This window comes from Pedobacter sp. (assembly GCF_040513095.1).
GTDB lineage: Bacteria > Bacteroidota > Bacteroidia > Sphingobacteriales > Sphingobacteriaceae > Pedobacter.
Genome location: NZ_JBEVDX010000023.1, coordinates 1 through 57671, shown reverse-complemented (window position 1 = coordinate 57671; position 57671 = coordinate 1). Strand labels below are relative to the sequence as shown.

The following is a 57671-nucleotide window of genomic DNA, read 5'->3' as shown; positions in this document are numbered from 1 at the left end:
AGGGATCACCATATATGTTGATTGATCTGAGCACAATAAAAAGCAGGCAGAGAGCTGCGCCCGAAAACTGCAGGTATTGCCTCCTCGTGCTTTCAGGAAAATCTTTTTTGTACCAGGCCCCGGCAGAATAACCGAGAAACATAATGCCCGTCCATGGTAGTATGGCGTAGAAAAATCCAATCAGATGAGTTGAATTCAGTGGCACTATTGTGGCTGCCCCGGTAAGAAATATTTGGATCAGTACTGCTGTGGTACCGGTTTTGGGAAGCTCTGCGAGACTGAGTAGGTCATGCCCGAAGACAATCAGCAGGCCGAGGATCAGCACGACTCTCTTTGATATCTGGCTGAAGATCCCCAGCAGGATCATGCTGCAGCCTATCGACCAGAACACCAGCAGAAAGATCAGTGAATATTGCGGGTTGAAAGTAAGTCCGAAAGTCATGATCAGGATGTCCGCAAGGATAAGCCAGAGACCTCTTTTGATCATAAATGATCCGGCTTTTGCTGTAGTTTTACGTTGCGCCGAAAGGTAGATTGACATACCGGACAGAAAAATAAACACCGGTGCACAGAAGTGGGTAATCCAGCGTGTAAAAAACAGGCCGGTAGTTGTGGTTGCAGGATCGAGCGGGTTAGCTGTTGCAGCAGTAATGTGAAAAAAATCCCGGGTATGGTCTAATGCCATAATGATCATGACCAGACCCCGCAGGATATCTATGGATTGAATACGTTGTTTTGTTTCCATAAGAGCGCTGAAATAGGCAACACTAATATAAGAAATTCAGCATTTTCCAGGGCTAAAAATCCGAATATCCGGTTGGCACAAGGAATTCAATCACATTCCTGGAGACATTATGCTGGTATTCCGGCATGGCTGACAATTTTTTCCAGTCCGGATCATTACCGAAAGCTTTCCAGTGTTCTTCCCTTGATTTCATATCTGTATAGGTTGTCATATACATCAGGTTGGGCATATGGCTTCCGGCCAGTACTGCTCCGTAAAATACAGCCTGGCTGCCTATACGGTCAAAAATCGCCATTTCGTTGCCGTCGTTAAACATGCTGAGTTTATTGCGGTACAACTTATCGGTAGCACTTTCATAACTTCGTAATTCATAGATACGTTCTTTTCTGTCATTGGAAAACTGTGGTTTCCTAAGGCTCGGCATGCCCGAAAAAGATTCCATGAGTACAGACTCTTTCCTGGTATAGGCCGGCTGGTCAAAGGCAGCATCTGTAAAGTCTTTTCCTGCTGCTGCCAGTTCCTGATCAGTGTTTAGTTTGCTGTTGATCTGATGAAATTCCGTCAGCGATCTGTACGTAAGCAGTACGTAGATCTTTTTGTCTGCAGCGGTATCAATATTTGCTGTTTTAAAAACACCAACCGTTTTAATGCCATAGCGGTGCATTGCCGGCACAAATGCCTCAGCCAGATATTTATCTATGCGCTCTTCCTGCGCCTGATCTTTCAGATGATAGATTACCAGTTCATAAAACTGTTTCGCAGGAGCTCTTTTAGAGGTCGCGCCTGCAATAGAACTGTCTGTAATAAGTAGCAGTAAAAAAGCTGCTGTGAGCTGCACGAAGGTTTTTAGTTTCATTTGATGAGGTTTTTTATAAATTTTGAGCTTAGTTAATTTAATCTTTGTTTCCTCTGCATTTATCACTGCAGTATTTTACTTCATCCCAGTTCTTTTCCCATTTCTTCCGCCAGGTAAACGGGCGGTTGCATACCGGGCAGATTTTTGTAGGTAGATATTGTTTTTTAATCCCTTTCATTATAGGCAAAACCAATTCACAGTAATAATGTTTGTATCATTAAATTTTGTAAAATGAATATCGATTATTATGTTATCCTGTTTACCAGAGATATTAACAGGTTAATAGAGGAGCTGAAGGGTTATCACGATGAAGAATCCCTTTGGAAAGTCTTGCCCGGAACAACCAATTCCGCAGGAAACCTTGTCCAGCACCTGATCGGAAACCTGAAAACCTATATCGGTAATCCTTTCGGAAATATCGGCTATGTAAGAGACAGGGAAGCGGAATTTTCGGCAAGGCTCTTTACGCGTGAGGAATTTATCGTCATCCTGGAGGAACTCCTGGAAACAATATCTTTTTCCTTATCCAGGATCCGGAAAGAAGCAATGGATGCTGTATATCCCAGGGAGATTTTATCAATTCATCCGGAACAGACCATAGAGTTTATCCTGGTTCACCTGTCCTCGCATCTTACCTATCATCTTGGTCAGATCAATTATCAGCGGCGATATTTTGCACATAGTTAATATTCCAGCATCTGCTCATCTACGTAGCACCAAAGCCATCTTTCGCCTGGCTGGGCAGAAGCAATTACAGGATGACCGGTGTGCCTGAAGTGTTTGGTCATATGGGTTTGTGGCGACTGATCACAGCAAAGTGTTACGCCACAGGTTTGGCAGGTACGCAGGTGTACCCAATCGCTCCCGATTTTGATACATTCTTCACAAACATTTTCATCACCAATATTAACAGTTGTAATTGTATTCAGATGTGTACAAATTCCCTGATTGCTCATAATTTATAGTTTATCAAAGATAATATTTGTTTTAAAGACCCGTAATTTGTTTAAAAATTGTTTTAATGTCTGACATTTATGTGATAATGTAATTTTTTAATGCAAATTCTGTTATTGAGGACAAATAATTACCTTATAAAGTTATTTTTCGCTAAATTTATAAGACAAACTCTCAATTATTTTGAAATCTATAACCAGACGCGACTTTCTCAGTAAAAGTACCCTGTTGGCGGGTAGTGCTTTTCCTGCAATGATGGCTTTAGGCTTAATGCAACCGGTGCCTGCCCACGCTTTTAATCTCGAAAGAACTACAAATGGCAAAAAGGTAATCATATTGGGTGCTGGTTTGGCAGGAATGACGACCGCTTATGAGTTAGCCAAGCTGGGATACCAGTGTACAGTGCTCGAAGCAAGGGAAAGAACCGGAGGAAGGTGCTGGAGTATCAGGAATAACACCCGGCATACCGAAAAAGACCAGCCTCAGGTAACCGCTAAATTTGACGAGGGTTTATATTTTAATGCAGGTCCCTCGCGTATTCCCCATAACCATGAACTTACACTTCACTATTGCAAAGAACTTGGGGTTCCTATTCAGGTATATAACAATGTAAATGAAAGTGCATACTTCTTTGCCGAAGGCAAAGGGCCCTTATCCAATAAAAAAATCCGTAACCGTGAAATCCATAGTGATGTGCGGGGATATATGACAGAAATGCTGGCTAAAAGCATGGATCACGGAAACCTGGACAGTGCTTTAACGAAAGAAGACGGGCAGAAGATCATTGAATACCTGATGGCAGAAGGCGGACTGGATGCAGATAAGCTGTACAAAGCTTCCGCACGCCGGGGATATATTGACGCTCCCGGTGCGGGCAACAAATCAGGCAGAATTGCCGATCCGCATACCCTGGCAGATATCCTGCATTCAGGTTTGATGGATCCCGATTTCTATAATGTTGCAGAATATACCTATGAACTGCAGATGACGATGTTCCAGGCTGTGGGCGGGATGGACAGGATTGCCGCAGCACTGGAGAAAAAGATAGCCCCGATGATTGAAATGGGGGCGGAGGTTACCCAGATTCATAATGTGACAAATGGCGTCAAAGTAACATACAAAGATGCCGCCGGTATACATGAACTGGAAGCTGATATGTGTGTTTGCACCATACCATTACCTGTTTTAAGTAATATCAGCAGCAATTTCTCCTCAGATGTGAGCCGCGCGATTGACTACATATCCTACAACCAGACAGGAAAGATCGGGCTGCAGTTCAGGCGCCGCTTCTGGGAAGAGGACGAACATATATATGGAGGCATCACCCACACCAATAACGAACTTACCCAGATCTTTTATCCTTCATATGATTACCTGGATAAAAAGGGGATCCTTATAGGCTACTACAACTTTAATGAAAAAGCGCAACAGGTTGGCGAATTAAGTTATGCCGACCGTGAAAAGCTGGCCCTGCAAAAGGGAAGGCTTATTCATCCGCAGTATGATAAGGAGTTTGAAAGCTCCTTCTCTGTCAGCTGGCATAAAACAAAATACAATATGGGTGGCTGGGCAGTTTACACCAGTGACACGCGTAGAGATGCATATCCCGCTTTATTGAAACCTGATGGCAACGTATATTTTGCCGGCGAGCACCTTACCTATCTGAATGCCTGGATGGCCGGCGCATTTGAATCGGCCAGAAGTGTAGTTGCCAGTATACACGGCCGCGTAACAGAAGCACGAATAGCATACCCGACAAAAACAACTAAAGGATAATAACCAAAAAACTCTCAATCATGGCAAACTCAATCAACCGCCGCAGCTGGATTAAATCCACAGCTATATTGGCCGGAGGCACGGCCTTCTTCTCAGGTGCAATCAGTACACTGGCTGCAGTGCCGAAAAGAATACAGCAAACGTTTTTGAACGACCGTCTGGCAGATCAGGCGGCCATTTTAGAGGCTACGCCGGTTATGAAAGCCCGGTTATTAGCCAATGAAAATCCCTTTGGCCCCTCGGTTAATGTTAAGAAAGCTATACAGGAAGCATTGGATTCCAGCTACCAGTATCCCTTTATGCATATGAAAGAATTGACTGGCAAAATTGCTGCTTACGAAGGCGTTCCGGAATCCAGTATCCTCATGGATGCAGGATCTTCACCACTGCTGCTGGCCTCTGCCATGTTTTACGGCAGGAACGGGTCGGAAATCATCACTGGAGATCCTTCCTACAGCAGTTTACCCTCAGATGCCGAGCTGCTCGGCGCGAAGTGGGTTAAGGTACCTTTGACTGCCGAGTACAAAATGGACCTGGACGCGATGGAAGCAAAGATTACAAATAAAACAGGACTGGTTTATATCTGTAATCCAAACAATCCTACAGGTACAGTTCTGGATACAGAAAAACTAAAAGCTTTTTGTGAACGTGTGAGCAGGAAAGTTCCTGTATTTGTGGATGAGGCATACATTGACTACCTACCTGATCCGCAGGCTGCGAGCATGATCAGCATGGTAAAGGCAGGCAGTAATATCATCGTAGCCCGTACCTTTTCTAAACTGTATGGTTTTGCCGGCCTGCGCTGCGGATATGTGATTGCACAGCCTGATACGCTGAAAGACCTGATGAAGTATTCGGTAGGAAATATGAGCATCTCTGCGCCAACAGTGGCAGCTGCTATTGCCGGATACCAGGAAAAAGACTTTTTGAAAGATGCCTTAAAGAAAACACTTGCTTCAAAGGAATTTCTGTACTCGGTACTCACAAAAGAGGGATACGATTACATTCCTTCCTCTGCCAATTTTGTCATGTTCCCGATCAGGATGGAAGGCGCACGTTTTGCAAAAGAAATGTCCAACAGGGGGGTAGGGATCCGCTTCTGGAAATTTAACGACAAAGACTGGTGCCGTGTAAGCATTGGGAAAATGGAAGAAATGCAGCTGTTTGCAGATGCCTTTAAACAGATCTCCTAACTTATTTATTATATGTATAAAAGAATTATATTAAGCGTAATCCTGGCTGCGGCCTTTCATACTTTACAGGCTCAGCAAAAAGCTAATCCACGTCCCTTAACCATGGCAGAATACGATATAGCCAAAAACTATACTGTTGCAGATCTTGATAAGGACACCTACGTGAAATTTGATAATACTTATATTCTGGACCGCTATCAGGCACGTAAACCCTTTTTTATTACGGGTGATGACGGACTGAAAAAGCGGATCGATCTGTACAAGCTGATTGCGAAGGAGGGGATGCAGGAAATTGGCCTGATGGTTTTTTATACCACTGAGAAAGGAAAGATCTATAAGGCTGTGGTACCCGATTATACTGCTGATGGAAAAGTCTGGGATAAATACTTCCAGGATATAGACAATATCAATAAAGAGGAAAAGAATTTTGTGCTTAAGCTCTCCTATATCCTGTCGAGAGAGCTCAGTTTTCAGCAATACAAGGTCCTGAACAATGGGAAGGCGCCTTCAGAAGAGGAGGCTACTTACGGAAGTGACATCTGTTTTCCCGGGGATGAAGAAGTGGCAATGGCCAGCGGATTAACGAAGATGCTGAAAGATGTAAAACCAGGGGACCAGGTTATTACTGTAGATCCCCAGACAAAAGCTGCTTCAGTAGTTACCGTTAAGGAACTGACCACGCATGAGCCTAAAAACTATGCACTGACCAGCCTGGTGCTTATCGCGTCAGCACACAGACAGACCAATACTGGTATGGAGATCCAATTGAGCGCAAAAGTATTGCAGGCTACACCTAATCATCCTATGATGACCCGCGAAGGCAACCGTAAAATGGGAGAGCTGAAAGAAGGACAGGAAGTTTTATGCCTGAATGAACTGACCGGTAAATACGATGTTTATCAGGTTTGGAAGAAAGATGAGCGTGCCGGCGGAACGCAGAAGGTGTATAATATAGTGGCTGATGGCGGAAGTACATTTATCATGAACGGGGTGATGGTGATGCAGAAATAATGGCGCATATGCCCCTTTTTTTAAAATAGAATTATCCTTAACTTAATTGTTGATAAGAAATAATCAGCATTACCAGTATACTCAATATTTTTTATGATGTCTGGCCCTGTTCAAAACGTGGCATCAATTTGTAAATCATTTTTTTGATTGAGATCGCTAGTATTGAGGGTCAGCCTGACTGACCCTCAAACAGGTGTGGTATTCCAATATACAATTTCTGAGATCCATATTTATCATGTTAACATATTATACTAATATGATTAATGGTAACGTTATTGTCACATAACGGCAGTGTCGTATAACTTAACATATGTTCATGATTTTGCTGTTTCATATACGGAGATTTGAATTTGATATCTGAACCACTTAAAACAATAAAAGCTATGCTTCAATTCCTTGATCTTTTTGGCAAACAGAAAGTAAACCTTAAAACCAGTATCAGGAAATCTTACCATTGGCGTATCAGGCAACTCGACCATCTGGAACGTATGCTGAAGGAAAACAAAAACGCTTTCTGTGATGCAATAAGAAAAGACTACAAAGTACCGGCCTCAGCGCCGATGTGCGAAATCAGTGCACCTATTGCCATTATAGAATTTACACGCTCACAGCTGCGGGAATGGGTGGCTCCCTCAGGTCTCAAAGGTGACAGTTCCTATGAGCCCTATGATTTGTCGATCAGTGAAATTTCAGACAGCTCACTGATCTTACTACTTAACCCTGTGATTGCAGCAATTTCAGCAGGTAATCCGGTAGTTTTAAAGGCTGATCGTGAAACTCCAGCTACAAATGCAATTTTGGATAACCTGTTGCCTCAGTATTTTGAGCCTTCAGATGTCGCAATATCAATGTGCTAAATCCTTTTATTAGCGTTATAACTAAATATATGATGCCGCTTTGCAGAGCGGCATTTTTAATTTTGGCATACGCCAAAAATATATTAATATTACCCTATGCGTATTTTGATTGGCCTTCTCAGCTTAATTCTTTTCCTGGCTGCTTCTGCACATGCCCAAACCGTACATCAGAGCAGTGGCTGGCTGTTCCTGCTGAACAATACGAAGATCAGTAATAAATGGGGCGTATATACCGACGTGCAGGTGCGTTCCGCGGATAAATGGGCGGAAGTCAGAAATTTCCTGTTCAGACCAGGAATCACCTACTATGCAAATAGTAAGAATGAACTCACCCTGGGTTACGCATTGATTCAAACGTTTCCCCATGTTGAAGGCTCTCGCGATAATTTACTCACTGAACACAGGATCTGGGAACAATATGTATACAAACATAAAACTGCCCGTACCATTATTGCCCAGCACAGGTTCAGGCTGGAGCAAAGATTTATAGAGAGATCAGGAAGAGATCAGCTGTTTGCGCAGCGTTTCCGGTATTTTACCCGCTTTATCATCCCGCTGGAAAAAGGTGCCAAAAATTTTGAGGAAGGATTTTTTGTGGCCTTACAGAATGAACTTTTCTTTAACGTTCAGCATAAGGATGAACTTAATCATAAATTATTTGATCAGAACAGGGCGTATATAGCAGCGGGATACCGTGCAAATAAACATCTGGATATTGAAGCCGGATACCTCAACCAGGCTATAAAAGGACTGAACAACAATACCAGTAATAATGTTGTTCAGCTCGCTTTATACACTAAGTTTTAATTATCATCTACCACCTTCAGTACAATCTTACCCCTTACGTGTCCTTCTTCTATAGTACGTTGTGCTTCGGCTGCATCTTTCAGATCAACGATATCATAAATGATGGGTTTGAGTTTCCCTTCGTCAATCAGTTGTGCCATCTTCCTGAGATCTTCCGGGTTTGACTGAGTCATAAACCTGCCGCCGGTTAAACCTTTTGCTGCAATGGCTGCCTCGTCTTTGATGGCGAGTGTGCTGACAAATATGCCTCCTGGTTTCAACACTTCGAGCGACTTCAATTGTACATCTCCGCCGATGAGGTCGAGCACAAGATCGATGTTCCCCAGTCTTTCTTCAAAATCTTCATTGTTGTAATCGATAACTTCATCAGCTCCCAGGTCTTTCAGGAAATCTATATTGCTTTCAGAAGCAGTCCCGATCACATAGGCACCTTTCCATTTAGCGAGTTGTACAGCGTAAATTCCAACACCGCCTGCCGCTGCATGGATCAATACTTTCTGTCCTGCCTGGAGCTTTCCATGGTCAAACAAGCCCTGCCAGGCCGTCATTCCTGCGAGGGGTACAGCTGCTGCATGGATATGGTCTATCGACTTGGGTTTTAATGCTATTTCTTTGTAATTGACGGCAACATACTCGGCATAGGTGCCCTGCCTTTTGGTATTTGGTCTTGCATAGACTTCATCCCCAATCTGAAATCCTGTGACTTCTTTTCCCAGGTGCTCGATGGTGCCAGATACATCCCATCCCAGGATCACCGGCCAGGCTCTCTGATCCGCACCCGGGTAATTTCCGCTTCTTACTTTCCAGTCTACCGGATTTACACTCGTTGCATAAACTTTGATGAGTACATCGTCTGGCAGAAGGCCTGGGTTTTCAGTTTCTTCATAGATCAATTCATCGGCACTGCCGTATTTATGGATGGTTACTGCTTTCATAATGTGAGAATTTGATTAATAACATATAAAGCCTGGGATTGATTTGAATATAATATGGTGAGCGAGTATATTTGGTGCAAAGAATTGTTTTACAGGTATTTGTGTAATGATAGGCTTGCTTATATTTAATTTTTATCATAATTTAGAAAACAGGTTAGGACGTTGCGGCTAAATAAATGTCTCTTGATTCTAAATTTCTCTCATGTTTAAAAAAGTGTTAAAGTGGATAGGTATCACTGTCCTTTCAGCTTTGATTTTGCTGACTTTTGCCTATGGACTAATTTCATGGTCGGTAAACAACCGCATCAACTCCCGGTACAGCTTCAAAAAAAATGTGGCAATGCTTCCTGATTCAGCAGATAGCTCAGTACTGTTACGGGGTAAACGTTTGCTGGCTATCAAAGGCTGTAATGAATGTCATGGTGCTCATCTGGACGGGCAGCTGATCATTGACGATAAAATGGTAGCTATCCTTCCCGCATCCAATCTCACAAGGGGCAAAGGTGGCCTGCCGGCTGATTTCTCTGACCAGGACTGGATGATGGCTCTTCAGCATGGCGTAAGCAAAGAGGGGCAGCCTTTATGGCTGATGCCCTCACAGGAATCTGCTTTAATGACTGAAAAAGATCTCCGGGCGATCATCGCTTACTGTAAAACGATATCTCCTGTTGATCACATCCTGCCTGAAAAGCAAATTGGGCCCATGGGGAAGGTACTCACTTTTTTTGATAAACTTGATTTACTGTCAGTAGAGAAAATCGACCATCAGGCAGCCGCGGTAAAGGAGGTTTCAGAAGACAAAGAAAGCATAGCATTAGGTAAATATCTGTCCGTTTCCTGCACAGGCTGCCACCGTCAGGATTTCAGGGGAGGAGATCCTGTAGCTCCCGGTTTTCCTGAAGTTCCTGATATCTCGCCGTCCGGTGATCCGGGCAAATGGACACAGCAGCAATTTTTTACTGCATTGCGCAGCGGCAAAAAACCTTCGGGAAAACAAATGGATAGTCGCTATATGCCCTGGAAGATGACGGCGCAATATACAGACAGGGAACTGGCATCTTTATACCTGTACCTCCATTCAATAAAAAATGCGGATAGGCCTTAGCTTATCCGCATCAATATGTTATAGGACATTACCTTTTGAAATTACGCTTCCAGCCATTTGCGGGCATTTACGAAAGCTGCAATCCATGGAGATACCTCATCATTGCGTCCTTCAGGATAGTTTGCCCAGTTCCACTGGAAGATAGAGCGTTCAATATGTGGCATGATCACCAGGTGTCTTCCGGTATTATCGCACATCATCGCAGTGTTGTAGTCAGAACCATTAGGGTTAGCCGGATAACTTTCATAACCATATTTCGCAACAATCTGATACTGATCTTCTGCATAAGGTAACTGGAATTTACCTTCACCATGTGAAATCCAAACGCCCAATGTTGTTCCTGCCAGGCCTGAAAGCATCACCGAGTTGTTTTCCTGTATCGCTACGGAGGTGAAACCACTTTCATGTTTATGACTGTCATTGTGCAGCATCTTAGGTTTTTCCTCATGATCTTTATTGATCAGCCCAAGCTCTACAAATAATTGGCATCCGTTACAGATACCTATTGATAAAGTATCCTCACGTTTAAAGAAGTTTTCAAGCGCCAGTTTAGCTTTCTCGTTGTAAAGGAAGGCACCTGCCCAGCCTTTTGCCGAACCCAGTACGTCGGAGTTGGAAAATCCTCCAACAGCTCCGATAAACTGTATGTCTTCCAGTGTTTCCCTTCCTGAAATCAGATCGGTCATATGTACATCCTTCACATCAAAGCCGGCAAGGTACATTGCGTTGGCCAGTTCCCTTTCAGAGTTGCTTCCCTTTTCGCGGATAACAGCAGCTTTTGGCCGTGGTTTGGAAGGATCTATAACTGGTTTCTTTCCGTCAAAAGATAACGGGAAAGTGTATTCCAGTACATGATTTTTATAGTTATCAAAACGTTCTTTCGCTTTAAAGGCTCCGCTTTGTTTTTGGTCCAGGAGGTATGAAGTTTTAGCCCATACATCACGCAGGTGATCGATATCAAAGTTCATGCTGCCTGACTGATCTTTGATCACCAGTGCAGGTTTCGAAGTTACCGAACCAATTTTATGATAGGAAACGTTATTTGCTTCAAGTACAGCTTCAGCAGAAGCATCGGCCTGAAATACGATCCCGATATTTTCTGCAAATAATTTTGCTATGCTGTCCTGATCTCCAAGGGCAGTAAGGTCAATATCGGCACCCAGGTTGCGGTCTGCAAAGCAAAGTTCGAGCAGGGTAGTGATTAAACCCCCGCTGCCGATATCATGTCCGGCCTGTATTTTTTTACCTTTGATCAGTTCCTGAAGTGTATTGAATGTGTTTTTGAATTGACTGGCATCAATTACATCAGGTGTTTCATCACCGATTTTATTCAGTATTTGTGCGAATGATGATCCGCCCAGTTTATAAGTATCACCTGATAAGTTGATATAATAGATTGAACCGCCGGTTTTTTTAAGGACAGGCTCAATAACTGCGGTAATATCATCACAATGGCCGGCCGCAGAAATGATGACAGTTCCCGGAGAGATCACCTCTTCGTTTTTGTATTTCTGCTTCATTGACAGTGAATCTTTTCCTGTAGGAATATTAATTCCCAGGCTGATTGCAAAATCAGAGCAGGCTTTGACAGCAGCGTATAAACGTGCATCCTCACCTTCGTTTTTACATGCCCACATCCAGTTGGCAGAAAGTGATACACTTTCCAGGCCATCTTTCAATGGAGCCCAAACCAGGTTTGATAAAGATTCTGCAATAGCATTACGGCTTCCTGCAGCAGGGTCAATTAATGCTGAGAGTGGGGCATGACCGATAGAGGTTGCGATACCATCTTTGCCCTGGAAATCCAGTGCCATTACACCACAATTGTTCAAGGGCAGTTGCAGCGGGCCGGCACATTGCTGTTTAGCTACGCGACCACCCACACAGCGGTCAACCTTATTCGTCAGCCAGTCCTTACTTCCAACAGCTTCCAGTTGCAGTAACTGCTCCAGGTAAGTGTCTATTTTTGAAAGTTCATAGCTTACTGCTGTATATTTTCTTTCTACCGTTTTATCCTGCATGATCACTTTTGGAGAACTTCCAAACATATCGTCCATTTTCAGGTCCATAGGTTTAGCGCCTGTTGTGGCAGATTCAAAGGTGAAACGATGATCTCCGGTTACGTCCCCAACAGTATACATTGGTGCGCGTTCGCGGTCGGCAATCTTTTGCAGGGTTTCCAGGTTTTCCTGTCCGATCACCAGTCCCATGCGTTCCTGTGATTCGTTTCCGATGATCTCCTTGGCCGAGAGGGTAGGGTCACCTACAGGCAGTTTATCGAGATCGATCTTTCCGCCGGTTTCTTCTACAAGTTCCGACAGGCAGTTCAGGTGACCGCCTGCACCGTGATCATGGATAGAGACGATCGTATTGTGGTCGCTTTCTACCATTCCGCGCACGGCATTGGCAACGCGTTTCTGCATTTCAGGATTCGAGCGCTGAATGGCATTCAGTTCAATACCTGAACCCATTGCACCGGTATCTGCAGAAGAAACTGCAGCACCACCCATTCCAATTCTGTAGTTTTCACCACCCAGAACAACAATCTTGTCATTAACTGATGGTTTTTCTTTTTTCGCCTGATCGGCCTTGCCATATCCGATACCACCGGCCTGCATGATCACTTTATCAAAGCCGAGTTTTCTTGCATCTTCTTCGTGCTCGAATGTCAGTAATGAACCTGTGATAAGGGGCTGGCCGAATTTGTTTCCAAAATCAGATGCTCCGTTGGAAGCTTTGATCAGGATATCCATCGGTGTCTGGTATAACCAGTTCCTTTCGGTCATGCCATTTTCCCAGGGACGGTTTTCTTCCAGACGTGAAAAGGAAGTCATGTATACAGCTGTTCCAGCCAGTGGCAATGAGCCCTGACCACCCGCAAGCCTGTCACGAATTTCACCTCCTGATCCTGTAGCAGCACCGTTAAATGGCTCTACTGTGGTAGGGAAGTTATGTGTTTCTGCTTTCAGTGAGATTACAGAATCAAAGTCTTTTATTTCGTAATATTCAGGTACATCCGCACGTTTAGGTGCAAATTGCTGTACCCTTGGTCCTTTTACGAAGGCAACGTTATCTTTATAGGCAGAAATAATCCCGTTAGGATTGGCTTCAGAGGTTTTGCGGATCATCTTAAACAATGAGACCGGCTGTTCTTCTCCGTCGATCACAAAAGTACCGTTAAAGATCTTGTGACGGCAGTGCTCCGAATTTACCTGCGAAAAGCCGAATACTTCAGAATCTGTTAACTTTCTGTCCAGTTTTACTGCAAGCTCATTTAAATAATCAATTTCCACATCACTCAGAGAGAGACCCTCCTGCTGGTTATACGCAGCGATATCTGCTATTTCAAGAATGTGCTCCGGCTGAAGGCTGATTGTATACAGCTCTTCATTCAGCTCATTGTATTTCTGAAACAACATTGGATCGAAAGCATTGAAATCAGCGCTTACCCTGGTAAATTCTTCGATCCTCACGATACCGTGGATGTCCATGTTTTGCGTGATCTCCACCGCATTGGTACTCCAGGGAGTGATCATTGCAGCGCGGGGGCCGGTGAAAAAGTCTGTTATTACAGTTTCTTTATTCAGTTGGGCACCGCCAAAAAGCCAGCTTAATTTTGAAATATCAGACGAGGTGAGGGTTCGTTCTATTTGTACAGCAAAAACAGTATTGCGCTCGTTGGAGAAGAAATAAATCATGGTTTTATTTTATGGCGCAAAGGTAAGTTAAAATTACGAATGCCCCAACTCTTCAACGTCATTGCTGTCCTCTTCAGGATCTTTTTCTATGATTACTGTTCCCGAAGTCTGAACCGGCCGGTTGGCACCTGTACCGTTGGTTTCTGGCATGTCTTCCGGCTTTTCTTCGGCTGCGAGTTTGTCCAGCTGGCTTGTAGGATTAACGTCTTCCTGATTGTGCAGTTTATCTGAATTTTGATCTTCCATAATGTTCATTTTTTAAAATAAACATCCGGGCTATGATTCTGTTTTATTTTTTGACAGTAATTGTCCTTCCGGTAACCAGGTGAAAGGTATATATCTTATTGAATCCGTCATCAGTGGTCTCCATACTTTCTACCAATCCGGTTTTACTAAAGGTATCCGTTATCATGCTGCCTTTTTTTACATCCTGTAAAACACTCGTAGGGGTATCGTTATTCAATCTGATCATTTCAAATATCATTAGGGTATGCAGTAAAGATAGGATCTGTGCTCATAAATGAGGAGAAAACTGCCGGATTTACTGAAGAAAAATGTGAACAACTGCGGAACAACCGGAATCGGATTCTGAGGTTATCCCCAGAAATTATGCCCTAACTCTCTTTTTTTTTCTGCCCTAAATCTGACTCAAGTACCATAGTGTTCAGGGTGTTGTTTTTGGATCTATCCCACCTATCCACGTTATTGACAATGCCGGGGGACAATAGTTAACAACATGTGTTGATAACCCATACTTATCCACATTAAAATCTAAATAATTTTCATATGTGATTGCATTACAGCTGGTTAATCCTAAGTATAAGTTTATGTTTTTTTGTTTACTATTTTCTTGATCTTCGCAATCCCCAATCGAAAGGGAACAAATTTTTAGACGAATAACAACAATATACTATGCAGAATACTTGTACAACAGTGTGGAATAACTCACTTCAAACTATCAAAGCGAACATCCCAAATCAGAGTTACAGAACCTGGTTTGAACCGATCTCTGCTTTGAAGCTGGAAGGGAATGTTTTGACTGTACAAGTGCCAAGCTTATTTTTTTACGAATGGCTGGAAGAACATTATGTAGGGCTGTTACGCAAGACTGTTAAACAACAGCTGGGAGAAGAAGGACGCCTGGAATATAACATCGTTGTGGATAACAAATCTTCCAACAGCGGATCGCCATATACTACCAAAATGCCCTCAAGCGGTAATGCTGCTGCGCCAAATGCGCAGTCGCCATCTGTACCTTCAGCTGCTGCCGGTAAAGACATCAGAAATCCTTTTGTAATTCCCGGAGCGAAGAGAATGAACGTTGATCCGCAATTGAATTCCAATTACACTTTGGAAAATTATGTAGAGGGAGATTGTAACCGTCTGGCGCGTTCTGCAGGTTTCGCTGTGGCAGCAAAACCGGGAGCAACATCATTCAACCCGCTAATGATCTACGGTGCGGTAGGACTGGGAAAATCACACCTTGCACAGGCAATCGGCAACGAGATCAAACGTACCCATCCGGAGAAACTTGTGATATTTGTATCCTGCGAAAAGTTCTGCCAGCAGTTTGTAGAGTCATTGAAAAACAATACGATCAATGATTTTGTGAACTTTTACCAGGCCATGGATGTGATCATCATGGATGATGTCCATAATTTTGCCGGAAAAGAGAAAACACAGGATATCTTTTTCCATATCTTCAACCACCTGCACCAGTCGGGCAAACAGATCATCATTACTTCAGATAAAGCACCGAAAGATTTATCCGGTTTAGAAGAAAGATTGCTGAGCCGCTTCAAATGGGGATTATCTGCCGATCTTCAGATCCCTGATCTGGAAACCAGGATTGCCATCCTTAAAAAGAAAATGTATGCTGATGGTATCGACCTTCCTTCAGAGGTAGTTGAATACGTAGCACATAATATAGATAACAACGTACGTGAACTGGAAGGTGCAATGGTATCCCTGCTTGCCCAGTCTACGCTCAACAAAAAGGATATCGATCTGCCACTGGCAAAGTCGATGTTAAAAAACTTTATCAAGAACACCTCCAAAGAAGTTTCCATGGATTTCATCCAGAAACTGGTATGTGAATACTTTGAAGTACCTGTGAACCTGGTAAACTCGCCAACCCGTAAACGCGAAGTGGTGCAGGCAAGACAGATCTCTATGTATCTCTCTAAAAGCCTGACCAAATCTTCACTGAAGAGCATCGGAGCATATCATGGGGGCCGCGACCACTCTACAGTGATTTACGCCTGCCAGACCGTTGATGACCTGATGGGTACTGACAAAAAGTTCAAAGGATATGTAAATGATATCCAGAAGAAATTACAGATGAACTAATTTTCATTTAATACGTTAAATTGAGGTAATTCACATGGACGTTTTCTATCATATAAAGGTAGAAAACGCTCAGGATATGATTTACCTCATCTTCTATTTCGCTTTTCAGATCATGGTTGTACAGGTCTATCTGTAAAACGGGTACATTGTTCCTGAATTCCATGTATAATCTGTAAGGCATGATCCTGCCTTTAACGGTAATCATCTGTTCAGAAACAGATTCAATGAGAACAGGACAAATGAGCGCAATTTTGTTTGCCAGGGCATTTAAATCTATTGTATTCATGGCGGTAAGGTTCTAAATAATAATAGTTTCAATATCAATGTTTTTTTGCGATATATGTTTCATATCCATAGAACTTGAACAAACTGAACAATGCCTGTTCAGGCCCGGGGGGCACTATTCACTCGCAAAAACCACACAATTCATTCTCCCGCTTGTTAACATATGCAGAAACACCAGGCCCTTATAAACGGTTAGCACTGGACAAATAGCATATGAGCATTCAATCCATCAATCCATTCAATGGAGAAGTTATAAAAGAATACATGGAAGATACTGATCTGGAGATCAGTGAGAAGATAGACCGCGTTCAGCAGGCCTGGCTTACTTATCAGCATACAAATTATGCCATGAGGGCAGATCTGCTGCAAAAGATGGCCGTACTGCTGGAAGAAAGGAAGGACCAGCTGGCCAGGCTGATGGCAGGCGAAATGGGTAAACCCTTAAAACAGGGGCTTGCCGAAGTAGTAAAATGTGCTGCGGTATGCAGGTATTATGCGGAGAATGGAGCCGACTTCCTTGCCGACGAGCAGATCGAAACCCAGGCCTCCAAAAGTTATGTCAGCTTCAGGCCAATAGGTATTGTGCTGGCCGTTATGCCCTGGAATTTCCCATTCTGGCAGGTATTCAGGTTTCTTGCACCGGCTTTAATGGCTGGTAATGCCGGGATCTTAAAACATTCCTCGGGAGTAATGGGTTGTGCGCAGGCGATAGAACAAGTTGTTAAAGACGCAGGTTTCCAGGAAGATATATTTAAAGCGCTGATCTGCAGCAGTAAATCCATCGCAAAAGTAATAGAAAACCCGCTGGTGAAAGCCGTTACCATAACAGGCAGCACCAATGCCGGGAAGAAGATAGCTGAGCAGGCAGGCAGTCTATTAAAGAAAACCGTGCTTGAACTTGGCGGGAGTGATCCTTATCTCGTGCTGGCCGATGCGGATTTACCTGCAGCGGCCAGGGTTTGTGCAGAATCACGCTTAATTAACAACGGACAGAGTTGTATTGCTGCCAAGCGGTTTATCGTGGTGAAAGAAGTTGAAGAAGAGTTTACCCGCCTGTTCAAATACCAGATGGAACAAAAGAAAACTGGTGATCCTTTCAAAGAAGATACTGATCTGGGACCTATGGCAAGGGCAGACCTGAGAGATGAGCTTCACCAGCAGGTGCTGAAATGTATTGAGCAGGGTGCAGATTGTATCCTTGGAGGAAAAATTCCTTTTGCTGATGGGGAGCATGCTTTTTATCAGCCCACTATACTCCGTGATGTTAAAAAAGGGATGCTTGCCTATGATGAAGAGATCTTCGGGCCGGTCGCGGCCATCATCACTGCAGCAGATGCAGCCGATGCGGTAAGGATCGCCAATGATACCAACTTCGGACTGGGTGCAGCAGTATTTACAAGGGATATAGATCTTGCAGAAGATATTGCCAGAAACCAGCTTGCTGCAGGCTCCTGTTTTGTAAACGAAGGGGTCAAATCCGATCCGGCATTACCATTTGGTGGTATCAATGAATCCGGGTACGGCCGTGAGCTCGCCATGTTCGGTATCCATGAGTTCGTCAACATCAAAACCGTGTACATCAAATAACTAATTAAAACCAGTTTGCCTTCAGTATTGTTACCACAGCAGATTGTCATTGTTATCAAATAAACGAGATCATGGAAGAACAGGAAAAAAATAAACCGGAAACAGATCAGAGGGAAAAGATTGTAAAGGATCCTTTTCAGCCGCAGGGTCCGCGGGACGGTCTGGATAATACCGGGACACAGGGTTACGACTCATTGAAAGATGATGGTTACACAGGCGATTCTGAAAAAGATACTGATGGTGATACAAAAGATGGAACCGCAAGTGTGGTGACCCCTTAATTGTATATTTTTTTTAATACATTCGCGCCCCGGGAAATACCTGCGATGTGAATGTATTAATTAATATCTTTTTTGCGATGAATAAGTTTCTTTATGGAATTGACTTTGGTACCACGAACTCTGCATTATCAATTTATGATGAAGAAAAAAAGGAGATCATCAGCACGATTACTGTCCCTTCGCTGATTTACTTTCAGCATGAACCAGGTACAGGGGATAGTCCAGATTATGTGATTGGAGAGCAGGCTGTTACATCTTATCTGAAAGATGGCATGAAAGGCCGCTTTATCAAATCCATTAAACAGATCCTTTCCAGAAGCAGCTTTATTGAAACACGGATCCATAATAAAAGATACAACGCTTCTGATCTTGTTACCCTGATCTTAAAAGATCTGAAGGCCAAGGCTGATCAGATTACCGGATGCGACTGCCAAAGAGCAATTATCGGAAGACCCGTATTTTTTGATGATGACAGTACTGCAAAGGATACCCTTGCACAGACACGGTTGAGCAAAGCGGCCGAGAACGCAGGTTTCACCGAAGTACGTTTTCAGTTTGAGCCTATCGGCGCTGCCTTTGCCTATGAAAGGACAATCAGTAAAAAAGAGAAAGTTCTGGTAGCCGATCTTGGTGGTGGTACAACAGATTTTACCTATTTAATTCTGGATCCTGCAAAAGCCGCAAATCAGGACAGGAAAAATGATATGATCGCCAGCGGTGGTATCTATATTGGTGGCGACAGCTTTGATTCTGCTTTTATGTGGGACAGGGGCACGCCACATTTCGGTAAGAACACGCTTTATGAGGCCACACCCGGTAAGGTGCTTACCGTCCCTATCTCCCTGTTTGCCAATATCTGCACCTGGGATCAGATGAACTTTTTTAACAGTCTCCGGATTAAAAGAGATATGGAGGATTATTATCATTACTCTAAAAAAGATAAAAAGTTTAAAAACCTGCTTACACTGATCGACAATAATCTGGGCTATTCCGTTTTCCAGTCCATTGAGAAAACCAAAATAGAACTGTCTGAGCAGGAAGATTCACAATTCTGCTACTCCAATATGGAAATAGAGATTGATGAAGAGATTTCTCTCACACAATACGAAGCTATCATTGAAAAAGATATCAGGAAGATCAGCATATACCTCGATGAGTTTATGCTGAAAAATGAAATCAAACCCGGGGATATCGACAGTTTGTTCCTCACCGGAGGAACCTCACTGGTTGGCGCTGTACAAAATCTGTTCAGCAGCAAGTTCCCCAGCGTTCCTGTAAACTCGGGCGATAACTTTACCAGTGTTGCCAGGGGGCTCGCTTTAAGCGGTTATTTATTCGAATAAATATAAATGGAACTTTTTTAATGCAGGAATGTTAGGGAAGCTGAAAACCAGATCCTATGCGCCTTTATCCCGAAAGATACATCATTATTATTCTTATGATCTGCCTCGGCAGCTGCAAACAATCAACAGAAAAGCAGGAAACTGTAAAAGCAGTTCCGGAGTGGTACAGCAATGCATTCATTTATAATCTGGATGTAGAAACTTTTAAGGACAGCAACGGAGACGGGACCGGAGATTTCAACGGATTGACCCAGAAACTGGGCTATCTGGATACACTTGGCGTGGATGTAATCTGGTTGGCGCCATTTCAGCCAACGCCCAATGGCGATGATGGATATGACGAAACTGATTATTACGGAATAGATAAAAACCTGGGTACGGCCGCAGACTTTCAGAATTTTATGGCTGCTGCCAAAAAGAAAGGGATAAAAGTAATCATGGACCTGGTACTGAACCACACCTCCAGTGGCCATGACTGGTTCAAGATGGCAAGGGCAGATACTACTTCAAAATATCATTCCTGGTATGTATGGTCGGATAAGAAACCCGGTGATGCAGACAAAGGCCTGGTTTTTCCGGGAGTACAAACCGAAACCTGGACCTTTGATGAGGCAACCAAAAAGTACTATTTCCACCGTTTTTATGATTTTGAACCTGATTTAAACTACGAGGAGCCACAGGTACGTGAAATGGCAGCCGATGTACTCCGTTACTGGCTCAAAAAAGGTGTTGACGGTTTCAGGCTGGATGCCGTTCCTTTCATTATAGATCTGCCCAAAACCGGCAGCGCCAATCCCAAACATATGTTTGATCTTTTGACCAGCATGCGGAAAACTGTACAGTCCATTAACCCCAATGCGGTGCTCCTGGGAGAGGCCAATGTAACTGCTGAGGAGAACAAAGACTTTTTTGGCACAAACGGTAACCGGCTTCAAATGATGTTTAACTTTTATGTGAACCAGTATCTGTTTTACAGCCTTGCCAGGGAAGATCCTGAATCCCTGAAGAAAGCGCTCGAAGAATTCAGGCTGAAACCTGCCACATCACAGTGGGCATTCTTTTTAAGAAATCATGATGAGGTAGATCTTGCCCGTTTAACAAAAAGCCAGCGTTCGCTGGTGTTTAAAAAATTCGGTCCTGAAAGTAACATGCAGATTTATGACAGGGGGATACGGAGAAGACTTGCCCCCATGCTTGCAGATCCTGCGCTGATCAGAATGAGTTACAGTCTGCTCTTTTCTTTTCCGGGTGCCCCTGTGATCAGGTACGGAGAGGAAATTGGTATGGGTGATGATCTTACTTTGCAGGAAAGATTATCCGTCCGGACCCCTATGCAATGGGATCGCTCGGCCAACAGCGGTTTCAGTACCGATAGTATAACAGTAAGGCCGGTTATAGGTTACGGCGATTATTCTTTCCAAAAAGTGAATGTGGCCGATGAGTCAGCCGATAAAAATTCCCTGTTATCCTTTATTAAAAACCTGGTTGAAATAAGAAAGTTACATCCTGAAATCGGATTGGGGGAATGGAAAATTCTGGATGCCGGAAATTCAAATATCATGGCTATACAATATCTGTTCAAAGGAAAACAACTGATTGCTGTGCACAACTTTAGTAAAAGCCCGCAGCAGTTCTCACTGGAGGAGAAAGCTGTACAAGGTGCAGATTTTACAGAACTGACGGGAGGTAAAAAGCAGGTAAATATCGGTAACGGCGGTAAAATCCAGTTGAATGGTTACGGCTTTCAGTGGTACACAGCCAAATAAAATGTATTTTTATCAGCTGATCCTGACTGATATTTTATGAATAAATTTTTTCCTGTCGCCCTCATGGCTGTTTTTGGCCTCTTTTCTGCTGCTCATGCGCAATCGTCCTGGGTAAAATTAAAGGAAGAGCTGGTGTTTAACAATCCGCCTTTCAAACAGTGCCATGCCTCAACCATGGTTGAAGTTGCTCCGGGAAAGGTTCTCCTGTCCTGTTTCGGCGGATCTGCCGAAGGCAAAAAGGATGTGGATATCTGGTTGTCGTCAATCGATCAGCAGGGTATATCCCAGCCTGTGGATGTAGCCAACGGAATCGTAAGTGATACACTAAGGTTCCCGGCATGGAATCCGGTGCTTTTCAAAACCAAAAGCGGTAAACTTTTCCTTTTTTATAAAGTAGGCCCTAACCCAAGAGAATGGTGGGGAATGGTAAAAACCTCAGCTGATAACGGGCAGAGCTGGTCGGCAGCCGGGCGTTTGCCTGCCGGCATTCTGGGGCCAATCAAAAATAAACCTGTTCAACTTTCAGACGGAATTATTTTATCTCCTTCAAGCGTGGAAGTCACAGAAAACCGCTGGACTGCCCATATGGAGAAGTCGGCAGACGACGGAAAGACCTGGGAACTGATCCCGGTAGATCCGGAATCAAAGTTTGATGTGATCCAGCCAAGCGTCCTTTTCTACGGTAAAAACAAAATGCAGATCCTTTGCAGGAGCAAACAGGGGAGTGTGATGCAATCCTGGTCATCTGACGGTGGAAATACATGGGGTAAACTAAGTAAGACATCACTTTTAAATCCGAATTCCGGTACTGATGCTGTGACATTGAAAGATGGAACACAGCTGATTGTTTACAATCCTGATGTTCCCGGCAAGGATTGGTTCAATGGCAGGAGCAAATTAAGGCTGGCCAGTTCAAAAGACGGTAAGACATGGGAAGATGTGCTTGTCCTGGAAAACGGTACCAAAGAAGAATACAGTTATCCTGCGATTATACAAACTGCAGACGGCCTGGTGCATATCAGCTATACCTACGACAGGAAAAATGTAAAGCATATTGTCCTGAAAAAGGGCTAACAACAACCATATAAACATAAAGCAGTGAGAGCACTCGATTTCAACAAAAAGTGGGTTTTAGTAACCGGTGCATCCTCCGGTTTAGGGTATGAGATGGCTCAGCAGCTGGCGTATCAGTACCATGCAAACCTGATTATTGCTGCAAGACGAGCTGATAAACTCAATCAGCTGAAAGCTGATCTGGAACGTGATGCCCATGTACAGGTTAAAGTTATTGTGGCTGACCTCTCTGTATCAGCAGATGTAGAACGTCTGATAGCTGAATGTTTAAACGGCCAGGAACTTTATGCAGCGGTGCTCAACGCAGGTATCACACATTTCGGGCCTCATGCCGATCTTGCACAGGATGATTTTGAACGGCTTGTACAAACCAATGTGATCAGTGTTGTCCGCATTACAGGAGAACTGGTTAAACACTTTGAAACATCAGGAGCTGAGGGGGGTATTATGATAGTATCCAGCATGGCGGGAATATTCCCCGTTCCCTATCAGGCAGCATATTCGGGTACCAAATCGTTTTTAATTGGCTTTGCCAATGCATTGGCACATGAAATCAAAAGCCGGACACTTTCGCTTACTATCTTTGCTCCCGGCGGTATTGTTACCGAAATGACTGCTACCGAACAGTTCAATGATCTGCAGGGATGGCTGATGCCGGTGAAGCAGGCTGCAAAAGAAGGCATTTATGCACTGAAAAGCAGGAAGTTCAACTATGTCCCGGGGGCATTGAACAGGCTGGGCAACATTTTTATGAATCTCTTACCAAAAAAACTGATCGTTGGCATCCTTGCCAGAACCTACCAGCGGTCGCTCGAGAAAGTAAGTCCTGCCGGCAAAGCTAAATCCTGACCAGTGTAATATCCCCGAATTTGGGAGTTGTACCGCATAACCAGAAGCCAGACCTTTATACTTTAATATCAATACAGCTATAAATCGTTAGCTGTAAAACAAAGAAAGTTATGGCTACATGGAAAATAGACGCTGATCATAGTTCAATAATGTTCAGTGCAAAGTATTTACTGCTCAATACAATAAACGGTTATTTTACAGATTTTAAAGCCGAGGTTCGAACCGAGGGAGAGGATATTACTGATCATCCCCTGATAGATTTTACTGCGGAGATCAATTCTGTTCAGACCAATCAACCGCAGCGCGACGAACACCTGCTGTCTGCTGATTTTTTTGATGCTGAACAGTATAGTCAGATCTCGTTCAAAAGTATCGCAATGGAACAGGTGAATATCATCAAGAACCCCTTTCCGATTGGTCCTTATCAAAAAAGTTATCATTTAGAGGGTAACCTGACCATTAAGGGCATTACAAGGCCTGTTACATTCAAAGTAGAACACCAGGGAAAGGTTACTGATCAATACGACCGTTCGCTTTCGGTTTTTACACTTAAGGGCCTGCTTTCAAGAAGGGATTTCGGGATAACCTGGGGAGAGAAAACGCCGGCAGGGAAAGCAATTTTGAGTGATGAAATCCGCATCAGCTGCAGCCTTCAGTTTGTGCAGATGCCTGAGGCAGTATTATCATAGTATGATTCTTCCCAAGAACTGGTATATTTGACCCATTATGGGTTACGCAAAAGAAAGAGGAAAGCTTGAGAAGTTATTAACCAGACTGGTTGGTATCAATATTTATAATGAGAAGAGCCTGGCAGTTCTTCATGACAGCCATGAGAAATACTCGCATACGGTTAGGATCCTGAAGAATAAAGAGCCTGAGGCATTCAGTGATTTATACAAGAATGAATTGCAGGAAGTAAAAGACGGAAAAAAAGCGGTCAAAGAAGATGATGCTATTGAAGACCGTCAGAACAGCTTCCTGGCCTATAAAGATGCGATCACTCGTGCTATAGAAAAAACTATAAAAGCTACCCTTGAGGTTTAGCTGAATAAAGGAAATCCCCGGATTTCCTTTTATTTTTTCATCTCTTCTACTTTTCCTAAACATTCGATCCTCCGGCTTGTTACCTGCTGAAATAGGAATGAATAATGATAACCATCCTGGTGTTTCCCTTCAGCGTACAGGCCCATTATCTGCGCTGCCTTGTGCTGGCAGGAAAATTTGACGCAAGAGCATATACCGTTTTATTTGTACAGTCGCCACAATACGATAAGTATGTGGAAGAGCGGGGATACAAGACTTTTCGATGCGAACACTTTGAAGCCGGCCACGTGATGGACTGTGCAAAGGACTTTGATTTTTCGTGGTTAAACCGCAGCGTTCTTGAAAAAATTATGCTGAGCCAGGTTCAGGCAATCAGGGAATATAAGGCTGATATTGTCATAGGAGACATGAGCCCTTCACTGAAAATGGCGGCCGAGATTACAGGTGTAAAATTCATCTCGGTCCTTAATGGCTACATGAGTAAATATTATACTTTCACCAGAGGTGTATCAAAAAGCATGTTCGGATATGGTTTCATGAAGAAATTACCGGAGACGATGTCTGACAGGATTACAGACTTCGCAGAAAGCATTGCGTTTCGCTATGTACACCTTCCTTTCAGGCGTATCAGGCAGAAATACGGACTGCGGCCTGTGACAGACTATCTCTCAGAACTCGAAGGGGATGAAACTATCCTGTGTGATTATGAATATCTCTTCCCACAGCATCAGCTGCCTGCCCATTATCAGATTGCCGGTCCCCTGATTTATCATCCGGATCAGTCCGAAGAATTATGGCTGGCAGATCTCGACGAAAACAAAGCGGTAATTGTTGTGTGTATGGGCAGCACGGGCGACTGGCAGAAAGTAAGCTTTCTGAATGATCCCTATTACAGCAGGTACAGCATCATTGCTGCCGGAGATAAAACCAGGGTACTGTCTGCTCCGCATATCATTTCAAAAAACTTTGTTAACCTCAGTGAGGTACTTAAAAATGCAGACCTGATGATCTGCCATGGAGGTAACGGCACCATGTACAATGGCATTGTAAACGGTGTTTTTATGTTTTGTATCCCCAGTAATTTTGAACAGGAATGGAACATCAGTGCTATGGAACGAAACGGGCACGGGCAGTCGGCCGACTGTTTTAACGCTGTGGAATGGAAAGACGAGATCAGAAAGTCGCTGCAGGACTGGCTGAGCAAGGTGCTACCGCTTTGACAAATTTCTAACCTTAAATTTCTTTTTATCATCTCCTTACTTTGCCCTGCGTTCGAATGCACAGCGGGATTATGACCCGAAGAACTGTTTTTCTGGATTGATTAGCTGTGCCGCTAAGGCAGATTAAATCAGTAACAGCTTTGATCGTAAAGCAGGAAAACTTATCTTTCCTTTATGTTAAAGAAAATTGCCGCTACTCTCATTTTAGGAATTAGTTTTATCTACAGCCATGCCCAAACCACCAGACTTACCGTAAGGGCACAGGCAAAGGATGCAAAGTTTATAGGAACCGGGATCGGCGGTGCGTATGTCACGGTAAGAAACAACCTCAGCGGCGAAATTCTGGCAAAGGGTTTAACAACCGGCACTTCAGGGAATACCGACCTGATGATGAAAGGACAAAGAAGGGGCCTGCCCGTTATCGATACTGCAACGGCTAAGTTTGAAGCCGCAATAGCAATCACTGAGCCTACTTTTGTAGATATCGAAGCAGTAGCGCCAATCACAAGGAGAAATGCTGCGGTAAAATCCACTACGCAGGTCTGGCTGATACCAGGTAAAGATATTATTGGCGAAGGTGTATTGCTGGAATTTCCGGGCTTCATTCTGGATGTTTTGTCGCCCAGCACCCATGAGTTTATAAAGCTGGATGATCTAAGAGGAAATCTCAAATTTAAGGTAAGCCTTACGATGATGTGCGGCTGCACAATTACAAAAGGCGGTATCTGGGATGCGAATGGGATTGAGGTAAAAGCAATTGTAAAGAAGGAAGGCATCCGCATTACTGAAATACCGCTTTCCATTACCGCTGCTGCCAATATTTTTGAAGGTATATTAAAGACCGTTGAAAAAGGTAATTATGAGCTGGTGATTTACGCTTATGATGCCAGAACCGGCAATACAGGTGTAGATAAAATCAACTTTGTAATCCAGTAAATTTATGCATGTTCCTTTGTTCATCACTAAGAAAACCAGCTTTTGCTTTGTCCTCACCCTGATCTTCATTTGCCAGGTCCGGGCACAGCAGCTGCCTGTTAAAATGCAATATACAGTTTCCATGGAACGGGCTGCCGATCAACTTTACCATGTGGAGCTGACCTGCAGGGTAAAAGCAAAGACGCTTGATTTTAAGATGTGCGCCTGGACACCAGGTTACTACCAGATCATGGATTTCTGGAAGAAAATGGTCAGGTCTAGTGGCTACAGGGCTGGATACTGTCCCCCATCAAAAACATATTTACAAGGCTGATAATTTTGATGTGCTGTATGACAGTCCATTTCTGATGGGCAATCTGGAAGTACTGCCAGCTTTCCGTGTATCCGGTAAGCCACATGATTTCATTGCCTATCAGATGCCTGCTATAGACCGGCAGGAGTTTATGGACAACCTGAAAAAGATTGTGGAAACCGGGAGCAAAATCATTGGTGATGTTCCTTACACACATTATAGCTTTTTATATATAGGGGCCGGAGGCGGAGGGATTGAACATCTCAACTCTGCATCGCTGAGTTTTAGCGGGGCAAGGCTGGGTTCTGCTGAAGGGAGAAAAGGGCTGTATAACTTTATTGCCCATAAGTATTTTCATACTTTTAATGTCAAGCGGATCAGGCCGGTAGAGTTGGGTCCTTTTGATTATTCAAAGGAAACGCATACCAATATGCTGTGGGTGTCTGAAGGTTTTACAAGCTACTACGAGAACAGTATCAGTACACGGGCCGGACTTCAAACTGCAGAAGATATGCTCGCTAACTTCCAGACGTACATTCAGAGTTATGAGAACAGACCGGGGCATTTGTACCAATCTGCTACGCAGGCCAGTTACAACACCTGGAATGACGGCTTTGATGGGTCTAAAAACGGAGAAATTGATAAAACCATTTCTTACTATGATAAGGGTTCGGTACTTGGCCTTATGCTTGATTTCAATATCCGCCATGTTACCCAAAACAAACATTCGCTCGATGATGTGATGCGCCAGCTTTACAATAAATACTACAAAAAACTCAACCGCGGTTTTACTGAGCGGGAATTTCAGACAGAGTGTGAGCAGCTGGCTGGCGTAAAGCTGCAGGAGTTATTTGATTACGCTTTAACGGTGAAAGCTCCGGATTATCCAAAGTACTTTGCCTATGGGGGCCTTAAAATTGATACAGTTTCCACAGCTGTTTACAATCCTGTATGGGCGGGCCTGGGAGTAAGGCCGCAGGCTGATACACTTCAAATCATGTCGGTCGACTGGAACTCGCCGGCATGGAAGCAGGGCATAAGAATAAATTCCAGATTGCTGGCGATCGAGGGTTTAACTGCTACTTCTGAACGCTTTAAACGTACTTTTGAAGAAAAAAAAGAAGGGGACACTCTACACCTAACGGTTGAAGCAAAGGGCGAAAAGAGGGATGTGGCGATAGTGTTGGGCAAAGATGTGCAAAGGACATTCAAAATTAGTCCGGCTGCGCAGCCAGATGCTTTGCAAAAGGCAATTTATGACAGCTGGGTAGGTAAGTAAATGTGTTTCTGGATTCAGCTAAAATAAATATCATAATATATTTTATATACTAAATATATTAGCATATTTTTGTTGTTGTTATGCAAAAGGAATTCAACAAACAGCTCGATATACACCTCAATCAGTGGGTGCAGAATAGTCAGTCTATCAATTGGTCGCATGGTGATCAGCCCTTTTTTAGCGTAGGGGCTGACAGCGATATCCGGGTCAATTTAAATTTGCTGAGCGAGTCGTACCGTAACAAACATATTGTGGCGGAGCCCGTTAATTACTGCCATATGTTTCTTTCTGTACTGGAGCCTTATCTGGCGCAGTTCCTTATCCAGTTTGGCGTAAGGGAATACGAGTTTACTTTTTGTTTCCTGATCAATGGAGCAACATTTAAAGATTGTTTGCTGACAGCAGCATAAGAAATAGGAAAGCGTATGCAGGTTTATCATTATTCATTGCCCGATAGTCAGGAAGACATCATCATTATCGCACCGATCCAGGAAGAAGAAGAGTACCTGGTGATGTGGGAAGGTCAGGAATTAGGCTACATCTACCCGATCTTAAACGACTCTTTTTATATCGACTGGAAAGGGAGCAACCCCATTCTGAACTTACTGGCTAAACAGCTGGGGATCTTTATCGAAGATGCTGGTTTGTGATTTTATGCCACCTGAAGAAGAATTGAGGAAACTTTAAACATTCCATACTAAAGCATGTTATACCGTCTCATCAACTAGCTATAAAATGGGATTATTTAAAACAATCATTGTAAGCGCCGCGGTATACGGTGTTTACAAATTTCTTACCGAACCAGACGTTCTGGGCAAAACCAGGTTGGAAGAAATCAGGGAGAAAGTGCCTGAACTGATAGACAAAGCTAAAATTGCCAAAGAGGATATTCAGTCCGGGCGACTGCCACAGCTTTAGTCTTCGCGGTATCAACCAGGAGTACCACGCCATATTTCGCTCATCAAAACGCATCTTAATGTTTAAAGCACTAAAAACCTCTACGAAAATTGTTATTGGCGTGGTAATCCTGTTGGTCTTGCTGCGGATCGCGCTGCCTGGCATTGTCAAAAATTACGTGAACAAACAGCTAAATGAACTTCCCGGTTACAGAGGCCATGTGGATGATATCGATATCAGCCTCTTGCGTGGTGCATATGTCATAGATAATTTATTGCTTAAGAAACGGGCGGACACCAGCAAATTCCCCTTTCTGCAAATTGCTCATGCTGATTTAGCAATAGAGTGGAAATCTGTATGGAAAGGAAAACTGGTCAGTGAAATTATTCTTGACAAACCTGTCATTTATATACTGAAAGAAACAGCAGATCTTTCCAAAGAACCTTCAAAGGACCATTGGACAGAAACGGTAAAGGCATTGATGCCCATTACGATTAACAAACTCCAGGTAAACCAGGGAACCTTCAAATATCTCGACCGTCAGGCCAGCCCGCAGGTTGATCTTTATCTGGACAGTCTGCAGCTCACAGCACATAACCTGGCAAACGTTGAAGAAAAACCCGGCCGGCTACCCTCATCGGTTGTACTGCGTGGGACATCAATTGGAAGTGGTAAACTGAAGGCAGACATGATGGTTAATGTATTCAAAGAGGTGCCTGATTTTGACCTCAACATGCAGCTTACCGGAGTAAATATGACCAGTCTAAATGGATTTATAAAAGCGTACGGCAAGTTTGATGTAGAACGCGGATCGCTAAATCTGTATAGCGAACTCAAGTTAATCAATGGAAATATAGATGGCTATGCCAAGCCTTTCATCAGGAACCTGAAAGTGCTGAACTGGAAGAAGGACGTGAAGGAAGGCGGGTTTTTCCAGGCAGCAAAAGAAGCAGTCATTGGTCTTTTTAGCAAAGCTGTAGAAAACCCCAAACGTAAAACGATTGCTACCAAAGTGGAAATCAAGGGCAATGTGAGCGACCCTGAAACCAGCGGCTGGAAAACATTTTTAGGCATATTAAAAAATGCGTTTATCAAAGCCTTTAACCAGGGAATAGAAGGATCATTGGATTGATCATACCTGATATTGCAACAGGGTATAAAGGTAATTTCAAACTAAAACCTCTGTTCAGCATCAAAAATCCGCACTATGCGATTGCTTCGCGCTTCTGTCTTTGCCAGATCAGTACTGCGATGAAAAGACCTGCAAATACCATAGCCATACTGAAAGGAAAGATATAAAGCATGCCGAAGTGGCTGGCAATTCCACCAACCAAAGGACCCGTAATTCCGAGAGAAAGATCGATAAAAAGTCCGTAACCACCGATAGCAGCACCCTGGTTGGAGGCAGGTACCAATTTTACAGCTTCTACACCCAGGGCAGGGAAGACCAGTGAAAATCCAAGCCCTGCAATGCCGGCACCGATAAGGGCTACATGCGGCACATTGGCCAGCCAGAGAATCATTAAACCGATGGTTTCCAGTGCCAGACACCAGATTGCCGTCTTCATCCCTCCGGATGTTTCGATAGAACGGGCAAAAAAGATCCGGCCAAGAATAAATAATATACTGAACACTGAAAGGCAAAGGACAGCGCCGGTCCAGTTTAAATAGGCATAGTACAATGTGATAAATGTAGAGATAGTACCAAAGCCCAGACCACCGAGGGCGAGGCAGATCCCAAAGGGAGTGACCGTCTTGAGCACCTGGATAAATGGAAGCCTGGGAGCGCTGGTATGTGTACCTCTTATGGCTGTCTTGCTTTTGGCATAAAGCAAACCAATAATACCCACAGCAATAATTACGATGCCAATACTGCCCATTCCATAACTATTGTTCAGGATCAGTCCTAATGGCGCTCCGGCAGCCAATGCACCATAGCTCGCTATACCATTGAAAGACATGGCCCTGCCGGTATATTTATCCCCGACAGCAAAAATAGCCCAGTTGACAGGACTGGCACCGATGAGGCCTTCTGCAAAGCCAGTCATCAGCCGCGTAAGCACAAGCGTACCCAGGCTAAGTGCCGGAATGTCCCTGAACATATAAGCAGCAAACATCAGGATACCACTAAGGGAAAAACCAATCATACTAAGCAGAACTGCAGGCTTAGGGCCTTTCTTGTCAACAATACTTCCGGCATAGCCTCGCAGCAGAAAAGTAGTTACATATTGCACGCTGATAATAATCCCTGCCACCATGGTGCTGTAACCCAGGCGCTGATGGATGAAAACCGGCAGGATGCCCAGGGCTAAACCAATAGTGAAATAACCGATAAATGTAAAGGTGACGAACCCTGCTATTGTGAAACGAACTTTTGATAAAGATGCGCCCGCATGTGTCTCTGCTTGCATAAACTTGAAACTCTGAATAAGTACGCAAAGTTAAGTACCACTGCTTTTTTAAGGGAATTAAATGGAACACTTTACTTTCCTGTAACATATAAGATTTTAACAAACCTCATTAGTGTAAAGCTGCCGGAAAATAAATTCTACAACTGCTTCAACCGTCAATCCAGCCTGAAATAGCTGTAAGCAAAATTTAAATCGTAAATTTGAATAGAAACCCAGATTTTTTCTACTCAAATCATTAATTTTTATGAAGGATAATCATCTCCGGTCTGATTGCTCCATTTGTTATGCATTAGATATCTTCGGCGATAAATGGACACTGCTGATATTGCGCGATATGTTATTTGAAGGCAAGTCATCTTTCAGTGAGTTTAAAGCATCCGAAGAAAAAATTGCCTCAAATATATTGACCGACCGCCTCAAAGCCCTGGATGCTGAAGGTTTCCTGATCAAGACGGCATCAGCGGCGAACAAGGCTAAGTATCTGTATTCCCTGACCGATAAAGCAATCGATCTTTTACCGGTTTTTGTAGAACTTTTTGCCTGGGGGGATAAATATAAAGGAGTAGGGCAGCCATGCAACCCAGTGTATAAAAGGCTGACTGCAAACAATTCAAGTACCATAACTAACTATGCTCAGGAGCTGAAACAGCGCAGAGATGCTATTTTGGGGGGTTAAGCTGCCCGAATTGTTATCTTATTGTAAGAACATGCACATCTAGCATAAATACTTGTTGCAAAATGCAACTGGTATTTGGAATTTGTCTATCTTTGATATAGAAATTTAAACATAGGAATTATGAGTGCTATAGAAATTACTGATGCGAACTTTGAGGAACTTGTGCTGAAATCAGACAAACCCGTACTTATCGACTTTTGGGCAGAATGGTGCGGACCCTGTCGTATGGTAGGCCCGGTAGTTGAAGAAATAGCTAAAGAATATGATGGCAGAGCCGTTGTAGGAAAAATAAATGTTGACAATAACCCTGAGATATCTGTAAGATTTGGCATCCGCAACATTCCGGCATTGCTGTACTTTAAGGATGGTGAAATCGTAGATAAACAAGTGGGTGCTGTTCCAAAATCTGTACTGGCTGAAAAATTAATAAAACAGCTGAACTAAGACCGTTTGGATTGATTGTTTAATGAAGGGTGTTACAGTAATGTAATGCCCTTTTTTAGTACAAATCAGCCCAGGAAAAGCGTTTTGTAATCCGGATTGGACTCCACTCTCTTGAGCATGATGAAGGAAAATACCGCAACTATCCCAACCGGAATGATAATCGTCTGTATGATCAGGCTCAAAGGATTAAGCTGAAAATACCGCAGGGCATACACGGTGATGAACAAAGTGAAAATTGAATACTTGCTGATAGTAAACACCTTACTGTAAAGCGAAGCCTTTTTCATATTGGCAACCAGCTGCACACATTGTTCTTCAGTAAGGCTGTTTATGAAATCCATTTCTTCGGATTCCCAGTCCCATTCGTCAATAATAAATTCTCTTGCTGAGCTCTTGTATTCCATAGCAGGTGATAATGCCTAAAACTACGATAAATTCATCAAAAAGAGCTACAATACCATGCTGCTCTCCCCATATATGGTGAAACTAACCTCTATTTTGGGGATTTAAACCCGCTGCCGAAAGCTATAGCTTTGAAATATGATGAGCCAGCTATCGCGACAACGGGTCTTTTTTGAACTGAAAGCAGCATTGCAGGGGGAGGTAGTGGTACCCGGAGACTATCTGTATGCCCAGTCCGTAAAAATATGGAACGCCGCAGTAAACAAGCTTCCCGCAATGATTGCTTTATGTGAAAATACCACAGACATCAGTTCTGTAGTGAAAATCGCAGGAGAACACCACTGGAAGTTAACGGTGAAAGGGGGCGGGCACGACTGGTCGGGCCTGGCACTAGCGGAAGACGGCATTGTGATCGATCTATCCCGTATGCGTGGTGTGAAAATAGATGCTGCAAAAAAAGAAGCAACTATCGAAGGTGGTGCCACCGCAGGGGATCTGCTTGCTGCAGCAGATCAGTTTGACCTGGTTGCAGTGACAGGCACAGGCAGTACCATTGGGATGGCTGCATTAACTATGGGCGGCGGATATGGCCCGCTTACGCCAAAGTACGGCCTGGCACTGGATAACTTAATCAGCGCCGAACTTGTCCTAAGCGACGGGCGACTGGTAAATGCCGGGGAAAAAGAAAATCCTGATCTCTTTTGGGCAATCAAAGGAGGAGGGGGCAACTTTGGTGTAGTGGTTTCGATGAAGATCCGTCTGCATGACGCACAGCCTGTCTTGTCCGGTCAGTTTCTCTACCCATGGTCAGAAGCCGGCAGGGTAATGATGGCCTGTAACGAATATGCAAAATCTGCGCCGGATGAACTTTCGGTGATCACAGGTATTGTTCCGGGGCCGGCTGGAGAATGTGCTGTAATCGTAGCACTTTGCTGGTGTGGAGATCTCCATGCAGGGGAAATGTTTTTTGCGGACTTCAGTAGAGAAGGGAAACCGCTAACCCAAAAGGTGCAGCAAATGAGATATAAGGACCTGCTGTCTCAGTTTGATACTTTTGAAACGAAGGGCAATTATAACGATATGAAAACTCGCTGGCTGCCGGATCTCACTGATGAGTCGCTTGCTGTCCTTATGAAAGCAGGAGCAGAAAGAACATCAGATCAATCTACAATATTACTACAATACTTTTATGGAAAGCCAGCAAGGATACCGGAAAGTTCATCTGCATTTGGTTTACGAAAACCACATATACTGGTTTTAATTATATCGAGCTGGAGTGCCGGGGATGATGTATACCGGAATATCCATACAAAGTGGAGCAGGGAATTGAGTAATGACCTGGCTCAGCACGCGCTTCCGGGCGGTTATCCAAACGTGCTTACCACAGAGGAGCCAGAACAGGTGCTGGCTGCATATGGAAAGAACCTTGCAAGGCTACAAAGAACAAAATCCTTTTTTGATCCTGAAAAGATGTTCTCCTCTTACCCCATCAGCCTGCCAGCAACTATCAGGATGCATAAAAATAAGAATCTGGTAAAAAGCTTCAGATAAGCGTATAGAAAAGGCCGGTCCTGATTGCCCTTGAAACGTGTGTGACTTCAGGGGCAATCAAAACCGGCCTTGTTTTTAAGATGCTCAGATCTTTATGGTTTTTTAGCTTCAGGAGCTTTACCTATCAGGTCCATAAACTGATCCAGTTTAGGGGTGATAATAATCTGGGTGCGCCTGTTTTTAGCCTTTCCTGCATCTGTTGTATTATCTGCTATCGGATTGTACTCACCTCTACCACCAGCGGTTAACCTTTTAGGATCAACACCGTAAGTGGTTTGCAGCGATTGTACAACCGATGACGCCCTTAAAGCACTCAAATCCCAGTTGTTACGGATATTAGGCAGGGTGATTGGCACTGCATCAGTATTACCTTCAATCAGCACATCATAATCATTGTAATCTTTAATGATCTTGGCAATTTTGCTTAACGTTTGTCCAGCTTTATCGGAGATATCATAACTTCCTGATTTGTAAAGCATGTTATCTGCCAGTGAAATATAAACTACTCCTTTTAAAACCTGCACATCAACATCCTGCATTTCTTCGCGACTAAGTGAACGGGTCAGGTTGTTGGTCAGCACCAAATTAAGCGAGTCGCTCTTGTTTTTGGTATTCACCAGGTGCTGAATGTATTTGTTGGATGAATTGATCTCATCAACCAGTTTAGAGATGTTCATATTTCCCTGTCCTGACGAAGTCAGACATTTATCCAGTGCTGCCTGTAGTGCCGCAACATTGGAACGTTCTGAGGTGATTTGCTCTTCAAGGCTTTTTACCCTTGAAGTTGATGATGAAAGGCCTTGCTGACTCTCATCGTACTTCTTACTGAGTTCAGTGTTCTTGTTTTGTAAATCGGTATAGTTGGATTGTAATTCGGTAAACTTCTTATTACTAACGCAGCCTTGTGATAAAAAAGCAATCGCTAACAGCGCTGCCGGCAAAATTGATAGTTTCATAATTATGATTTTTATTTAAATATCTGTATTCATACCTGCTGCTTGCACAGATCGTGCCAATACGAAATCAGACAGGGGACAGCAGTCACAATCATATATATCACCAGTATTACTGCGGTTATATTTTATCAGAGAGTATTTACATCAGTGAATATGCGTGGAATACCTGTTGTTACCGTATCCGCGAAAAAGTTGAAACCTTCAATTTCCATGATTGTTCCAGCCTCAAATGTTTGGAGCCTTTACAATTTCAGGTCAGCATTCTTATAACGAAATCAAAAAAATGAATTTAAAAACCCTTCCTGGAAAACCATTTCCTCTCGGCTCATCATGGGATGGCAATGGTGTAAATTTCACGCTATATTCCGAAAACGCAACTGCGGTTGAGCTTTGTCTGTTTGATGCTGAAGACGAGACAAAAGAAATTATGAAGTTCAGTATTACCGAACAAACAGATCTAACCTGGCATATCTATGTGGAGGGACTCGCAGCGGGCCAGCTTTATGGCTTCAGGGTGTCAGGTCCTTTTGAACCTGAAAATGGTCATCGCTTTAATTCCAACAAACTGCTGCTCGATCCTTACGCAAAGGCAATTTCAGGGATTATCAACTGGGATGACTCTTTATTTGCCTACAATGTGGGAGACCCTGATGAAGACCTGAGTTTCAGTGAAACAGACAGTGCACCTTATATACCCAAATCGGTGGTTATCGATCCAAACTTTGATTGGGAAGATGATCAGCTGCCGAATACGCCTTACTACAATACTGTAATTTACGAAGCTCATGTGAAAGGTTTTACGAAACTGCATCCGGATATTCCCGAAGAGATTCGGGGCACCTACGCGGCAATTGGCCACCAGGTAACAATAGATTATCTTAAAGGGCTCGGGATCACTGCAATTGAACTGATGCCAATACATCACTTTGTGGCCGACAGGCACCTGCAGGAAAAAGGATTAACAAACTACTGGGGTTACAATACACTGGGATTTTTTGCTCCCGACGTAAGATACTGCTCGGGCGGAAAGCAGGGCCAGCAGGTGATTGAGTTTAAAAACATGGTGAAAGCACTGCATAAAGCAGGTATCGAGGTTATTCTGGATGTAGTGTATAACCACACTGCAGAGGGTAATGAAATGGGGCCGACACTGTCATTCAAAGGAATTGACAACTCTTCGTACTACCGCTTAACTGAGGATAAACGCTTTTACATGGATTATACAGGTACTGGAAATACCCTTAATGCCTACCTGCCAAATGTATTGCGATTACTAATGGATAGCCTGAGGTACTGGATACTGGAGATGCACGTGGATGGTTTCCGCTTTGACCTGGCTGCCACACTGGCCCGCGAACTGCATGAAGTAAACCGCCTGAGCGCATTTTTTGATATTATCCACCAGGACCCTACGATCTCGCAGGTAAAGCTGATTGCTGAACCATGGGATATAGGGGAAGGTGGCTATCAGGTAGGTAAATTCCCTATAGGATGGGCCGAATGGAACGGTAAGTTCCGGGATTGCATCCGGGATTACTGGAGCGGCTCCGAAAATACGCTGCCTGAGTTTGCCGACCGTATTACAGGAAGTGCAGATCTCTATAAAGATTACAGAAAACCAACTGCAAGTATCAATTTTATCACTGCCCATGACGGCTTTACTTTGCACGATCTGGTATCATACAATGAGAAACATAACGATGCCAACGGCGAAGACAACCAGGATGGCGAAAGCAGCAACCGCTCCTGGAATTGTGGTGCTGAAGGACCTACCGATAATCAGGATATTATCGCCCTGCGCCTGAAGCAAAAAAGAAACTTCCTGACTACACTGTTTTTATCACAGGGTGTACCCATGCTGCTTGCCGGTGATGAGCTGGGGCGTACACAAAAGGGAAACAACAATTCCTATTGCCAGGATAATGAGATCTCATGGGTAGACTGGCAGGCGGCAGACCATGATTTGCGCAATTTTACCAGCAGCCTCATCCGCCTGAGGGCAGAACATGCAGTTTTTGCGAGGAAAAACTGGTTTAAGGGCCAGCCTGTGAAGGCCAACGGAATAGAAGATATCGCCTGGTTCCTGCCCGAGGGAACAATGATGGAAGACCACAACTGGAATGAAGGCGCTGCGAAGTCTGTGGCCACTTTCCTGAACGGAAAAGGGTTAAATACAATTAACGACAATGGTGAGAAGGTAGTTGACGACAGTTTCTACATGATCTTTAATGCACATGACGAAGAAATACAATACCAGCTGCCAGGTGATGAATACGGCGGAGAATGGCGCATTGTCATTGATACGGCTATAGCTGCTCCGGTAAGTACAACACTGATTTTTGCTCCCGGAACAAAAGTACCTGTAGGCGGGCGCTCAGTAGTACTGCTTCAAAATTTTAAGAATCAATAAAAAACGATTGATAATGGGTTTGAACAACGGCAAAAAAAGAGTAATTATCACGCAGGTTTCCCCCTCGGTAGAAGGGGGGAAATATCCTGCCAAGGCAGTGATCGGTGAAGCTATTACAATCGCTGCAGATGTTTTTGGGGATGGACACGATGAGGTGGCGGCAAGTGTTTTTGTGAAGCGCGTACAAACAGATCAGGTGCTGGAAATACCCATGACCATGAGCCTGAATGACCGCTGGGAAGCTAGCTATACTTTTGAGTCCACCGGCGAATATGAGTTCTGGATCAATGGCTGGGAAGACCATTATACAACCTGGAAAAAAGGCCTGAGGAAAAAGTATGAGGCAGGGCAGGATATCGCTCTGGAATTCCAGATCGGGGCAGAGTTGTTAAATGCTGCCGCAGTTCTTAGTGCCGATAGTCCTGTGTTGACAGCTGCGGCAGCGAAGCTAACACTTGTTTCTTCTGAGGAGGGCGTTTCAATCGCACAGAATGCAGAACTCGCAAAGATCATGTTTAAGTACAGACCTGAAGATACGGTAACGGTTTATCCAACAGTTTTCAGGATCTCGGTGGAACGAAAAAGAGCTGCCTTCAGCGCATGGTATGAGCTTTTTCCAAGATCAGCCGCTGCGGAACCCGGTAAACACGGTACCTTCAGGGATGTGGAGCGCTTGCTGCCAATGGTAAGTAAAATGGGTTTTGATGTATTGTATTTCCCCCCGGTGCATCCCATCGGGGAGCTCAACCGCAAAGGAAAAAACAATTCGCTGACCGCAGCTGCAGATGATCCCGGATCGCCCTGGGCAATCGGGAACAAAAACGGCGGCCACAAAGCCATTCATCCCCAGCTGGGAACACTGACCGACTTCAAACGCCTGAACAAAGCGGCAAATAAAATGGGAATTGAACTGGCAATGGACATTGCATACCAATGCGCACCCGACCATCCCTATGTGAAGGAACACCCGCAATGGTTTAAGTGGCGGCCTGACGGAACTGTGCAGTATGCAGAAAACCCGCCCAAAAAATACGAGGATATTTTGCCATTTGATTTTGAAACGGACGACTGGGAAAACTTATGGCTGGAGTTGAAAAGTGTAATAGACTACTGGATCAAAGCCGGTGTCCGGATTTTTCGTATTGATAACCCGCATACCAAGGCCTTCCGCTTCTGGGAATGGATGATCGCTGAGGTCAGGAAAACAAACCCTGATGTGCTGTTCCTTGCAGAAGCATTTACAAGGCCAAGACTAATGGAAAGATTAGCGAAAACCGGCTTTAACCAATCTTACACCTATTTTACCTGGCGCAATACAAAATATGAGCTCGAAACCTATATGAAAGAGCTCACCAAAACGGAAATGCGTTATTATTTCAGGCCAAACTTCTGGCCCAATACTCCGGATATTTTGCCCCCGGCGCTCATCAATGGCGGGGAAAACGCGCATATCATGCGGCTCATCCTGGCGGCAACGCTGTCTTCCAACTACGGATTATATGGGCCTGTCTATGAATTCGGGATCAATATCCCGCATGGACAAAAAGAAGAATATGGCGACAATGAGAAGTATGAGATCAAACACTGGGACTGGACAAAGTATACCCGTATCCGCGAGATCATCATCAGGATCAACCAGATCAGGAAGCAAAATACAGCATTGCAAAGTACCTGGAACATTGAATTTGCAGAAACCAGCAGCGATCAGATCATCTGTTACATCAAAACCGATCTCCAAACCGGAAACAAGCTCCTGATTGCAGTTAATCTGGATGTGACCCAAACCCATGCGGCCACGATTAAAATCCCTTTTGAACAACTGAATATCGACCCCGCAAAAGAAATCATTGCAAATGATCTCCTTAGCGGAGATATCTGGTATTGGCAAGGCGAATACCAGTATATAGAATTAAACCCATACCTGATGCCTGCACAGATTTTCAGGCTGGAACAATAACCAAATACGAAACAATATCATGAACGAAAACAAAGATCAGATAGACGGTAAATTGCACTGGTATAAAGATGCAGTGATTTACGAGCTCCATATTAAAGCATTCCGCGACGGAAACTGTGACGGTATTGGAGATTTCAAAGGGTTAATGGAAAAACTGCCATACCTGGAAGACCTGGGGGTAACTGCCATCTGGCTATTGCCATTTTACCCCTCGCCGCTAAAGGATGACGGATACGATATTTCTGATTACTACCATATTAATCCTTCTTACGGGGATATAAAGCAGTTTAAAGTATTTTTGAAAGAAGCACATAAACGTGGACTGAAAGTGATTACGGAACTGGTGATCAACCACACCTCAGACCAGCATCCATGGTTTCAGCGCGCAAGAAAATCTCCGCCAGGATCAGCCTACAGGGATTATTACGTGTGGAGTGACGATCCTACAAAGTTTAAGGATGCCAGGATTATTTTCCAGGACTATGAAACCTCAAACTGGACATGGGACCCGGTAGCCAAACAATACTTCTGGCACAGGTTCTTCCATCACCAGCCCGACCTGAATTATGACAGCGAACTGGTGCAGCAGGAAGTATTCAGGATCATGGATTACTGGTGCAAAATGGGTGTGGATGGTTTCCGGCTCGATGCGGTGCCTTACCTGTTTGAGCGCGAAGGGACCAATTGTGAAAACCTGCCTGAAACCCATGAGTACCTGAAGAAATTAAGGAAATATATTGACGACCGTTATCCGGGAACACTGTTGCTGGCGGAAGCAAATATGTGGCCCGAAGATTCTGCAGCCTATTTCGGAGATGGCGATGAATGCCAGATGAACTATCACTTCCCGCTCATGCCAAGGATGTTCATGGCCGTGCAGATGGAAGACAGGTATCCGATAACGGATATTTATGACCAGACACCAGAAATCCCTGAAAACTGCCAGTGGGCGATCTTCCTGAGAAACCATGACGAGTTAACGCTGGAAATGGTGACGGATGAAGAAAGGGACTACATGTACAAGGTTTATGTGAAGGACCCAAAGGCAAGGATCAACCTGGGGATCAGGCACAGGTTAGCGCCTTTACTGGAAAATAACCGGAAAAAGATAGAGCTGATGAATACCCTGCTGTTTAGTTTGCCGGGAACGCCTGTTATTTATTACGGGGATGAAATCGGAATGGGGGATAACTTCTATCTGGGAGACCGCGATGGGGTGCGTACGCCAATGCAGTGGCATGCCGATCGCAATGCAGGATTTTCGGAGGCTAATCCTCAGCGCATGTATCTACCGCTGATCCTTGATCCGCAGTTTCATTACGAATCTGTGAATGTAGACCTGCAATCGAGAAATACTTCTTCCCTGTTATGGTGGATGAAAAGAATTATCAGTACCCGTAAAAAATACAAGGCATTCAGTCGTGGTGACCTCAGGTTTATCCAGAGTGAGAACGCAAAAGTGCTTGTGTTTACCAGGACCTACGAAGACCAGACCATGCTGATCGTTGCCAACTTATCGCGCTTTGCGCAGGCAGCAGAGCTGGATCTTAGTGCGTACAAAGGCTCTGTACCTGTAGAGATTCTGAGCAGAAACCGCTTTCCCTCAATTAAGGAAGATGTGCCGTATTTCTTTACGCTGGGTGCCTACGCCTGTCAGAGTTTCGTGCTCGAAAAGGCGCATCCCGAAATGGAAAATGAGGACAGGTTATCGCTGATCAAACTGGACAACTGGAAGGACCTGCTGAGCAGGGAAGTGATAGAAGAACTGGAGAATCAGATCCTGCCAAATTACATGATGCACCTCCGCTGGTTTGGCGGTAAGGGCAGGGGAATGGAACAGCTGAAGATCATCGATCATGCGGTTTTACCAATGGAGCCCAATAATGCCTATATCCTGCTAATGGAAGTCTCTTACAGAGATGGTCTGCCTGACCTGTATCAGTTACCGGTAGCTTTTGGTAAAGGCCAGTTCTCTTATAAGATCCAGGACAATTGCCCGCAGTCGGTCATCTCCCTTGTAAATATTAAAGGAGAGGAAGGTGTATTGTACGATGCCATTTACGGGATTGAATTACAGCAGCTGATCCTCAGCCACATGGCGCAACACCAATCTATTGCGCAAGGCAAATCTGAACTCCATTTCACGGGCAACAAGAGGCTCAAAAAACACGTACTGGAAAACCCGCGTACCAAACCTAAGGTGATTTCAGCTGAGCAAAGCAATACTTCGATAACCTACGACAACCAGTTTTACCTGAAGATCTACAGGAAGGTAGACCGGGCAATTAATCCTGATGTTGAAATCAGCCAGTACCTGAGCAATGTAGCGCATTTTGAACATACCCCAGGATATATTGGTACTATTGAATGGCAGTTTGGCACTGGAACAATGGTGCTTGGAATGATGCAGGAAATGGTGACCAGTACGAGCGATGGATGGTCGTACATGCTGGACCGGCTGGATGACTACAACGAGAAACTGCTTTCGCAGCACGATATGATACCGGTGCCTTCATCCGTTGAAGGAAGCCTGGTAAGCCCGCTGAGTTATGAGCAGATCCCGGAAGATATGAAGGAGCTGCTGGAAGGTACACTGGCAGAGCAGGTACGCCTGCTGGGTATACGCACCGGAGAAATGCACCTTGCACTTGCCGGCGCAGATGACCTGCCCGCATTTAAACCTGAAGATTTCTCCCTGCATTACCAGAGATCTTTGTTCTCATCGCTAACTTCGCTTGTAAGGGTAGCTTTTCAGAGCCTGAATAAGAATATCAAAGGACTGAGCCCTGAGGTGCGCAAAGAAGCAGAAGAAGTGCTGAAGATGAAAGACGAGATCCTGAGTATCCTCAAAAAGATCTACAGCAAAAAAATTGATGTAACCAAGATCAGGATCCATGGAGATTACCATTTAGGACAGGTACTGTTTACCGGCAAAGATTTCCTGCTGCTGGATTTTGAGGGAGAACCAGCAAGAAGTTACAGTGAGCGCAGGCTAAAGTATTCTGCTTTGAGAGACGTGGCTGGAATGGTACGCTCATTTCACTACGCTGCTTACGGAAGCCTGTTCCTTGATAACCAGATCAGGCCCGAAGATATAGGCAGACTGATACCCTATGTAGAGGTCTGGTACCATTACATCAGCGGATTTTTCATGAAATCATATCTGAAGACCGTGGCCGGTTCGGATTTTATCCCTGATAATGAAGAAGATCTGGAGATCCTGGTGCAAACCTATCTCTTACAAAAGGCAGTTTATGAGCTGAATTACGAACTGAACAACAGGCCCGACTGGGTGATTGTGCCGCTGCGGGGAATTAAAGCCATTGTAAACAAGAACAGAAAAGTTGAGGCATAAAGTTATGACAGAAATAACAATTGAGGACACAACAGCCACGCTTTCCTGGTTTTCTTTGATGAGTGAATTTGATATTCAGTTGTTTAAGGCAGGAAAGCATTACAGGCTATATAATAAACTGGGGGCACACCAGGTTGTACATGAGGCTGTGCAGGGCACTTACTTTGCAGTTTGGGCTCCCAATGCAAGCTCGGTGAGCGTGATCGGCAATTTCAACGGATGGGACCGAAATGCAGCTCCTTTACAGCTACGCTGGGACCAGTCGGGCATCTGGGAATGTTTTGTCCCGGGTGTTGGTACAGCCGAATACTACAAGTATTTTATCAGAGGAGCCAATGGTTATGAGGTAGAAAAAGGTGATCCCTATGCTTTCCACTGGGAGAACCCGCCGCAAACAGCAACAGTAACCTGGGATTTGGATTACAAATGGAACGATAGCCACTGGCTTTCTAAAAGGAAACTGGCGAATGTGCTTGAAGAACCTATGTCAGTCTATGAACTCCACCTGGGTTCCTGGAGAAGGAAGCTGACCGATGATGGAGAACGGTTTCTTACCTACCGGGAGATTGCTGATGAACTACCTGCATACTGCAATTACATGAATTTCACACATGTAGAGTTTATGCCGGTAATGGAGCATCCGTTTTATGGATCTTGGGGATACCAGGTGACCGGGTTCTATGCGCCGACAAGCCGTTATGGTACGCCGCAGGATTTTATGTACCTCATTGACCAGCTGCACCAGGCGGGGATTGGCGTGATTCTGGACTGGGTACCATCACACTTTCCGACAGATGAACATGGCCCGGCATATTTTGATGGTACGCATTTATATGAATACCAGGATGAACAAAAGGGTTTTCATCCCGACTGGAAAAGTTATATTTTCGATCTGGGAAGAAACGAGGTAAGGGCCTTCCTGATCTCCAATGCGCTGTTCTGGCTGGATAAATACCATATTGACGGTCTGCGGGTGGATGCCGTTGCCTCGATGCTGTACCTGGATTATTCCCGCAAGCAGGGGGAGTGGGTACCCAATATACACGGTGGCCGCGAAAATCTGGAAGCAGTGAGTTTCCTGCAGGAATTTAACCAGGCCGTGCATGATCATTTCGGGGATGCATTTACCGTTGCAGAAGAATCTACTTCATGGCCCGGGGTAACTCATCCCGTAGCGGGAGGGGGATTGGGCTTTGATCTGAAATGGATGATGGGCTGGATGCATGATACGCTCTCCTATTTTCATCAGGAACCGGTATACAGGAAATATCACCAGGGGCAGCTTACCTTCAGTCTGGTATATGCCTTTTCAGAAAAGTTTGTATTGCCGCTGTCCCATGACGAGGTGGTATACGGAAAGGGATCGCTGGTAAATAAAATGCCTGGCGATAACTGGCAGCAGCTGGCCAATCTGCGGCTCTTGTTTGGCTATATGTACGGTCACCCGGGGGCAAAGATGATCTTTATGGGGGCCGAGTTTGCACAGCACGCGGAGTGGGCGCATGACTATAGCTTAAACTGGCATGAGAATAACAATCCTGATCATCAGGGAGTACAGAAACTGCTGAAAGATCTGAATGCATTATACGCTGCTTATCCTGTCTGGTACCAGAACAATTATTCAGCGGAAGGATTTGAATGGGTAGAAGCAGATGATGCGGAACGCAGTGTTGTGTGTTGGTTAAGGAAAGGGGAAGATCCTGCAGAGACACTGATTTTTATTGCTAATTATACGCCGGTAGTGAGATTAAACTATAGGATTGGAGTTCCTCAATTGGGCTTTTATAAAGAAGTTTTCAATACGGATGATCTGAAGTATGGTGGCAGTAACCAGCTGAATACCCGTCTTTTGGAAACTGCGCCAATACCTTACCATAAGCGTACACATTCATTATCACTTACAGTGCCGCCTCTCGGAATGGTTATCCTTAAATATGTTCAGGGCTATGACTGGTTGAGCTAATTTATATTTTTATTACAGGAGGCTGCATCACTTATCATGATCAGCCTTCTGTGATTTGATCTATGTTTCGCAAACAGAAATTGCCTTTAAGGTGTTCTGTTTGAAATGAGACCGAAGATGCAGGAATTCAGTGTACGCTTTTTATACAAAACAGTAACCGTAACTCCTTTAGAAGAACCTAACCATTTTATGGTGACGATGAATGATGACGATGAGATCCATGGGATAGTCATTCCTGAACTGCTGGGGATTATTTATCCGATAGAAGATATGGACCGGGGCTATGTATGGTATACCGACAGCGACATGAACCTGGAACTGGTGGAGTTTATCGGCCAGATGATAGAAGATCACAGTACCTGATCAGGAAGTTTGCCACTAACTAGCCCAGCCCCTTAAAGTTATCCGAATCTCCAAGATATTTCATGATTGATTCCGGGTCTTTATCCTTGATTTCTTTCTGCGAATATTCCTTCAGGTGCCCCAGTTTAAGCAGGGGGGCGCAACCCGCTTCCCTGAATAGTTTACTCAGGTGCTCATTCTGATCAATATGATAAGAATTGAAGGTGGGTAAAGTATCAATCATCAGGTATTTTTTATCCTGTTTATCCAGTGACAATAGCTGATTGAGTTTCTTGCCTTCCGGAGTACCGTCATTGGTGAGGAAGAGGAAAGTCCGGATAATCAGTTTTGCATCTACGAGACTCACCAGCAGATAGCCTACTTTCTGATCTGAAAGATAATATTCAACCAGGCTGCTGTTATCATTTTTGTGGTGTTTGATTTCTGGCTGGTTCATGATCATAAAGGCCATGTAATGAAGGATTCCAGGAGTAATATCTATACGCTCCTGCAATTTAGCAAGTGCATGCTGCTGGATATAAACCTCAAGCGGTATAGCTAAAGAACCGGTTTTAAAACCCAGGATGGAAGGTTTAACCTGGGTGGGTATCCATTGCATATCGCCGTCAATCCAGCTTAAGCTGGTGATGCTTCTTTTTTCCCCATCGAGTATGATGGATGATTTTTCAGGTCTGAATTCCTGGATAAAAACGTCGTTGGTTATTGCTTCCCGGTCGAAAAAGGCTGTCTGACTGATATCTGCATTGATGATGGTATGTCTCAGGTCACTCAGAAATATTGATGTATCATGTACCAGTTCTATCAGCATATCTTCGATCATCTCATGGACTTCGGAACCCGGCAGATACGGGCTGAAAGCCTCTCTAAGCTGAACTGCATTCGGAAACTGAACTTCTGCCATCTCAGCGATGTAATTGATCAGTATCAGCCCTTCTGACAGGTACCAGCTCAGGTAAACCTTACCGCCATTGTCAAGTTCAATATACCTGTCGCTGATAAATTTATTCATCAGCTTGTTGAACTGTACCACCCTGGTTTTATCAATTTTTGAGGTAGGGTCTGCCTTAGCCTTGAGCGTAGGATAGCGGTTCTGGAACATATGCTCAATGACGATCGGCGGGAGCATCCTGAAATATCCGGGACCTGCAAAGGTATCACAAAGGATTTCGATCCGCTCGAAGAACCTGTTGCGTAACTGCGCAAGCGCATCATTGCCTTTTGAAACAGGCTTTTTACCCTTACTTTTCAATGTTTGATAGTGTAGACCATAATGATCGAAAAGCTACAAAGAAAATCTCAATTGCCGGTAAAATTAATTACAAATTTCGCGGTTCCCTTCTCCGGCTTTGCACTCTATTGGGAATGAACCATTAAACTATCGTGCTCAGTATTTAAATCTGTATCATCAGTAATAGATACCTTCATTTGCTTTGATTACCCAGTAGAAGTCATACTTGGAAAGTTCCTGATGAATGGCCTTGTGGTCATCGAAATTGCTAATATCTACGCTGAGTATATATTTTGGCATGAGCGCTGATTTAAACTACAATGAAGGAATGAGTCCTGATGTTCAATAAATTGATGCTGAAGAATTTAGATGCCAGCTGTAAAAAATGGTTTTTCTTAGAACCATATGGGATGAATGGTGTTATTCGATTATACCTGCTAAAATAATCTACTATGGAAAATCAAAATCAAGACTACGGAAATAACGGAAGCATTGACGTAGAAGAAACAAAACAACAAGTTCAGCCATTGCAAGACAGTCCGGTAGCTACTCCCGATACTTTCAGCGAAGAAGACCTGAATACAGATACAGACGATATCGGAACCGCTGATGTTGATGGTTTACTGGAAGAAGTTGATGACCGGGCAGATCTTGTGGATGGAGATGATGATCCGGAGGATGACGATCCTGAGGATGACGGCACAGAGGAGTTTGACGATCTGCCAACTGACCCCGGTAACGGAGATGAAGACGATGATGATCTGATTGATGACGATGATGACCTGGGGCTTGACGATGATAGCCTGCCAACTGAGACGGACGGTGATGATCTGGACCTGGACGATGACGATCTGGATATCGAAGATGATGATGCCCTGGATCTGGATGACGATGATCTGGATGACGATGATGACGACTTCCTGAAATAGGAAAGGTCAAATTTAAAATAATTTAATATACAGCTGGCGTCGGATAGATTGCCAGCTGTTTTTTTAACAGGATAAATTTTAATATAAATCAACCGATAACATAACAATTTGTTAACCTGAATTTTACGGCATTTACTGACGATATCCGGTTATTTGATCAATAATCTATTTTATCGTCATTCTTATATGCAAACCCAATTAAATGCAGTGATCTTCCCCTTATTAGGCGAAATTAATCTGAGCGGCACCATACTGCTTGTGTTCCTGGTTTGCGTGCTTGCAGTCATCTGCTTTGAGTTTGTAAACGGCTTCCACGATACCGCCAATGCTGTGGCAACAGTGATCTACACAAAAGCTTTAAAACCTGTGATAGCCGTACCCTGGTCGGGCTTCTGGAATTTTATGGGAGTGTTGCTGGGCGGTGTATCCGTTGCTATGGGTATTCTGAAACTGATACCTTTAAACGAACTGATGATCCTTCCTGTAGAAGTGGGCGCCTGTATGGTACTTGCTGTACTTTTAGCCTCAATCGTGTGGAACCTGGGTACCTGGTATCTTGGAATCCCATGCTCCAGTTCACATACTATGATCGGCGCAATGATCGGTGCCAGTTTAGGCTTTACCTGGTATTACGGTGGCCGTGGTGTAAACTGGCATCAGGCAGAAGAAATAGGTTTATCACTTGTGTTATCACCCCTGGTCGGTTTCGGCCTTGCCGTGCTGCTTATGATGTTCATGAAACATATCATTAAATCGAAACAGCTCTTCCATATCCCAACGGGAGAAAATGACAGGCCACCGATCCTGATCCGGTTGCTGTTGATCACCACCTGTACACTGGTAAGTTTTTTCCACGGCAGTAACGACGGACAAAAGGGAGTAGGTTTGCTGATGCTGATCATGATCGCATTCCTGCCCGTGAAATTTGCTGTAAACCATTCTATCCCTCAGGACAAAATCCTTTCCTCACTGAACCAAACGGAAATGGTACTGCACAGAAATCCAACCGTCAATACAGCCGGAAACCGTTTATTCTCCAGACTGGATTCGGCTATTGCTGCAACGAAAGCAGAGTTATCAGGCAAACCTATTACAGATAACCTCAAGGCTTATAAATTTCGTCAGCTGATCCAGAAGATGAACAGCGAAATCGAAGCCATTAAAACCAATAAAAGCATCGCACTAAAAAAGGGAGATGAAGCCATTTTATCTGATGCATCAAATGAGCTCCTGAAGGTAACAGACTTTGCGCCAATATGGGTAATCGGAACGATATCCGTTTCACTGGGCCTTGGAACAATGATTGGCTGGAAGCGTATCGTAGTAACGATCGGTGAAAAAATTGGGAATGAACATTTAAGTTATGCCCAGGGCGCAACCGCCGAAATCGTTGCGGCTACAACAATAGGGCTAAGTACAGGATTTGGCTTACCGGTGAGTACAACCCATGTGCTTTCAAGCGGGATTGCCGGTGCAATGGTAGCCTCAGGAGGCACAAAAAACCTGAACAACGGAACCTTAAAGAACATCGCAATTGCCTGGGTCTTAACCTTGCCTGTAGCTATCGTTTTGTCTCTCGTTTTATTCCTGTTTTTCCATTTATTTATTTAAATTTCTATTCTTCATCTAACCGCTGCAAAATGAAACAAATACTATTAGCCACCGATTTTTCGGCCAGTGCGGCCAATGCGATGGAATACGCAATGGAATTAGCCAAGGTATTGAAGTTAGAAGTATGTGCTATACATGCCATACATCCTACGGAGGGCATCAACAATAGTACATATAATGCCATCTTCATTGAAAACTACTATGATAACAAGAGAGAGGCACTTAAAGAATGGGTAAACATATACACCAGTAGGGAAGAATATAAAGATGTGCTGGTAAAAACGCTGTGCGATGTGGGTTTTTTAAAAACTGTAATCAACAGATATACTGCTCATCATCATGTAGAACTGCTCGTTATGGGGATTACCGGATCAACCGGCATCAGCGGAATTGTAGGGAGTAATGCCAGCATGGTGGTTACCAATTTGAAGATACCAACGCTGATTGTTCCTAAGGAAAGCAAATTTTCTAAAGTTCCTATAATATCACTGGCAACTGATTATGAAACAAGGTTGTCGGCCGAGGATGTAAATGCATTGAATGAAATGGTAAAAGGCTTTGGATCTGACAAATTACAGGTCTTGTACGTAACCGAAAAATCTGACCCCAGACAGATAGCAATATTTGAAAGTAAATTAAAAGGACTGATCAAACATGCAGAACCCGAATTCAATTATATCACTGAAGGCAGCCCTCTAAGCGGCATACTTGCTTTTATTGAATCACACGAAACGGATATCCTTTGCCTCGTAAAACATCACCATAATATTGTTTACAGGCTGTTTACCAAAAGCACGGTAAATCAGGTTATGAACAGAACCGTAAAAGCTATTTTAGTACTGCATGAATAAAGGCATTTACTTCTTAACTATATTTCTTTTTATTGCTTCCCGGTATGCTGTTGCGCAGTCTGTTTCCTCAGGAGTGGCATTAAGAAATTAGCGATAGGAGCAAGTGATACCGACAAAGCGAGTGGTTCTCCCAATAACCTGGGCAGTCCGCAGACTGTTGTGTATGCCGATGGATTGGCTAAAGATGCCATACTCGAAGGCATCAGAAGTGGTAAGGTTTATATCGCGGCAAACCGTCAGGTTTCGCTGCAGCTTGCTGTCAAATCCGGTGGTAAAACCGTGGGTATCGGTGAGCAGCTACCAAAAAACGGAGCTCTTACTGCTGAACTTCATGTGGTTGCTAAAGGCTGCGAAAATACAGTTTTGACTTTATTAGGAGATAAAGGGATATTGCTTAGCCACAGAATATCAGGCAATGTTCAAACTGTAAATCTTAAAATTAATCGCAAATCGTCTGCTTATATTCGTATAGAGATCCGTAAAGCTGATCAGACAATGGTTGCACTGACAAATCCTTTGTGGTTGTAAATTTCAGCATTGTTAGGGTGTCTTAGTACTGAATGTAAGAATTATTTAGCTGACAATATGACTAATATTTGTTAGATTCGATTACGGTAACAAAGATGCTCAATGGAATTTCGAAACCTAAGCCAATAGAAAGTCGAATGCGAAAAATTGTGCCAGTAGTGAGAAAGGAGATGAGGAAAAATGTTGATGACGAACAGCATGATCTTGCCTATTGGCAAAGCAGGCCAATTAGAGAACGTGTGATGAAAAAATATTATTTAAGGTTTTTCATCTTATTTTTGATTATCATTTTATGGGCTTTCAAAAAGGTTGAGCCACCACTGCAATCTAAATATGTAAAAGTACTCGCTGATGGTACCCTGGCCTATACTCCGGATGCTAAGGGAAATACAATACCGGATTTTAGCCGTGTGGGCTACCACAATGGCGATAAACCCTTGCCCAGCCTAAAAATTGTAAAATCAATCTATCCTGCAAGAACTGGCAGCAGTATGCCTGTTATACAAAAAGCTATAGATGAAACTTCTCTTTTACAACCCGATGCAAATGGTTATCGTGGAACCATCTTACTTAAAAATGGAACCTACCTCGTAGAAGGTACAATCAATATCAATCAAAGTGGAATTGTATTAAAAGGTGAAAGCGAATCGGCCACAAAAATCATAGCTACAGGTAGTGTTCAACGTACCTTATTGAGCGTTAGAGGTTCAGGGCATTTGCTGGAAATCAAAGGCAGCAGGACCAGTATCAGTGACCCATTCGTGCCCGTTGGTACATTTTCATTTCATGTCAAATCTGCGGCTGGTTACCATGCAGGAGATCATATTGTGATTTACAGGCCGGGGACAGCGCAATGGATTACAGCGATCAAAATGGACCAGATCATCAACCGGCCGGGAACTAAACAATGGAAGCCCGGCGAATATGATATGAAGTTTGAACGGACCGTGACGAAAGTGAAAGGAAACACTATTACTGTCGATAACCCGGTTTGTATGCAAATGGAAGACCAGTATGGTGGTGCTGAAATTTATAAAACATCGTTTACCGGGCGCATCTCTGAAACAGGTATATCAAATATGAGTATTGAATCGGAATTCCTTACGGATACTGCTGAAAATCATGGCTGGACAGCTATTGAAATTGATAAGGCCGAAAATTGCTGGGTCGATCATGTGACGTCCAGATATTTTGGATTTGGATGTGTAAGTCTTCAGTATGCTGCGCGGAATATCACCGTAAGCAATTCAAAATGCCTGGACGCAAAATCAATCATCACCGGCAGCAGAAGGTATTCCTTCAATAATAACGGCCAGCAAAATCTGTTCTACAACTGCCATACTACGGAAGGCAGGCACGATTTTGTGACAGGAAAAGCTGTATGTGGCCCAAATGTTTTTTACAACTGCAGTGCAACAAGTACCCATGCTGATATAGGGCCGCATCAGCGATGGGCAGCAGGTACGCTTTACGACAATATCACGACAGATGGTGAGATAGCCGTACAAGATAGAGGAAATTATGGAACGGGGCACGGTTGGGCAGGTGTAACACAGGTATTGTGGAACTGCTCTGCGGCTGAGACCGTCGTACAGAGTCCATGGACCAGTGGCACAAATTACTGCATCGGGCAGAAGGGCCAGAAGCGGCCCGGGCGCTTCAAGGATCGTCCCGACGGGAATTGGGATCTTGCCAACCAGCAGGGTTTGCAACCATCATCATTGTATATGGCTCAGTTTACAGCACGGCATAAATAATATTTACCAATGATTTTCCCAAAATATTTTTGAAGTAGATAAACAATCTGTATCTTCGGGTACGTACACGATTAGTCATTTGGTAAAATAAGTGTGCTGAACTGAAATTATGCTGAAGATATTTAATGGGAAGATCATAACGCCCAACGGAATTATTGATAATGGTGCATTACTGATCAAAGATGGGGTCATTCATACTGTTGTACAGGGAAATCCCGAACTGGACGGGGCAGAGGAAATAGATGCCGGAGGACAGTATGTTTCTGCAGGTTTTATTGACCTTCATGTTCACGGAGGTGGTGGTCATGATTTTATGGACAATACCGTTGAAGCCTTTCTGGGCGTTGCCGCAACACACGTTAAATATGGTACTACGTCAATGTATCCAACAACCCTGAGCAGTACTAAACAGGATATCTTAGATACAATCGCTACCTACCAGCTTGCTATGGATAAAAATGTAGATGGTTCTCAATTTCTGGGCCTGCACCTGGAAGGCCCGTACTTCGCAATGTCCCAGCGCGGCGCGCAGGATCCAAAATACATCCGTAATCCTGATCCGGAGGAGTATGAAGATATTTTAGCAGATAACAAAGTAGTGAAACGATGGAGCGCCGCACCGGAACTGGAAGGCGCAATTGAATTCGCGAGATACCTGTTATCAAAAAACATACTTCCGGCACTGGCGCATACAGACGCGGTTTACGATGAAGTACTGGAGGGATATAATAATGGCTATACACTGGCAACGCATTTATACTCGGGCATGTCAGGAGTAACCCGCCGTAATGCTTACCGTTATGCGGGTGTAGTAGAAAGCGCATTTTTGATCGATGGCATGAGTGTAGAAGTGATTGGAGACGGTATTCATTTGCCTGCCCCCTTGCTCAAGCTGATATATAAAATAAAAGGTGCCGGCAAAATAGCCCTGATCACCGACGCAATGCGTGCTGCGGGAATGCCACCCGGAGATAGTATTCTGGGGGGGTTAAAAAATGGATTGAAAGTAATCGTAGAAGATGGTGTTGCTAAACTGCCAGACCGCACCGCATTTGCAGGAAGTGTTACTACCGCAGATTGTCTGGTTCGTAACATGGTAAATATTGCTGGTGTAACAATAGCCGAAGCTGTTAAAATGATTACTGAAACCCCTGCAGAAATCATGGGTGTGTCAGATAGAAAAGGGAGCCTGGTCATTGGCAAGGATGCTGACGTAGTCATATTTAATGATAACATTGAAATCGAAACAACAATTATAAAAGGTAAAGTAATTTACCAGTCAGTTCATACATCAGAAAAATTATAATGGTATCAACAAGTAGAAAATTTTTTAAGGACAGTTTGGAAGTAAATGTATTCAACTCGAGACTGGAAATGGGACAGGATGCTGCGGAACGCGTAGCCCATAAAATTAATGAACTGCTCCAGTCAAAGGAACAGATCAATATGATCTTTGCCGCAGCGCCGTCGCAGAATGAATTTTTGGAGGCCTTGCTTACAAAAAAGATCGACTGGTCGCGGATAAATGCTTTCCACATGGATGAATACATTGGTCTGGACGCAGCTGCCCCACAGGGTTTCGGTAATTTCCTGCGCGATCGTCTTTTTGGTAAAGTGCCTTTCGCTATGGTACAGTACCTGAATGGAAATGCAGCAGCGCCTGAAGAGGAATGTAAAAGGTATGCAGCTATATTAAAGAACTTCCCGGCTGATATTTGCTGCATGGGTATAGGTGAGAATACGCACCTCGCTTTCAACGATCCGCATGTGGCTGATTTTAATGATCCTGAAATGGTTAAAGTGGTTGAGCTTGACCTGGAATGTCGCCAACAGCAGGTGAATGATGGATGTTTCACTGAGCTTAGTGAGGTTCCAACACATGCATTAACGCTAACTGTACCTACATTATTTGCAGCAAAATACGCGTACTGTATGGTACCCGGTGAGAAAAAGGCTCCTGCGATACAACATACACTGAATGCAGATATTACGGAAACATTCCCATCAACTATCCTGCGTAACCATCCTATGGCAATTCTGTTTATTGATGAAGCAAGCAGTGCATTAATCTAAAAATGAGAAGATGAAAATGATCAACCGGAAGTATCTGAACAAGCTGGTGCTATTTACTATAGCGTTATTTCTATGTATTCAACAAGCTTCGGCTATAGCCCCAAAAACTGACTTTCCGGTGAAAGGATTTCATCTTGACCTCCGGATCCAGGTAATGAAAATGCCTGCGCTTAAAACGCTCGCACTCCGTCTGAAAAAAGATGGGTACAACACCCTGATTATGGAGTATGAGGCCACCTATCCTTTCCAGAAAAATCCGTTGATTTCAAACAGGTACGCCTATACTGAAGCAGAAATTGTTGACTTCATCCACTTTTGTGGAAATCTGCGAATTGACGTGATTCCCTTACAGCAGAGTTTTGGGCATGTAGAGTATATTTTGCGAAATAACAGGTATACACTGCAGCGCGAAGACCAGAAAGATCTATCGCAGGTTTGCCCTTCTAAGGAAGAATTAAACCGTGTGCTTTTCACCGACCTGTTTACCGAGCTTGTAAAAACACATCCTTCCAAATATTTTCACATCGGTGGTGACGAAACCCATCTGCTGGGACATTGTCCCTTATGCAAGGCAAAGGTGGAGAAGGAGGGAGTTTCAAAGTTATATGCAGACCATATCAGAATGCTGTGTGATATTGTAATTAAGCTGGGTAAAATACCCATCATGTGGGCTGATATCGCATTAAAATATCCTGATGCCCTGCAATATCTGCCCAAACAGGTGATTTTTGTAGACTGGAATTATGGCTGGAGCCTGGATAAGTTTGGTGATCATGAAAAACTCATGAAGAGCGGATTCGAAATCTGGGGCGCTGCTTCGTTGAGAAGTAGCCCGGATAACTATAACCTGACCACCTGGGACAAACATTTTAATAATATCCGCGACTTTATTCCGCAATCCCGCAAGTTAGGCTATAAGGGTATGATCATGACCTCATGGTCTACTTCAGGAGTTTATTCGCCGGTACTAGAGTCGGGCTATGATTTGCTTGATCTGGTTGCAGTTCGTCGTGTATACCCGATCACCGCTTTTAATATGTATATCGATGCTTTTGCCGATGCGCTCAAATCGACGGTACCATTCGACCAGAAAAAATTTGTGGGTCAGTATTGTAAAACCAATTATGGTTTTGATGAAGGGCAGTCGGCTTCTTTTCTTAAGGCCCTGACTGCAGTTCCATATGAAGTCGGGAACAACAAAGTTAAAGGACCTGTGTCTTTAAAGCAGCTTGCTGACAGTGTAGCTTGGTCGGCTGGCGTACTTCATGCTCTTGAGCCTACTAAAAATAAAGATGAATATGCGCAGTATGTGCTGTTAACCGATATCAGGCTACAGTACCTGAACTATCAAATGATAGAAACGGAAGCCAACTCAGCAGATTTTACTGCGGCTCAGGCTCCGCAACTAGCAGGCAGGCTTGGAGATGTAATGAAAAAGATGACCTTGTTGAATAGCAGATATACAGCTTTAAACGAGCCTGTATTTTATGCTTCTGAACTTGCACAGGATAACGAATTGCACCTGGCTAAGATAAAGATGCTTTTTGACCGTTTAAATAAAAGTCATTAACAGCAGGTTACGCTTTTCTTGCTGCTGAAAAAGGATAATTAGTATATTTACGGCCAAACTATGGTCAGGGCAGCCTTGCTAACCTGACCATATTTATGCCATACAAAATGAAAAAAGACAGCGCTGTAGAATTAAACGGAGTAAAAGAAATAGCCCGTAGAGCTAATGTATCAATTGGTACTGTTGACAGGGTAATTCACAACCGTTCCGGCGTATCCGAAAAAACCAAAAAGATCATTCAGGATATTATTAAAGAGCTGGATTACCAGCCCAATATTATGGCCCGCAGGCTGGCATCCAATAAAGTACTGAATTTCGCAGTGCTGATACCAGCGGAATCTAATGAAACAGAGTTTTGGGCAGCGCCTTTAATTGGGATCGAGCAGGCTGAAAGTGAAATCAAGCAGTATGGTATTAAGGTAGAAAAGTACTTCTTTGACCTCAATGATAAGAAGTCTTTCGTCAATCTCACTAAAAAGATTTTGAAAAGCAGTATCGATGGGGTTTTGCTTGCTCCGTCTTTTATTGATGAATCGCTGGCTTTTACCAAACAATGTGATCAATTGCAAATCCCTTACGTACTGATTAATTCTGATCTACCCAAACAGGACAGCTTATGTTATATTGGTCCGGAACTTTTTCACAGCGGATATCTGAGTGCCCATCTGGCAAATTATGCCATCAGGGAAAACGGCAAGGTGCTGATTATTAATATCTCCAGGGAGATCGATAACCATCACCACCTGCTGCGTAAAGAAGAAGGTTTCAGGGCTTACTTTGCTGATCATGCAAAAGAGCTGACCATTATAAAAGAAGATATCCGTCAAACGGATTATTCTTCTGTAGCTGCCCGGCTGAAGGATTTATTGCATGACCATCCTGATGCGGAAGCAATTTTCGTAACCAATTCACGTGTTGTATCTGTGGCGCGTTATTTACAGGAATCGGATCAGAAAAAATTACTTCTCATTGGATACGATTACCTGAAGGATAATGTAGCCTATCTTAAGAACGGACTGATCGATTTCCTGATCTGCCAGAAGCCACAGGAGCAAGGTTACAGAGGTATTATGGCACTTTATCAGGATATGGTGCTAAAAGTGGAGGTAGAAAAGAATTATTTTATGCCAATTGACATCATCACCAAAGAAAACTATAAGTTTTACCGCAATTAATGCCGTTAAACCGGCTTAAGATTAATAACATAAATTTTGCAGTGTCATTATGATTCTAAAATATTAATTTATATCTTCGGTTACGTACACGAGATCAGGTTTGCTTGATCATTTGCCGGATTATCTTGAAAAAGATAATTTTTTTAAAGGTATTCGGGTACGTACACGTAATTTCTAAACTGTAAAAGACGATAACTATGGCTGCAGACAAAACGAGTGGAAAAGAGGTGACGATATCTATGGCCATCATTGGTATTTTGTTCTTTATTTTTGGATTTGTAACCTGGGTTAATTCCATTCTGATTCCCTACTTTAAGATTGC

Annotated in this window: 55 protein-coding genes (1 of these 55 running past the window's edge); 41 read left to right on the top strand and 14 right to left on the bottom strand. The window is 43.8% G+C overall.

What is annotated here, in order from left to right:
• The 3 genes in view from ABWY16_RS03655 to ABWY16_RS03645 are tightly spaced (at most 52 nt apart) and all read right to left on the bottom strand, a layout consistent with a single transcriptional unit that may run on beyond the window.
• Window positions 1-745: the 5' portion of an acetyltransferase domain-containing protein gene (locus tag ABWY16_RS03655; RefSeq protein ID WP_353903296.1), read on the bottom strand. The gene continues 428 nt to the left of window position 1, outside the view; only the first 745 of its 1173 coding nucleotides appear in the window; it begins with the start codon at window positions 743-745; its stop codon lies off the left edge, out of view.
• A gap of 52 nt (window positions 746-797) precedes the next feature.
• The gene (locus ABWY16_RS03650) at window positions 798-1601 is read right to left on the bottom strand and encodes an NIPSNAP family protein (RefSeq protein WP_353903295.1); all 804 of its coding nucleotides are present in this window, start codon (window positions 1599-1601) and stop codon (window positions 798-800) included.
• 37 nt (window positions 1602-1638) lie between these two features.
• Entirely contained in the window at window positions 1639-1779 is a 141-nt protein-coding gene (locus ABWY16_RS03645) for a DUF2256 domain-containing protein (RefSeq protein WP_353903294.1), read from the bottom strand.
• A gap of 53 nt (window positions 1780-1832) precedes the next feature.
• Here ABWY16_RS03645 and ABWY16_RS03640 point away from each other — a divergent pair, with 53 nt between their 5' ends.
• Window positions 1833-2288: a DUF1572 family protein gene (locus tag ABWY16_RS03640; protein ID WP_353903293.1), complete on the top strand. Its 456-nt coding sequence runs from the start codon at window positions 1833-1835 to the stop codon at window positions 2286-2288.
• On the opposite strand, the gene ABWY16_RS03635 is transcribed toward ABWY16_RS03640, so the two are convergent.
• Window positions 2285-2557: a UBP-type zinc finger domain-containing protein gene (locus ABWY16_RS03635; RefSeq protein WP_353903292.1), complete on the bottom strand. Its 273-nt coding sequence runs from the start codon at window positions 2555-2557 to the stop codon at window positions 2285-2287. The genes ABWY16_RS03640 and ABWY16_RS03635 overlap by 4 nt on opposite strands.
• Before the next feature lie 181 nt (window positions 2558-2738).
• Here ABWY16_RS03635 and ABWY16_RS03630 point away from each other — a divergent pair, with 181 nt between their 5' ends.
• The 5 genes from ABWY16_RS03630 (at window position 2739) to ABWY16_RS03610 (ending at window position 8199) form a co-directional block, all read left to right on the top strand.
• Window positions 2739-4331 carry a flavin monoamine oxidase family protein gene (locus tag ABWY16_RS03630; RefSeq protein ID WP_353903291.1) on the top strand — a complete coding sequence of 531 codons (1593 nt, stop codon included), beginning with the start codon at window positions 2739-2741 and terminating at the stop codon, window positions 4329-4331.
• A 20-nt stretch (window positions 4332-4351) separates the two neighbouring features.
• Window positions 4352-5524 carry a pyridoxal phosphate-dependent aminotransferase gene (locus tag ABWY16_RS03625; protein WP_353903290.1) on the top strand — a complete coding sequence of 391 codons (1173 nt, stop codon included), beginning with the start codon at window positions 4352-4354 and terminating at the stop codon, window positions 5522-5524.
• Between the two features lie 12 nt (window positions 5525-5536).
• Window positions 5537-6535 carry a Hint domain-containing protein gene (locus ABWY16_RS03620; RefSeq protein ID WP_353903289.1) on the top strand — a complete coding sequence of 333 codons (999 nt, stop codon included), beginning with the start codon at window positions 5537-5539 and terminating at the stop codon, window positions 6533-6535.
• 383 nt (window positions 6536-6918) lie between these two features.
• Window positions 6919-7392: an aldehyde dehydrogenase family protein gene (locus ABWY16_RS03615; protein WP_353903288.1), complete on the top strand. Its 474-nt coding sequence runs from the start codon at window positions 6919-6921 to the stop codon at window positions 7390-7392.
• A 96-nt stretch (window positions 7393-7488) separates the two neighbouring features.
• The gene (locus tag ABWY16_RS03610; protein ID WP_353903287.1) at window positions 7489-8199 is read left to right on the top strand and encodes a DUF2490 domain-containing protein; all 711 of its coding nucleotides are present in this window, start codon (window positions 7489-7491) and stop codon (window positions 8197-8199) included.
• Here ABWY16_RS03610 and ABWY16_RS03605 read toward each other — a convergent pair.
• Window positions 8196-9134, bottom strand: coding sequence for an NADP-dependent oxidoreductase (locus ABWY16_RS03605; protein ID WP_353903286.1), 939 nt, complete (start codon window positions 9132-9134; stop codon window positions 8196-8198). The two genes, ABWY16_RS03610 and ABWY16_RS03605, sit on opposite strands and share 4 nt — an antisense overlap.
• Before the next feature lie 202 nt (window positions 9135-9336).
• Here ABWY16_RS03605 and ABWY16_RS03600 point away from each other — a divergent pair, with 202 nt between their 5' ends.
• Complete coding sequence (locus tag ABWY16_RS03600) at window positions 9337-10239, top strand: c-type cytochrome (RefSeq protein WP_353903285.1); 903 nt, start codon at window positions 9337-9339, stop codon at window positions 10237-10239.
• A 41-nt stretch (window positions 10240-10280) separates the two neighbouring features.
• On the opposite strand, the gene purL is transcribed toward ABWY16_RS03600, so the two are convergent.
• From purL to ABWY16_RS03585, 3 genes are read right to left on the bottom strand one after another with little or no spacing between them, the layout of a single operon-like run.
• Window positions 10281-13937, bottom strand: a complete 3657-nt coding sequence (gene purL, locus ABWY16_RS03595) for a phosphoribosylformylglycinamidine synthase (protein WP_353903284.1) — start codon at window positions 13935-13937, stop codon at window positions 10281-10283.
• A gap of 33 nt (window positions 13938-13970) precedes the next feature.
• Window positions 13971-14183: a hypothetical protein gene (locus tag ABWY16_RS03590; protein ID WP_353903283.1), complete on the bottom strand. Its 213-nt coding sequence runs from the start codon at window positions 14181-14183 to the stop codon at window positions 13971-13973.
• Window positions 14184-14226: 43 nt separating this feature from the next.
• Complete coding sequence (locus ABWY16_RS03585; protein ID WP_353903282.1) at window positions 14227-14409, bottom strand: hypothetical protein; 183 nt, start codon at window positions 14407-14409, stop codon at window positions 14227-14229.
• A gap of 440 nt (window positions 14410-14849) precedes the next feature.
• Here ABWY16_RS03585 and dnaA point away from each other — a divergent pair, with 440 nt between their 5' ends.
• Complete coding sequence (gene dnaA, locus ABWY16_RS03580; RefSeq protein ID WP_353903281.1) at window positions 14850-16286, top strand: chromosomal replication initiator protein DnaA; 1437 nt, start codon at window positions 14850-14852, stop codon at window positions 16284-16286.
• A 7-nt stretch (window positions 16287-16293) separates the two neighbouring features.
• Here the strand turns inward: dnaA and ABWY16_RS03575 are convergent, their stop codons facing one another.
• Window positions 16294-16572, bottom strand: coding sequence for a hypothetical protein (locus ABWY16_RS03575; RefSeq protein WP_353903280.1), 279 nt, complete (start codon window positions 16570-16572; stop codon window positions 16294-16296).
• Window positions 16573-16784: 212 nt separating this feature from the next.
• Between ABWY16_RS03575 and ABWY16_RS03570 the strand changes: the two genes are divergently transcribed.
• The 16 genes from ABWY16_RS03570 (at window position 16785) to ABWY16_RS03495 (ending at window position 30271) form a co-directional block, all read left to right on the top strand.
• Window positions 16785-18158, top strand: coding sequence for an NAD-dependent succinate-semialdehyde dehydrogenase (locus ABWY16_RS03570; RefSeq protein ID WP_353903279.1), 1374 nt, complete (start codon window positions 16785-16787; stop codon window positions 18156-18158).
• Window positions 18159-18229: 71 nt separating this feature from the next.
• On the top strand, window positions 18230-18439 hold the full coding sequence (locus tag ABWY16_RS03565; RefSeq protein ID WP_353903278.1) for a hypothetical protein: 210 nt from the start codon (window positions 18230-18232) through the stop codon (window positions 18437-18439).
• 77 nt (window positions 18440-18516) lie between these two features.
• Window positions 18517-19782, top strand: coding sequence for an Hsp70 family protein (locus tag ABWY16_RS03560; protein WP_353903277.1), 1266 nt, complete (start codon window positions 18517-18519; stop codon window positions 19780-19782).
• A gap of 56 nt (window positions 19783-19838) precedes the next feature.
• On the top strand, window positions 19839-21548 hold the full coding sequence (locus ABWY16_RS03555) for an alpha-amylase family protein (protein WP_353903276.1): 1710 nt from the start codon (window positions 19839-19841) through the stop codon (window positions 21546-21548).
• 36 nt (window positions 21549-21584) lie between these two features.
• Window positions 21585-22622, top strand: coding sequence for a sialidase family protein (locus ABWY16_RS03550; protein WP_353903275.1), 1038 nt, complete (start codon window positions 21585-21587; stop codon window positions 22620-22622).
• A 24-nt stretch (window positions 22623-22646) separates the two neighbouring features.
• Window positions 22647-23471, top strand: a complete 825-nt coding sequence (locus tag ABWY16_RS03545) for an SDR family NAD(P)-dependent oxidoreductase (RefSeq protein ID WP_353903274.1) — start codon at window positions 22647-22649, stop codon at window positions 23469-23471.
• 110 nt (window positions 23472-23581) lie between these two features.
• Complete coding sequence (locus tag ABWY16_RS03540) at window positions 23582-24160, top strand: YceI family protein (RefSeq protein ID WP_353903273.1); 579 nt, start codon at window positions 23582-23584, stop codon at window positions 24158-24160.
• Between the two features lie 37 nt (window positions 24161-24197).
• A complete protein-coding gene (locus ABWY16_RS03535; protein WP_353903272.1) occupies window positions 24198-24515 on the top strand; it encodes a hypothetical protein in 318 nt (105 codons plus the stop codon).
• Between the two features lie 104 nt (window positions 24516-24619).
• Window positions 24620-25735, top strand: a complete 1116-nt coding sequence (locus tag ABWY16_RS03530; RefSeq protein ID WP_353903271.1) for a glycosyltransferase — start codon at window positions 24620-24622, stop codon at window positions 25733-25735.
• Between the two features lie 174 nt (window positions 25736-25909).
• Window positions 25910-26671 carry a hypothetical protein gene (locus ABWY16_RS03525; protein WP_353903270.1) on the top strand — a complete coding sequence of 254 codons (762 nt, stop codon included), beginning with the start codon at window positions 25910-25912 and terminating at the stop codon, window positions 26669-26671.
• 4 nt (window positions 26672-26675) lie between these two features.
• On the top strand, window positions 26676-26984 hold the full coding sequence (locus ABWY16_RS03520; protein ID WP_353903269.1) for a M61 family metallopeptidase: 309 nt from the start codon (window positions 26676-26678) through the stop codon (window positions 26982-26984).
• Window positions 26985-27018: 34 nt separating this feature from the next.
• The gene (locus ABWY16_RS03515; protein WP_353903268.1) at window positions 27019-28242 is read left to right on the top strand and encodes a M61 family metallopeptidase; all 1224 of its coding nucleotides are present in this window, start codon (window positions 27019-27021) and stop codon (window positions 28240-28242) included.
• An 80-nt stretch (window positions 28243-28322) separates the two neighbouring features.
• Entirely contained in the window at window positions 28323-28652 is a 330-nt protein-coding gene (locus ABWY16_RS03510; protein WP_353903267.1) for a hypothetical protein, read from the top strand.
• 15 nt (window positions 28653-28667) lie between these two features.
• Entirely contained in the window at window positions 28668-28892 is a 225-nt protein-coding gene (locus ABWY16_RS03505) for a hypothetical protein (protein ID WP_353903266.1), read from the top strand.
• An 85-nt stretch (window positions 28893-28977) separates the two neighbouring features.
• Window positions 28978-29160 carry a YtxH domain-containing protein gene (locus tag ABWY16_RS03500; protein ID WP_353903265.1) on the top strand — a complete coding sequence of 61 codons (183 nt, stop codon included), beginning with the start codon at window positions 28978-28980 and terminating at the stop codon, window positions 29158-29160.
• 58 nt (window positions 29161-29218) lie between these two features.
• Window positions 29219-30271: a DUF748 domain-containing protein gene (locus ABWY16_RS03495; protein ID WP_353903264.1), complete on the top strand. Its 1053-nt coding sequence runs from the start codon at window positions 29219-29221 to the stop codon at window positions 30269-30271.
• A 73-nt stretch (window positions 30272-30344) separates the two neighbouring features.
• Here ABWY16_RS03495 and ABWY16_RS03490 read toward each other — a convergent pair whose 3' ends face one another.
• Complete coding sequence (locus tag ABWY16_RS03490; protein ID WP_353903263.1) at window positions 30345-31550, bottom strand: MFS transporter; 1206 nt, start codon at window positions 31548-31550, stop codon at window positions 30345-30347.
• A 244-nt stretch (window positions 31551-31794) separates the two neighbouring features.
• Here ABWY16_RS03490 and ABWY16_RS03485 point away from each other — a divergent pair, with 244 nt between their 5' ends.
• Together ABWY16_RS03485 and trxA are read left to right on the top strand one after the other, a co-directional pair.
• Window positions 31795-32226, top strand: coding sequence for a winged helix-turn-helix transcriptional regulator (locus ABWY16_RS03485; RefSeq protein ID WP_353903262.1), 432 nt, complete (start codon window positions 31795-31797; stop codon window positions 32224-32226).
• A gap of 120 nt (window positions 32227-32346) precedes the next feature.
• On the top strand, window positions 32347-32670 hold the full coding sequence (gene trxA, locus ABWY16_RS03480; protein ID WP_353903261.1) for a thioredoxin: 324 nt from the start codon (window positions 32347-32349) through the stop codon (window positions 32668-32670).
• Between the two features lie 65 nt (window positions 32671-32735).
• Here trxA and ABWY16_RS03475 read toward each other — a convergent pair whose 3' ends face one another.
• Window positions 32736-33074: a hypothetical protein gene (locus ABWY16_RS03475; RefSeq protein WP_353903260.1), complete on the bottom strand. Its 339-nt coding sequence runs from the start codon at window positions 33072-33074 to the stop codon at window positions 32736-32738.
• A gap of 136 nt (window positions 33075-33210) precedes the next feature.
• Between ABWY16_RS03475 and ABWY16_RS03470 the strand changes: the two genes are divergently transcribed.
• The gene (locus ABWY16_RS03470) at window positions 33211-34623 is read left to right on the top strand and encodes an FAD-binding oxidoreductase (protein WP_353903259.1); all 1413 of its coding nucleotides are present in this window, start codon (window positions 33211-33213) and stop codon (window positions 34621-34623) included.
• A gap of 92 nt (window positions 34624-34715) precedes the next feature.
• On the opposite strand, the gene ABWY16_RS03465 is transcribed toward ABWY16_RS03470, so the two are convergent.
• The gene (locus tag ABWY16_RS03465; protein WP_353903258.1) at window positions 34716-35579 is read right to left on the bottom strand and encodes an OmpA/MotB family protein; all 864 of its coding nucleotides are present in this window, start codon (window positions 35577-35579) and stop codon (window positions 34716-34718) included.
• Window positions 35580-35862: 283 nt separating this feature from the next.
• Between ABWY16_RS03465 and glgX the strand changes: the two genes are divergently transcribed.
• From glgX to ABWY16_RS03440, 5 genes are all read left to right on the top strand, one after another.
• Window positions 35863-37989 (top strand): glycogen debranching protein GlgX, encoded by a 2127-nt coding sequence (glgX, locus tag ABWY16_RS03460; RefSeq protein WP_353903257.1) that lies wholly within the window; start codon window positions 35863-35865, stop codon window positions 37987-37989.
• 13 nt (window positions 37990-38002) lie between these two features.
• Window positions 38003-39946, top strand: a complete 1944-nt coding sequence (locus ABWY16_RS03455) for an alpha-1,4-glucan--maltose-1-phosphate maltosyltransferase (RefSeq protein WP_353903256.1) — start codon at window positions 38003-38005, stop codon at window positions 39944-39946.
• A 19-nt stretch (window positions 39947-39965) separates the two neighbouring features.
• Window positions 39966-43301, top strand: coding sequence for a maltose alpha-D-glucosyltransferase (treS, locus tag ABWY16_RS03450; protein ID WP_353903255.1), 3336 nt, complete (start codon window positions 39966-39968; stop codon window positions 43299-43301).
• A gap of 4 nt (window positions 43302-43305) precedes the next feature.
• Window positions 43306-45264, top strand: a complete 1959-nt coding sequence (gene glgB, locus ABWY16_RS03445) for a 1,4-alpha-glucan branching protein GlgB (protein ID WP_353903254.1) — start codon at window positions 43306-43308, stop codon at window positions 45262-45264.
• A gap of 105 nt (window positions 45265-45369) precedes the next feature.
• Window positions 45370-45627, top strand: a complete 258-nt coding sequence (locus ABWY16_RS03440) for a hypothetical protein (protein ID WP_353903253.1) — start codon at window positions 45370-45372, stop codon at window positions 45625-45627.
• Between the two features lie 19 nt (window positions 45628-45646).
• Here ABWY16_RS03440 and ABWY16_RS03435 read toward each other — a convergent pair whose 3' ends face one another.
• Window positions 45647-46876, bottom strand: a complete 1230-nt coding sequence (locus ABWY16_RS03435) for a hypothetical protein (protein ID WP_353903252.1) — start codon at window positions 46874-46876, stop codon at window positions 45647-45649.
• A gap of 156 nt (window positions 46877-47032) precedes the next feature.
• Entirely contained in the window at window positions 47033-47155 is a 123-nt protein-coding gene (locus ABWY16_RS03430; protein WP_353903251.1) for a hypothetical protein, read from the bottom strand.
• Between the two features lie 152 nt (window positions 47156-47307).
• Between ABWY16_RS03430 and ABWY16_RS03425 the strand changes: the two genes are divergently transcribed.
• From ABWY16_RS03425 to ABWY16_RS03385, 9 genes are all read left to right on the top strand, one after another.
• Complete coding sequence (locus tag ABWY16_RS03425; protein WP_353903250.1) at window positions 47308-47784, top strand: hypothetical protein; 477 nt, start codon at window positions 47308-47310, stop codon at window positions 47782-47784.
• 186 nt (window positions 47785-47970) lie between these two features.
• Window positions 47971-49395, top strand: a complete 1425-nt coding sequence (locus tag ABWY16_RS03420) for an inorganic phosphate transporter (RefSeq protein ID WP_353903249.1) — start codon at window positions 47971-47973, stop codon at window positions 49393-49395.
• 29 nt (window positions 49396-49424) lie between these two features.
• On the top strand, window positions 49425-50246 hold the full coding sequence (locus tag ABWY16_RS03415; protein ID WP_353903248.1) for a universal stress protein: 822 nt from the start codon (window positions 49425-49427) through the stop codon (window positions 50244-50246).
• Window positions 50247-50420: 174 nt separating this feature from the next.
• Window positions 50421-50774, top strand: a complete 354-nt coding sequence (locus ABWY16_RS03410) for a CehA/McbA family metallohydrolase domain-containing protein (RefSeq protein WP_353903247.1) — start codon at window positions 50421-50423, stop codon at window positions 50772-50774.
• Between the two features lie 137 nt (window positions 50775-50911).
• Window positions 50912-52531, top strand: coding sequence for a hypothetical protein (locus ABWY16_RS03405; RefSeq protein WP_353903246.1), 1620 nt, complete (start codon window positions 50912-50914; stop codon window positions 52529-52531).
• Window positions 52532-52640: 109 nt separating this feature from the next.
• Complete coding sequence (gene nagA / locus ABWY16_RS03400) at window positions 52641-53837, top strand: N-acetylglucosamine-6-phosphate deacetylase (protein WP_353903245.1); 1197 nt, start codon at window positions 52641-52643, stop codon at window positions 53835-53837.
• A complete protein-coding gene (locus ABWY16_RS03395) occupies window positions 53837-54604 on the top strand; it encodes a glucosamine-6-phosphate deaminase (protein WP_353903244.1) in 768 nt (255 codons plus the stop codon). Before nagA ends, ABWY16_RS03395 begins: the two co-directional genes overlap by 1 nt.
• 10 nt (window positions 54605-54614) lie before the next feature.
• Window positions 54615-56174: a beta-N-acetylhexosaminidase gene (locus ABWY16_RS03390; protein ID WP_353903243.1), complete on the top strand. Its 1560-nt coding sequence runs from the start codon at window positions 54615-54617 to the stop codon at window positions 56172-56174.
• 107 nt (window positions 56175-56281) lie between these two features.
• A complete protein-coding gene (locus ABWY16_RS03385; RefSeq protein ID WP_353903242.1) occupies window positions 56282-57349 on the top strand; it encodes a LacI family DNA-binding transcriptional regulator in 1068 nt (355 codons plus the stop codon).
• Window positions 57350-57671 lie beyond the last annotated feature (322 nt).

Bases quoted from the DNA above. Each gene is read 5' to 3' on its own strand.
- ABWY16_RS03475 (WP_353903260.1), bottom strand. From the start codon at position 33,074: ATGGAATACAAGAGCTCAGCAAGAGAATTTATTATTGACGAATGGGAC.
- treS (WP_353903255.1), top strand. From the start codon at position 39,966: ATGAACGAAAACAAAGATCAGATAGACGGTAAATTGCACTGGTATAAA.
- ABWY16_RS03565 (WP_353903278.1), top strand. From the start codon at position 18,230: ATGGAAGAACAGGAAAAAAATAAACCGGAAACAGATCAGAGGGAAAAG.
- ABWY16_RS03615 (WP_353903288.1), top strand. From the start codon at position 6,919: ATGCTTCAATTCCTTGATCTTTTTGGCAAACAGAAAGTAAACCTTAAA.
- ABWY16_RS03525 (WP_353903270.1), top strand. From the start codon at position 25,910: ATGTTAAAGAAAATTGCCGCTACTCTCATTTTAGGAATTAGTTTTATC.
- ABWY16_RS03520 (WP_353903269.1), top strand. From the start codon at position 26,676: ATGCATGTTCCTTTGTTCATCACTAAGAAAACCAGCTTTTGCTTTGTC.
- nagA (WP_353903245.1), top strand. From the start codon at position 52,641: ATGCTGAAGATATTTAATGGGAAGATCATAACGCCCAACGGAATTATT.
- ABWY16_RS03405 (WP_353903246.1), top strand. From the start codon at position 50,912: ATGCGAAAAATTGTGCCAGTAGTGAGAAAGGAGATGAGGAAAAATGTT.
- ABWY16_RS03395 (WP_353903244.1), top strand. From the start codon at position 53,837: ATGGTATCAACAAGTAGAAAATTTTTTAAGGACAGTTTGGAAGTAAAT.
- ABWY16_RS03650 (WP_353903295.1), bottom strand. From the start codon at position 1,601: ATGAAACTAAAAACCTTCGTGCAGCTCACAGCAGCTTTTTTACTGCTA.
- ABWY16_RS03555 (WP_353903276.1), top strand. From the start codon at position 19,839: ATGCGCCTTTATCCCGAAAGATACATCATTATTATTCTTATGATCTGC.
- ABWY16_RS03530 (WP_353903271.1), top strand. From the start codon at position 24,620: ATGATAACCATCCTGGTGTTTCCCTTCAGCGTACAGGCCCATTATCTG.
- ABWY16_RS03385 (WP_353903242.1), top strand. From the start codon at position 56,282: ATGAAAAAAGACAGCGCTGTAGAATTAAACGGAGTAAAAGAAATAGCC.
- ABWY16_RS03560 (WP_353903277.1), top strand. From the start codon at position 18,517: ATGAATAAGTTTCTTTATGGAATTGACTTTGGTACCACGAACTCTGCA.
- ABWY16_RS03535 (WP_353903272.1), top strand. From the start codon at position 24,198: ATGGGTTACGCAAAAGAAAGAGGAAAGCTTGAGAAGTTATTAACCAGA.
- ABWY16_RS03570 (WP_353903279.1), top strand. From the start codon at position 16,785: ATGAGCATTCAATCCATCAATCCATTCAATGGAGAAGTTATAAAAGAA.
- ABWY16_RS03640 (WP_353903293.1), top strand. From the start codon at position 1,833: ATGAATATCGATTATTATGTTATCCTGTTTACCAGAGATATTAACAGG.
- ABWY16_RS03600 (WP_353903285.1), top strand. From the start codon at position 9,337: ATGTTTAAAAAAGTGTTAAAGTGGATAGGTATCACTGTCCTTTCAGCT.
- ABWY16_RS03470 (WP_353903259.1), top strand. From the start codon at position 33,211: ATGATGAGCCAGCTATCGCGACAACGGGTCTTTTTTGAACTGAAAGCA.
- ABWY16_RS03425 (WP_353903250.1), top strand. From the start codon at position 47,308: ATGGAAAATCAAAATCAAGACTACGGAAATAACGGAAGCATTGACGTA.
- ABWY16_RS03550 (WP_353903275.1), top strand. From the start codon at position 21,585: ATGAATAAATTTTTTCCTGTCGCCCTCATGGCTGTTTTTGGCCTCTTT.
- ABWY16_RS03465 (WP_353903258.1), bottom strand. From the start codon at position 35,579: ATGAAACTATCAATTTTGCCGGCAGCGCTGTTAGCGATTGCTTTTTTA.
- ABWY16_RS03635 (WP_353903292.1), bottom strand. From the start codon at position 2,557: ATGAGCAATCAGGGAATTTGTACACATCTGAATACAATTACAACTGTT.
- purL (WP_353903284.1), bottom strand. From the start codon at position 13,937: ATGATTTATTTCTTCTCCAACGAGCGCAATACTGTTTTTGCTGTACAA.
- ABWY16_RS03590 (WP_353903283.1), bottom strand. From the start codon at position 14,183: ATGGAAGATCAAAATTCAGATAAACTGCACAATCAGGAAGACGTTAAT.
- ABWY16_RS03455 (WP_353903256.1), top strand. From the start codon at position 38,003: ATGGGTTTGAACAACGGCAAAAAAAGAGTAATTATCACGCAGGTTTCC.
- ABWY16_RS03440 (WP_353903253.1), top strand. From the start codon at position 45,370: ATGAGACCGAAGATGCAGGAATTCAGTGTACGCTTTTTATACAAAACA.
- ABWY16_RS03420 (WP_353903249.1), top strand. From the start codon at position 47,971: ATGCAAACCCAATTAAATGCAGTGATCTTCCCCTTATTAGGCGAAATT.
- ABWY16_RS03575 (WP_353903280.1), bottom strand. From the start codon at position 16,572: ATGAATACAATAGATTTAAATGCCCTGGCAAACAAAATTGCGCTCATT.
- ABWY16_RS03505 (WP_353903266.1), top strand. From the start codon at position 28,668: ATGCAGGTTTATCATTATTCATTGCCCGATAGTCAGGAAGACATCATC.
- glgB (WP_353903254.1), top strand. From the start codon at position 43,306: ATGACAGAAATAACAATTGAGGACACAACAGCCACGCTTTCCTGGTTT.
- ABWY16_RS03495 (WP_353903264.1), top strand. From the start codon at position 29,219: ATGTTTAAAGCACTAAAAACCTCTACGAAAATTGTTATTGGCGTGGTA.
- trxA (WP_353903261.1), top strand. From the start codon at position 32,347: ATGAGTGCTATAGAAATTACTGATGCGAACTTTGAGGAACTTGTGCTG.
- ABWY16_RS03515 (WP_353903268.1), top strand. From the start codon at position 27,019: ATGGGCAATCTGGAAGTACTGCCAGCTTTCCGTGTATCCGGTAAGCCA.
- ABWY16_RS03485 (WP_353903262.1), top strand. From the start codon at position 31,795: ATGAAGGATAATCATCTCCGGTCTGATTGCTCCATTTGTTATGCATTA.
- ABWY16_RS03415 (WP_353903248.1), top strand. From the start codon at position 49,425: ATGAAACAAATACTATTAGCCACCGATTTTTCGGCCAGTGCGGCCAAT.
- ABWY16_RS03540 (WP_353903273.1), top strand. From the start codon at position 23,582: ATGGCTACATGGAAAATAGACGCTGATCATAGTTCAATAATGTTCAGT.
- ABWY16_RS03625 (WP_353903290.1), top strand. From the start codon at position 4,352: ATGGCAAACTCAATCAACCGCCGCAGCTGGATTAAATCCACAGCTATA.
- ABWY16_RS03500 (WP_353903265.1), top strand. From the start codon at position 28,978: ATGGGATTATTTAAAACAATCATTGTAAGCGCCGCGGTATACGGTGTT.
- ABWY16_RS03585 (WP_353903282.1), bottom strand. From the start codon at position 14,409: ATGATCAGATTGAATAACGATACCCCTACGAGTGTTTTACAGGATGTA.
- ABWY16_RS03430 (WP_353903251.1), bottom strand. From the start codon at position 47,155: ATGCCAAAATATATACTCAGCGTAGATATTAGCAATTTCGATGACCAC.
- ABWY16_RS03490 (WP_353903263.1), bottom strand. From the start codon at position 31,550: ATGCAAGCAGAGACACATGCGGGCGCATCTTTATCAAAAGTTCGTTTC.
- ABWY16_RS03510 (WP_353903267.1), top strand. From the start codon at position 28,323: ATGCAAAAGGAATTCAACAAACAGCTCGATATACACCTCAATCAGTGG.
- ABWY16_RS03610 (WP_353903287.1), top strand. From the start codon at position 7,489: ATGCGTATTTTGATTGGCCTTCTCAGCTTAATTCTTTTCCTGGCTGCT.
- ABWY16_RS03645 (WP_353903294.1), bottom strand. From the start codon at position 1,779: ATGAAAGGGATTAAAAAACAATATCTACCTACAAAAATCTGCCCGGTA.
- ABWY16_RS03605 (WP_353903286.1), bottom strand. From the start codon at position 9,134: ATGAAAGCAGTAACCATCCATAAATACGGCAGTGCCGATGAATTGATC.
- glgX (WP_353903257.1), top strand. From the start codon at position 35,863: ATGAATTTAAAAACCCTTCCTGGAAAACCATTTCCTCTCGGCTCATCA.
- ABWY16_RS03390 (WP_353903243.1), top strand. From the start codon at position 54,615: ATGAAAATGATCAACCGGAAGTATCTGAACAAGCTGGTGCTATTTACT.
- ABWY16_RS03620 (WP_353903289.1), top strand. From the start codon at position 5,537: ATGTATAAAAGAATTATATTAAGCGTAATCCTGGCTGCGGCCTTTCAT.
- dnaA (WP_353903281.1), top strand. From the start codon at position 14,850: ATGCAGAATACTTGTACAACAGTGTGGAATAACTCACTTCAAACTATC.